Source organism: Chryseobacterium sp. YR221, from assembly GCF_900176315.1.
Taxonomy (GTDB): domain Bacteria; phylum Bacteroidota; class Bacteroidia; order Flavobacteriales; family Weeksellaceae; genus Chryseobacterium; species Chryseobacterium rhizosphaerae.
Genome location: NZ_FWXM01000004.1, coordinates 345,457 through 403,127 on the forward strand (window position 1 = coordinate 345,457; position 57,671 = coordinate 403,127).

The window sequence follows — 57,671 nt, forward strand, 5'->3', positions numbered from 1 at the left end:
CATGGATTTAATAATCCCAAATCCTGAGGAGTCATCGCTGCTTTTACACCACCGCAGTTGTAATGTCCACATACTATAATGTGCTTTACTTTAAGATGTTCTACAGCATATTGGATTACTGCTGTGGAGCTCATATCTAAAGTGTTGACAACATTGGCAATATTTCTGTGAACAAAAACTTCGCCCGGTTTTGCACCCATCAGTTCTTCCGCTGTGGCTCTACTGTCTGAACATCCGATATACAAATAATCAGGATGCTGAGTTTTTGCTAGCTCTTCGAAGAAGTGTGGATCTTCTGATACTTTGGATTCTACCCATTTTTTGTTGTTTTCAAAAATAACTTTGTACGATTGTGACATAATTTTAAATTTTTAAAAGTTTATAATTATTTATTTCGTTTAAATTATTTCCAAAATCAATAGACTAAATCAATAATCATACAAAAATATACTTTTTGCAGAAGAATTGACCAGTTTTAACAAAGTTTAATATTAAAATATGCTTAAAATCATGTCTAATAAACCGGTATACTTTGTCTTACAGTAAGTGTTGGCACTATTATAATTCAAACGTTTAAATAACTAAGATAAAATTACAAAGTATAAATTAGAATTTGAGAAATGTAGATTAAAATATTTTTAAAATTTTCTGTTGCTCATAAGAACTGTGGATCAGTATATTCAAAATAAATAATCATTTACTGTGGAAAAATGAATAAATTAAGGTCCTGATTTTAACCTTATAGTTTCAATGGAGGATTTCGATCTGGGCATATTTTATTGGGCAGGAATTGTTATTGCCTGTTTTTCATCTTTTCTAATATTGGGAAAGCAGAAAAAGAAAACTGTAGATTTTCTTTTGGCCTTCTGGTTTCTGATTATAGGAATACATCTTGTTTTCTTTGTGTTGTTCCGCTCGGGAGGTTATTTAAAATTTCCTTATCTCATCGGATTTGAAATTCCTTTTCCTTTCATGCATGGTCCGATGTTGTATCTGTATATTCTGAGCCTTACAGGCAGAAGTACGGGGAAAAAGATGTGGCTATTGCATTGGGTACCTGTTTTGATGATTTATATGATTTTACTTCAATTTCTAATGCTGCCTCCACAGGATAGGATGACGGTTTATCAGAATAAGGGTAAGGGATATGAAGTGTTGAGTGATATTATCAAATTTTTAATGATTTTATCCGGAATTTTATATGTGGGATTAAGTCTTCTTGCAGTCAGGAAATACAAAAAAGAAATTTCCGATCAATACTCTAATACTGAAAAAATTAACCTGAATTGGTCCTATTATCTGATTACGGGGATTGCATTCATATGGATTGCAGTTATCATAAGGAATGATATTCTTATTTTTTCCATGGTTGTTTTGTTTATTCTGGTTGCAGCTTATTTCGGTATCAGTCGTGTGGGTATTTTGGATCTACCGATTGCCGTTGATGTTACCGGTGAAAAAGAAGCTGATCATAATGTGGCAAAGTATCAGAAAAACTCTCCGGGAGATAATGTTATACAGGCTATTTATGAAAAACTGGTATATAAGATGAAACACGAAAAGCTGTATAAAGATCCGGATCTGAATCTGAATCATGTGGCGCAGCTGTTGGATGTTCATCCCAACCTATTATCCCAGACAATTAATTCATTGGAAAATAAAAATTTTTATGACTATATCAACCGACAGCGGATTGAGGAGTTTAAAAGAATAGCCATGCTTCCTGAAAACCAAAAGTACACGATTTTATCACTGGCTTTTGAAAGCGGGTTCAATTCCAAAACCTCATTTAACAGGAATTTTAAAAAATATATGAATTGTTCTCCAAGAGAGTTTCTAAAAAGTCAAAATCTTACATTAGAAGAGTAAGTGTCACATAATAAGTGATATAATATTTGTTTCATCTTTCATTTTGGAACAGTTGAGCCTTTCTTTATCCTCATTTTTACAGAAAATTTAATCAACTGTTATGAAGAGATTCTTATTTGTTATCCTATCTATTTTTGCATTGCTTATTGGTGCTTATCCTTTAATTTATGTTTTTGTTGAACACAAAAACACTTTTCTGGGTTCCAAATCATTGGAGGTGCTTCAAAACTCAATCTGGAAAATTGCATTTTTCGCGCATATTATTTTTGGGGGAATTTCCCTCTTCATTGGCTGGCGTCAGTTTGGAAGCCAGTTCAGAAATAAATATATGAAGATGCACAGAGTCATTGGAAAACTCTACGTAGGCTCAGTGCTGATAAGTTCCGTTTCTGCAATTTATATGGGAGTGTATGCTAACGGAGGAATTGTGTCATGTGTCGGATTTGTTTGCCTGGGAATTATCTGGTTGATCACAACTTTGGCAGCAGTAGTGTATATAACCAAAGGTAACATAGTAAAGCATCAACAATTCATGGTATACAGCTATGCCTGTACCTTTGCTGCAGTAACATTAAGACTCTGGTTTCCCATTTTAAAGAGTATCACACAGGATCCGGACAATTCCTACATTGCTGTAGCCTGGCTATGCTGGCTTCCCAATCTTTTGGTAGCGTATCTTATTAACAAAAAGAATGGGGTGACCAATTAAACTTTATTGTTGATATAACCGTTTGTCGCTTCTGTGGTAGGGTAAATCTTTCCAGGGTTTCCCATGACCATAGAATCGTCAGGCACGTCAAAATTGACGTATGAGTTCGGGGCGATCAATACATTGTTTCCAATGTTGATACTCCCGACAATCACTGCATTGGGTCCAATCCATACTTCATCACCAATCACTGGAAAACCTTCGTTCTTACCACGGTTTTGCTGCCCAATGGTTACCCCCTGTGCTATATTGCAGTTTTTTCCAATTTTGGTTTTAGGATTGATAACCAGTGCCCCGAAATGCCCCAGATATAATCCTTCCCCGATTTCAGTTTCAGGGTAGATCTGGAAGCCGTATTTTATTTGAAAATGCCTCAAAACAATTCTCCAGAATAGTCCGGAAATAGCTTTTTTATTACTTTTCTGAGCTTTTCTAAATAGATAAATATAATGGAGATTAGGATTGATACATTTTTTCAAAATTTCAAAAGTAGAAAGCCATTTGCCGCTTTCCCTGTAAAAATCTTTCTGTATTGCTGTGTAGTCTGGCATAACAAAATATTTTATACTTCATCAATAATTTCCTGAAGATGCGCTACCGATTTCTGAAGCACAAATGGAAGGTCTGCTGCTGCAATTTCCTTTTCATACTGGCTGGCAAGCTCCTTATTCAGGAGGAATTTTTTCATTCCTTCATAGATTCCTTCTTCCGAATTGGGAGTAATGATACCCAGTTTTCCCTCCTGCAGAAGATCCTTGATTCCGGATACATCCGTAGAAACTACAGGTTTATTAAGGATAAGGGCTTCCGCAATAATCGTAGGAAATCCTTCATGCCTTGATGACATGACATAAAAATCTGATTGTTTCAAATAAGGATAAGGATTATTTCTGAATCCCAGCATTTTTACTGTTTCCTGAAGTTCAAGATGGTTAAGTTTTGACTGAATATTCTCAAAATCAAATCCGTCACCAATAATGATGATCTGATGTTTTAGCCCTTCATCAATAAGTTTTTTGTGTACATCCAGAAGCCTGTCATAGCCTTTCTGTGGATATACGGTCCCTATAGTGACAAAAGTGGGAAGATTCTTTGAAAATGGAAAATCGTCAATAGGAAGGTCTGCTTTTTTTAAAGTATCTCCTTTATCAATAGGATTAAAGATTTTGATAACAGCCTGCTGTTCCCTTTCATTTTGGGCAAGTTTCTGCATTTCTTCTTTCAGTTTATTGGAGATTACCAATATTCTGTCGAATTTGAAAAGCTGTCTGATTACATCCGGAGTGTATTCTTTCAGATTAAAGATGTCATTCTGGATCCAGATGATTTTTTTTGAATCTTTTTGCGGGCTGGATAGCAGCTCTCTGTACATGCCATGGATAGCAGCTATTTCTATATCGTATTTTTTATCCTTTAAAATAAATTTGTAGAGTAGTGACGGGAACCATAAAAACATTTTTTGATACAGTACCCTGAAAGCTTTTACAGGAATCTCATGAGGTTTGTTAGTAGTGATCATTTCCCCTTTCAAAAGGTAGTATAGATTTACCCATGACGGAACCTCCTTAATATACATTCCGGTGTAGAGATTAATCAGTAAGTCTACTTCATATTTATCTTCAGGGAGATTTTTAAGAAAATTGACCAAAACCTTTTCTGCTCCACCATGGCGAAGAGAACCGATTCTGATTAGGATTTTTTTCTTTTGAGGTGTGTTGTTCATCAATGGTTTAATAAATGTGTTTTGGTATAGAGTGTTTATCTGATTCTTCGGGCCTTTTTAAATTTATAAGGTAAATTAGCCTTAATATATTCATCCAGTTTTTTACGGTCCTTCTCAAGTTCCCGAGGGTATTCCGGATTGTTCTTTAAAACAATATCGCCATAATCCTCAATTGTACAAAGAAACTGTGCTGGATTTCCTACAAAAACAGAATTGTCGGGCATAGATTGAGACAATACAGAATTAGCTCCCAATATACAGTTGTTTCCAATTTGTACATCCTGCGTAATCACACAGTTGATCCCAATGGTACAATTATTTCCGATTTTTATCCTTCCGAAAATTCTTGCATCCTCATATCCGGGAAGCTTTCTCAATAAAGTAGTTGTTCCGCCGTGATTAACAAATCTTACCCCAGCGGCAATATTAACATCATCTCCAATTTCAATAAGATAAGGTTCCGTTCCAAAATAAATTTTGTCCGGCATATTGAAATTTTTTCCTACTTTCATACCACGATATTGAGCCGCCTCCAAACTTGCCTTATTAAGAAAAGTATGATAGACGGAATATATTTTTAGTACTAGTCGGTATATGAATATCATTATTGTAAATTTGTTTTTTACTTTTGCAAAGAAAAAGAATTTATATGATAAAAGTTTCCAAAATAGAATATTATTTGCCGGAATTGGTTCTTACCAACAAGGATTTGGAAAAAGAGTTTCCCGAATGGAGTTCCGAAAGAATCCATGAAAAAGTAGGCATTTCACAGCGCCATATTTCTGCAGCTCATGAGACCGTATTGGATCTTGCTGTACAATCTTCAGAGAAACTTTTTGAAAATTATGACCGGAGTAAAATAGATTTTATTCTCTTCTGTACCCAAAGTCCGGATTATTTTCTTCCTACAACAGCCTGTATTTTGCAGGATAAACTTGGGTTGAGAAAAAATATAGGAGCTATGGATTTTAATCTGGGGTGCTCAGGGTTTGTTTATGGCCTGGCATTTGCCAAAGGTTTAATAGCTGCCGGAATTGCTAAAAATATATTGTTAGTCACTTCTGAAACATATACAAAGCATATTAATCCGAAAGATAAAGGAAACCGAAGCATATTTGGTGATGCTTCTGCTTCTACTATTATTGAGCAGGTAGAAAATGCAGGAGATTACAAATTCTGTTTGGGAACAGATGGTAGTGGTGCAGAAAACCTTATTGTAAAAAAAGGAGCATTCCGTACAGATTTTGAATTGAGTCCTGATAATGAGTTTGACCCTGAAAATCTTTATATGAATGGACCGGAGATTTTTAATTTTACCATAGAAAATATCCCCGGGCTTGTAAAAGAAACAATGGAGGTGAATGGATTTACCATGGATGATATCGACCATTTTGTTTTTCATCAGGCTAATTCCTTTATGCTCAATTATCTTAGGAAAAAAACCAAAATACCGACAGAAAAATTCTATATTGACATGGAGAAAACCGGAAATACAGTTTCAGCTACTATTCCAATCGCTTTGAAGAATATGATGGATAAAGGAATACTGAAAAAAGGTGATAAAGTTCTACTGGCAGGTTTTGGAGTAGGATATTCCTGGGGAGCAACCGTGTTAGATTTTTAATAAGTATAAACATAAAATAAGAAATATGAAGACATCTGTTTTTTTAGAAAAACTGCAAGAAGAATTAGAAGAAGATCAGGCGCTTACGCTGGATACTAACCTGAAAGAACTGGAAAGTTATGATTCAATCAGCCTGCTTTCTGTGATTGCTTTCGTGGATGAAAATTTCAATAAAAAAATTGATACAAAACAATTTAAGGATATTGAAAAAGTATCTGATCTTGTAGATATTATTGGTAAAGAAAACTTTGAAGATTAATGAATCAGTTTTCATTAAAAGATAAAATTATTCTTATTACAGGGGCTTCTTCCGGAATCGGGAGAAGCTGTTCTGTAGAATGCAGTAATAGCGGAGCAGGTCTGATCCTGGTCGCTAGAAATGAAGAAGAGCTGCAGAAAACGGTATCAATGCTGGCTCCTTATACTAAAGTGGAGACTATCATTGCCGATATTGCACAAAGTGAGAATCTTGAAGAGCTGATTGCGGAAAAAGTGTTGCAGATAGGAAAGATTTCAGGATTTATTCATTGTGCAGGAGTAGAAAAAACGCTTCCGCTTAAAAAGCATACTCCCCAGCTGTATCATGATATTTTTGCTGTGAATGTAATTGCAGGATTTGAAATCGCTAAAATTTTGTCCCTTAAAAAATATAAAACCGAAGCTTCTAGTTTTGTTTTTATTTCTTCTGTGGCAGGAATGGTCGGTGAGATAGGGAAGGCTGCTTACTCTTCCAGCAAAGGTGCTGTCATTTCAGGAGCCCGCTCTATGGCTATGGAACTTTCCAGGAGTAATATCCGTGTCAACAGTATAAGCCCTGCCATGGTACATACCCCTATTCTGGAAAAAATGTTTGCCGACATTGGTGAAGAGGCTGCTGAAGAAATTCTTAAAAAACATCCTCTTGGAATTGGAAATCCTGAAGATGTTGCTAATGCCTGTATCTTTTTGCTTTCCGATGCTGCGAAATGGATAACCGGTTCAAATCTTGTGGTAGACGGCGGATATTCTGCTCAATAATCAACGTTGGTAAAGATCGTTGATGATGCTCTCTACTGCATTGAATATTTTCTGATTGTCAAACTGATCTTCAATGGTTTCCAGATTTTTTCTGATATGAGATATAAGTTCTTGGTCAGTTAGAAATGTTTTCATGGCTTCATACATTTCATTCGTGTCATAATTGATAAGATAACCGGTTTCACGATCTTTAATCATTACTCCTACATCTCCTGTATCGGTAGCAATAATTGGTTTTTGAAGAATTAATGCTTCTGCGATCACTAAAGGCCAGGCCTCGGATTCTGAAGAAAGGATAAAATAATCTGCTTTTTTAATGTACGGATAAGGGTTCATTCTATTCCCACATAAAATGAACGTTTCCTGAACATTGTTGTTGAGAATCTGCTGTGTCAGATTTTTCATTTCCTCTCCGTTTCCAATCACGACAACACGGTGATGGAATCCTTCATCAATCAGTTTTTTGTGAGCATCAATTAATTTGTGATAACCTTTTCTGTTGTGGAGACGGCCTACAGAAACAAAAACGGGCCCTTCCTGTGGAAAGTCTTCTATTTTTTCTTCTGCCTTCTTTTTAATTTCCTCTATCGGAATAGCATTGATTACAACAGTCTCAGCGGGATACTGCAGATCCGGATAAGACTGATGCATAATATCCTTGATCTTTTGTGAGCAGTAAATCATATGATCAAACTGTGGGAAATTTTCAAGAATATCCGGAACTAAAGGTTTCATGCCCGGGACATTGATCTCAGAGTGGAACCAACCTATTTTTTTTGAATCTTTATTGCTGGAATTGATAACCGACGAAAATGCCGCATAAGTAGGAGCAATTTCAATATCAAACTTTTTGTTTCCTAATATACGATCAGAAATTTTGTGATCTTTTAAAGCACGCGAAAGTTTTAACCTCCTGCGGATAAGTTGAAATTTATGGATTAGTGCATTTTGAGAAAAGCTTTCTTTACCATCGGCAAGGTATACCTTTTTTACATGGTGGGGAAATTCGTCTTTAAGCTCTCCCTGATTGAGATTAAGACATACTGTGATGTCAAATTTATCAGGGTTTAGATTATTGAGCATGCTTAATATAACTTTTTCCACACCACCCATTTCCATAGACCGGTGTCTGAAAAGAACTTTTATTTTTTCGTTTTCTGACATTATCTGAAAAATTTATGTACAATAATGGAGATTTTCTTCTTCATTCTATGTAAAATCTGTGTTGGTATTTTAGAGCGGATTTAAAATTAAATCCTGCTTATTGATTACCTGTGTATTGGGAGGAATATCCTGATAAATAGTACATCCGGCACCAATAATACAGTTGTCACCTATTGTTACCCCTTTGAGAACGGTTACGTTACTTCCAAGCCAGCAATTGCTGCCTATTTTTATAGGAGCTTTATTAAACTTTGATGGATATACTTTAAACTCAGGAGATGTTTCATAACAATGGTTATGATCATAGAGTTTTACATTTTCCCCAAATAATGTATGATCCCCTATGGAGATATGTTCCATACAATTAATTGAACAGAAGTTATTCATAAAAAAATCAGTCCCTATCTGTAAAGAGGCATTTTCTAAAACAAGAATAGAAATATAGTTTCTAAAATCTGCTGACTGCCCAATATTCACTTTTTTCAAGTTTTTATCCAGGACAAAATGATTGCCTACACCAATCCTTATATTCTGGGAAAATACGTTAGGGTGCTTTTTTAAAGAAGACAGTTGTTTTTTTCTTTGAATTTTTTCAAAAAAATTATAAAGCATATTGTAACTTTTTTTTTTCACTTTGAGTTACACAAATATAGCCTGTTTTTAGATAAATGAAAAAAAATCTTTATTTTTGCTTTAATTAAAGGCAACACAGTGAGTGAAATAACTAGAGTTCTCAAAACATTTATCGGGTATTTAAAAAGACCTGATCTTTATCCGGAGTTGGGCCGGAAAATTATTAAAAATACTGTAAACAGAGGCAATGCCTTTAAAGGAAAAGACAAAACCAATTCCTGGGCCGCTGGAAGAGCAGTATCACAAAAAGAAGCCGTTTCTAAGCTTTTTGGGCTTGAAATAGATGCTTTCCGTAACAATTACCAGGAAGTTTTAGCTGCAGCAGCAGAAAAAGAAAGGATTTGCCCTGTAAAAATGGGTGGTCCAGGAGCTTTAGAGCTTATCTACTATGCCTGCGAGTTTACTAAAGCTCAGCATGTAGTAGAAACTGGAGTAGCTTATGGATGGTCTTCATTGGCTACGCTTTTATCATTGGTAAAAAGAAACGGAACATTATACAGTTCAGATATGCCTTACCTGGCACAGGATGGTGATCAATATGTAGGATATGTAGTTCCGGAAAACCTTAAAGGAGGTTGGAAATTATTCCGTTTTGCAGACAAGGAATCCTTACCCAAGATTTTCACGGAAAATAAGATCTTTGATGTTCTCCACTATGATTCCGATAAGAGTTATAATGGCAGGATGTGGGCTTATGATGAGCTTTACAAGCATCTGAGAGAAGGAGGAGTTTTTATCAGTGACGATATTGGCGATAACTCTGCTTATCAGGATTTTTGTGAAAAAAACAATATTGAAACTACAGTGGTAGAATACGAAGGAAAATATATTGGCGTTTTTATTAAATAAGCAGTACAGTAGACAATTTGTTCCTTCTTTTTTTAAGATGGAGAACGGCGTGTATAAGAGGTTATTCAATGAAAATAATTCATGATTCTTTTTTACAGCAATAAAAATATAGTAAGGTTTCTGGATAAAAAACATTAAATACAATGTATAACATGACTGTTTGGCCGTTTTTATGAAGATAACCCAGATTACATTTACCCGGTTTCTTGCGGCTATGGCTATTGTCATTTCCCATTTTAATAAAGATATGTTTCTATACCAAATAGATTACATTTCTAATGTTTTTCTGAAAGCGAACGTAGGGGTAAGCTATTTTTTTATTCTTTCCGGCTTTATCATGATCGTAGCCTATCATAAGAAAGACAGGATTAACTATTTTGATTATTACAAAAATCGGTTTGCCAGAATCTATCCATTATATGTACTGGGACTTTTACTCTATCTGATCACCCGATATTCAGGTTTCAGTTTTTATAAAGCTTTTTTATACCTGTTGGGGCTTCAGAGCTGGATTCCCGGAGAGGCTATGATCCTGAATTTTCCGGGCTGGTCTATTTCTGTAGAGTTTTTGTTCTATCTTATTTTTCCATTACTCTATAACCATTTTTATTCTAAAGGAAATAAAAGTGTCTGGGTGATTACGGTCATTATCTGGGTTATAACCCAGGTATTTTGTAGTCTTTATGCTGGTTCTTTATATTATGAAGGACCTCATACGGAAAGTCATGAACTGCTGTATTATTTCCCATTGATGCATATTAATGAATTTCTGGTAGGAAATCTGGCAGGGCTGTTTTTTGTAAAAAATCATAAGCAGAAGAATTATGATGTTCCTGTCATTGTCATTTTCTTATTGATACTATTGGCGTTGATCTTTATACCTCTTTTCTATCATAATGGTTTGATGGCACTGCTGTTTATTCCGCTTATCATTTTGATATCGAAAAATAATGGGACACTGACCAGAATATTTTCATTAAAACCTTTAGAGTATTTAGGGGAAGCAAGCTATGCTGTTTATATAACACATATCCCTGTTTTATATATCTTGAGGGAAATTCTGGAACAGTATAATTTTGAGATTGATACTATATTCTGGATTTATATGGGAGTTCTTATTATGACTTCTGCTTTATTTTATCAGTTTATTGAAAAACCGCTCAGGGATTATCTTAAAAAAATAAAAATTAGTTGAGAATATTTATTTTTATGTAACTTAAAACACTCATAATGATCGAAATAAAAAATGTTCCCCCAAAAAATAACATCGATATAGATGGCTTATTGATTTATGGGAGGTATTTAAATATCAATAACTTCTAAAAAGGCAATATGTTATTTAATTCAATAGGGTTTCTTATCTTTTTACCAATTGTATTCTGTCTTTATTGGTTTGTTTTCAATAAAAAATTTCAGAATCAAAACAGGTTGTTGCTGTTAGCGAGTTTTTATTTTTATGCATGCTGGGATTGGAGATTTCTTTTTTTGCTAATGTTTTCTATTGGTTTGGATTATCTTTCAGGTATTAAGATTGAAAACAGTAAAAATAAAAGGGAAGCTACATTTTGGCTTACATTAAGTATTGTTATCAATCTCGGCTTTCTGGGTTTTTTTAAATATTATAACTTTTTTGTTGGGAGCTTTGCCGAACTTCTTGGAGGATTAGGCTTCAAAGCGAATGTCTGGCTTCTTAAAATTATCCTTCCGGTTGGAATATCATTTTATACATTCCATGGACTTTCTTACGTGATAGATGTTTATAAAAAAAGGATTAAAGCGGAACGTAATTTTACAGATTATGCCGTATTTGTCAGCTACTTTCCTCTTCTCGTAGCGGGTCCGATAGAAAGGGCTACCCATCTATTACCTCAAATACAGAAAACGAGGATATTTAATTATGACCAGGCCGTGGATGGCATGCGTCAGATACTTTGGGGGTTCTTCAAAAAAATGGTCATTGCAGATAATTGTGCTCCCTTAGTGAATGAGATCTTTACAAACTATCAGACGGAAAGCCCTGGAAATTTAGTAATAGGAGCTGTATTGTTTGCATTCCAGATCTATGGTGATTTTTCCGGATATTCAGATATAGCGCTAGGGGTTTCCAGGCTGTTTGGAATAGAGCTTCTGAAAAACTTTGCATTTCCTTATTTCTCAAGAGACATTGCCGAATTCTGGAGAAGATGGCATATTTCACTTTCTTCATGGTTCAGGGATTATCTGTATATTCCATTAGGAGGGAGTAAAGGAGGACTTTCTATGAAGATCAGAAATACATTTGTGATCTTCCTTGTCTCGGGATTCTGGCATGGAGCCAACTGGACATTCATTATTTGGGGAGGGCTCAATGCCCTGTATTTTATGCCTCTTCTGATAATGAATAAAAACCGTCAGAATATTGAAGTAGCAGCACAGGGAAAACTATTACCTTCCTTTAAAGAGTGTTTCCAGATCTTTATTACTTTTTTAGCGGTTTGCTTTGCCTGGATTTTTTTCAGGGCAGAATCTGTAACCCAGGCTTTAGATTATATAAAGAGAATTTGCAGTACCGGAATTTTTGCTTTGCCCCATTCATTGCCTGTGAAAATCCTGGCGCTGATTGGGTTTATGCTTGTGGTAGAGTGGGTTAATAGAGAAAGGTTTCACGGATTAGAAATAAAAAGATTCAATCCATGGATGAGACGTATTTTTTATATGGTTATTATTTATATCATTCTCCGTTATGCCAATTTCGGGAATAATGAATTTATTTATTTTCAGTTTTAGCATGAAGAAGTTTTTAATAAAAATAGGACCTTATTTTGTGGCAGTAGTGGCAGTATTTGCTGTGCTTGGAAGTTATGCTGACGGAAATACTGATGATAATTATATGCATTTTGCGGTTAAAAAGCCCCAGAATATTATTTTGGGGGATTCCAGGGGATCACAGGCCGTTGTACCCAGTGTTTTAAAAAAGAAACTTTCCGGGGATTTTGATAATTTCTCTCTCAATGTTGTTGAGTCACCCTATGGACAGATCTACTTTAAAGCTTTAAAACGGAAGTTGGACCCTGAGACCAAAAATGGAATTTTCATTCTGACAGTAAGTCCATGGACTTTATCATTGGATAAAAATATTAAGAACAGTAAAGATTTTCCGGAAGAGCATTCTCCGCTGAATGATGTGTACACCTATGACAGATCACCCAATTATGAATACCTGCTAAAACATTATACAAGAAGCTGGTTCAAAATATACACGGAAAGAGCAGATGCAGTCGGGAAATCCAATTCATTTCTTCATGAAGACGGATGGATGGAAATTAATGTGAATATGCATAAAGATTCTGTGGCTGCCAGAACTACCAAAAAAGAAGTGTTCTATCAGGCATTGGCTCAACAAGCCGAGTTGTCGCAGGAACGTCTCAGAGCTTTTGATGAGATAATTAACTATTTAAGAACTAAAGGAACGGTGTATCTCGTCCGGATTCCTGCTTCTAAAGGCATTATGGCGATTGAAAATAAAAAATTCCCCAATTTCAGCAAGCTATTACAGGATGTTTCACGAAAACAGAATGTGAAATTTTTTGATTTTTCAGAGGAGAGCGAAACGTATATGTATACTGACGGAAACCATATGTACCAGAATTCAAGCAAAATTTTTACTTCCAGAATGGCAGACTCTATCAAAATAGGGAAACGCTAAAATAAATTTTTTCTGAAATTAATATTGTAAATACCGGAGCGTATACTTGGGTAGTCAGAGATCAAATGCTTTAGAATCACTCCCCATTTTTGAGGCGCAGGAGTTGTTGCGATTCTGAAACTTCTGTACATTCTGTTAATATGAAGCTTGATATGGTCAGGTATTGTCTCTTCATTTTTTGCCCAGTTATCAACTTCCTGCCATAAAAGAACTCTGGTGGTAGCCGGGTTGATCTTCTTTGAATCTACCTGGGTAATCCTGTTGTTTTCATGGACTCCTCTCATGGCTATCGCTTTATCTAAAATACCCGGATACAGGTCCAGATAATAGGAAAGGCGAAATAAAAATTCAGAATCCTGGTGGAGTCTCAGACTGGCTTTAAATAAAATATTCATTTTTTTTACCAGAGCATCTCTTCGTATTGTTAAGGTATCAATACTGAACAGTCCAAAGCTTCCTAACAGATAAATCTGCCCTGGAAAAACATCTTTTGGACCATGTTTCTTATGTACTGTCGTCAGTTTATCCCCAAATACAGGATAGTACTGTTCTTTTGCTTTTTCAGTATAATAATGGACGCCAAGCGCTCCGTAGACACCTTCTACTTTTGGATCTTTAAAAAGTTCTTTTTCGGCATCAAATCTGTTGGGAAGGAAATAATCATCCGCATCCAGAAAAGCAATAAAATCTCCGGTAGCTTTTTGTATTCCCAGATTTCGGGTAGGGCCGGCACCATGATTTCCTTTATCAGGATGTTGATAGAGTTTTATTCTGTCGTTTTTTTCAATAAGTTGTTTGCATACCTGCAGTGCGTTGTCTGGAGATCTGTCCTCAATCAGAATGACTTCATGTACCTCATCAAACTGAAGGGCTGATTCTACTGCCTGAGAAACAAATTTTTCGGCATTATAAACAGGAATTATTACAGAAATTTTCATTTTTTGTTAGCTGAATTTTTTTGATCATTTGTATGTTGCAAGATAATCAAATATAAAGACTTGTAGCTTAAAAAATAATTAAAAAAGTGGAGATATAGGTCTGTAAAATGAGATGAACGTCCCGGGATCACCCATCAGACCAGTGAATGTCTGAAGTTAATATTATAAAGGCCGGATCTTATACTTTTATAATCTGTAAACAGATATTTGATAATCATCCCCCATTTTTTGAATACCGGGGCTTTTGCAATCTCGAAGCTGCGATACATTCTGTCAATATGAAGTCTCACCTCTTCAGAAATATCATTTTCACTTTCTGACCATGTTTTGATCTCTTTCCAAAGCAATGTTCTTGATATGGCAGGATTTATTACCCGTGAATTTATTTTCGTTATTCTGTTATTTTCGTGTACCCCCCGTATTGCTACTGCCTGATCAATGATTCCGGGATATAGATTAAGGTAATAAGACAGCCGAAGTAGAAACTCGGTGTCTTCATGCATTCTCAGATGAGGTTGGAATAACGAATTCATTTTTTTTGCCAATGCCTCTCTGCGGACTGTTAAGGTATCAATACTGAACAACCCAAAGCTTCCAAGCATGTGAAGCTGTCCCAGGAAAACATTGTACGTGTCATATTTTTTATAAACAGTGGTAAGCCTGTCTCCGAATAAACTGTAGTATTGTTTTTTTGCTTTTTCAGAATAGTAATGAACACCAAGTGCTCCATATAGACCATCTACTTTTGGATTTTTAAAGAGCTCTTTTTCTGCATCGAATCTATTAGGGAGAAAATAATCATCAGCATCCAAAAATGCAATAAAATCTCCGGTTGATTTTTCTATACCCAAATTCCTACTTGGGCCCGCTCCGTGATTTTTTTTATCCGGATGCTGATAAAGCTGTACTCTATCATATTTTTCAGCGATCTGCTGACATACAAGAAGTGCATTGTCCGGAGACTGGTCTTCAACGAGAATTACTTCATAAACTTCATCAAACTGAAGAGCAGATTCCACTGCCTGAAGGACATAATTTTCGGCGTTATAGACGGGAATAACTACTGAAATCTTCATTTCATCTTTTTATAATAGATTAATTGTGTTTTTTTACACTGCCATTTCAAGTACGAAATTTAAGCTTTTAATTCTAGTTTTACAATCCTTAGTATTATGATATAATGAAATATTTGCTTTTTTGAATATAATAAACCTTAAAATGTAATTTCTTATTATCTGAGCAGGGTGAATCTCGTTAATAAAATAATTTTTATGTATCGGATATTAAACATAAAGCCTCTATAAATATATGAATAGAGGCTTTGTATTTTTAAGTAATCTCTTACTCCTTTTAGACAGAATATTAATATTTTATTACTATTTGAAGAGTATTGAGATCTATCAATGAGAATAGGTGAATCTGTATTTTGTCCGCAATATATTGGGGTTTTTAAGAACAGCGGCCAATAAGCTCGTTATTTTTGAAAATCCTTTTTTTGCAGAAAGCTCAAATGCTTTTTTCTGCAGATAGATATGCTGAGCATAATCCGGTTCTAACGGCAATGGCTTAGACCATTCGTACAAAGAGTTCCAGAAAAGATACTGCCTTTGATTGTATTGTGGGGAATATCTTATAATCTTTGTAATTCTGTTGTCATCATGTATGCCTCTCATCGCTACAGCCTGATCTATAATACCGGACTTTAAATAACAGTGGTAAGCCAGCTTAATGATGAAATCGGAATCCTGGTGGACACGCAGAATTTTATTGAACTTTAAAGAATGCTTCTCAAGGGCAGTCTTTTTTATAGTTAATGCATTCAGGTGGAAGAATGTACCGAAAGTTTTCGGTGTAAACCCTAAAAGTCCTCTGAATACTTCTTTTCCCTCGGCAGGATAATTGACGGTAGTAAGTGTATTATCACTGAATTTAGACTGGAATTCCTGTTTTCCCTTTTCTGTAAGATATTCAATGCCTACGGCGTTGAAAACCCCGTCTACTTTTGAATCATTAAAGATCGCCTTCTCTGCATCGAACCTATTTGGGAGATAATAATCATCTGCATCTAAGAATGTGATAAAGCTTCCTACGGCTTTTTCAATTCCCAGATTTCTTGAAGCTGCAGCTCCATGATTTTCTTGGTCAGGATGCTGAAAAAGTTTAACCCTTGAATGTTCTTTCGTTATTCGTTTACAGATCTCCAGAGAATCATCGGTTGATTTATCTTCAACCAAAATAACTTCTTTAACTTCTTCAAATTGTAATGCAGAGATGACTGATTTTTCTAAAAATTCAGCAGCATTATATACAGGGATGATTACAGAAATATCAAGCATTATAGTACAGATTGGTTATTATCTGCCCAAAGGGCAAGTTGCAAAAGATTCCAGTGTTTCTCATCTTTATTCAGATAGCTTTGAGTTGCTTTAAAATCAATAAAATTAAATACTTTATGATTAGGGTTTTTTAGCATGTCATTGGAGAAGTTCATGAGATTTTCTTCGGCAAACCAATTCTTTACCCCTAGTCCGAATCCTTGTTTATGACGTTTTCTGATGGTTTCAGTCCAATATGATCCCATAGCTTCCCGAAGAATAATCTTGTCATTGGTATTGCTTAATTTCAACTGATCGGGTAGCTGTATACAAAATTCGGCAAAATCCAGATCAAGAAACGGGGTTCTTACTTCCAATGAATTAGCCATAGCCATCCTGTCAGATTTTACCATCATATTGGCGGGAACATAGTTTTCAAGATCTGTTCTCATAATATCATTGAGCGAGTCTGTATCCGGTGCGAAACTGTAAGGCTGCAGATAGTCTGAAAAAATACCGAGGTGCCCACGTTCTCCTTTATTAAAGTCGTTTCTTACAGCATTCAAATGGAAATCAAGGATAGAGTTATATTGTATGTTCTTTTGAGTAATGAAAGAAGTGGTTCTCAGCTTTTGATATAATTTTAATCCAAATTGAGCCATTATATTTTTATAACTGAAATGCTGCTTCATTTTGTTTTCAACGGTATAAAAATGATAACCGCCAAAAAGCTCATCTCCTACATCTCCGGATAAGACTACAGTAAGGTTCTTCTTAGCTGCTTTACAGATCTCATAATGTGGGATAAAGGAAGCATCTGCAAAGGGTTCATCAAAAAAAGGAGTGATCTTTAATAGAGAAGTGACAAGATCCTCTTTTTTCTCATGGACTTCTATGTGGTTGGTTTTATATTTATCTGCAATTTCTTTAGCATATTTCAGCTCGTTATCTTTATGGTCATATCCAAAACTGATGGTAGTCTGCTGAGGTAGAAATTCATCTACCAATGCTACAATGGAGGAAGAGTCCAATCCGCCGCTTAGAAAACTTCCTACTTCTACGTCTGCAATAAGCTGTTTTTTTACTGCATTTTTGAGGAGATACAAAAATTCATCTTTAGCATCAGAAAGACTAATCGTTCTGTCTTTTGCCGGTAAACTGTAATAGCGTGATACACTAATTTTCCCTTCTTTCCAGATTAGCTGATGGGCAGGAGGTAGGGTATATATATTACTGTAAATACTTTGGTAGGTACTTACATATCCGTACTGAAGATAGTGAGAGAGGGCGTCGGGGCTTACCTTAGGTTGAATGAGACCAGTGGCCAGAATGGCCTTTATTTCCGAAGCGAAAATAAATTCGTTATTGTTTCCAATAGCGTAGTAAAAAGGTTTTTCTCCAAAGCGGTCTCTGGCACAGAATAATTGTTTTTTCTGATTATCCCATATGGCAAATGCGAACATTCCCGGAAGTTCATGGATCAGGTTTTCCTGCTTTCTCTGATACATGGCAAGAATAACTTCTGTATCAGATTCCCCGTGATAAGGATATTCGGCATATTCCTTTTTAATATCCTGATATCCGTAGATTTCTCCATTGAGAACAATACATTCATCTTTGGTATTGGAAAACATGGGCTGTTTTCCATTTTCAGATAAATCTATAATGGAGAGCCTGCGATGGCCTAAGGCTGCATTATCATAAAATTCATAATGCGAGGAATCAGGACCCCGGTGTATCAGGGAATCTGTCATTTTTTTTATTTCTTCCTGATAATTTCTGGCATTACTGCTTATAATTCCTGCTATTCCACACATAGGCTTTTATTTTTCATCATTAATTTTCATTTTTTGTATTGGCTAATTTACGACAGATTAAGAAAAGTACTACCTTTCTGAGTCAGTTGATTTCGTAATCCTGTTAATGTTTCCCCGTCTCTGGATATTTTTTTATACTTCTTTGAAAGCTGTTTATATTGACTGATATTACCCGTCATTATATTTTTAAGCATGCTTTGTTTAAGGGCTCTTTTTTCAAGTTCAAGAGCATTGGGCAGATTTGGATTCATAATATTGACTTCAATACGGACATCTTCATACTTTGTACGATCTATTTTGTTAAGTGATTGAACACCGTCATGTACCACTTTACTTCCGGGAACAATCAATACTTTCTGCTGGTGAAAATGAATGCGGTTCACATACTCATTATCTTCTCCATAATGGAAAAAGTAAGGATTAAAACCACCTACGGTCTCTATTGTTTTTCTGGGTAACAGCCAGTGGGCGGCATTCACAAATTGGATTTCATAAAAAGGTTTCAATGTCTGAAAATAAAGATCAGAAATCAGTCTGGTTTTTTCATAGTTCTTAGCGATATACTGATCTAAAAAAATATCCAGATATTTTTCCGAGCCATCTATATGAAAAGGGCTGATAATCCCAATTTCGTCTTTGTTAGGATGATGATAATAAATATCTAGCATTTTTTCCATACTGTCTTGATAAAGCCATGCATCCTGGTTCATCAGATAAAAGAATTCTGCACCTTCTTTATATGCCTTTTCAATACCTAGATTATTGGCTTTTCCAAATCCTAAATTTTTGGGAGACTGTATAAAGTCTACTTTTGGAAAATGGGTTTTAATATAGTCCTGTGTACCATCTGTAGATCCATTGTCTACGACGATACATCGTATTGGCAATGAAGAGTTTTCTAAGCTTGAAAAACATCTTTTTGCCCATCGCATGGCATTATATGTGACGATAATTACATGAATAACAGGCATTTTAAATGTATTTTCGAGTTAATTTTTCAAGATAATTTTCTGGACTAATCCCCGAAAAGAATGTCATTATTTCCTCTTCAAAATCTACTTTGTAGAAATCCCCTTCATCTACTTCTGAATAACGAGCTTTTTGACGGGTCTCTTTTTCAATAGCCATGACAATTTCTTTTAAATCAAAATTGTATGGAAATGAAAAATTGATAATTTTATTGGACGCTTGTAAACATCGTGATTTTAAGAACCTGGAAATATCTTCTATATCTAAAAGCAGCCTTCTGGCTTTGCTATGGATTGCAAATTCAGTTTCGTTCGTGATCTGTGTTTTAAGAAAATTAAAAAGCGTATTGGGATTTCCTCCTTTACCCACTATATTACCAATTCTCAAAATCACATAATCTTCAGTGTTATTTTTTATATAATCTTCAATGTTTCTTTTATGAATGACATAGGGACTTTCCTGTTTGGATTGGTCATGAATACTCAACGTAGAAAAATAGATGATTTTTTTTTCTTTATTTTGTTCATGTACTGTTTTTAAAAGAGAAAGTTCTCTCTCAAACTCGGATGTTCGTGTTTCCAGGGAGTTTGAAACTCCTGATGCAAAAAAGACAATATCTGCTGTATCATAAGATTTTATTGCATTTGCTATAATACCGTTGCCAATAATCATATGCTGTTTCTTTTCATTAATTGTGTTGGGCTGGGGAACAATTTTACTATCTATGGTTACCAATAGGTTATTTCAGATAATCAAATATATGAAAATAGTATTTCATTTTCATTTGGGTTATCCAGCGTTCCAAAGGGGGGAGATTTTTAAGATAGTTTTTATATTGTTGAAGACAATATGCTTTATATCCGTTTTCCAGTGATGGATCTAAATTAAGTCCAGCGATTGTTTCTTTTACAAAGGAGAATCTCTTGAATACTGTAAAAAGGGAATCGCGGGATAGAGCTTCTTTTTCATTCTTAAAATGGGAAAAAGTTTTGTATCCAATATTTTGTTTCGGATGGATTCTGTATTGGCCTAAAATGTTTTTTTCTACCCATACTGAATCTTTGTTAGAGGCTACGAGCATAAGCTCGTAATCATGGATAATAACCGGATTAATTTTTTTTAACGGAAGATGAGCCTTTAGGAATGTATTTCGAATAGCGATACTCATTCCTGGAAATATATTTCCCTGGTATAATATCCTTTTTATGATATCTCTAGGATGTTTAAATTGTTCAGGGTTAACTGATTCTATATCCCAATAGGTTGTCTCTTCTGTACTGTCTATGGCTTTACCAAAAAGTTTAATATTATGAGAAATAATGTTAATGTTGGGATTTTTTTCAAATCTATCGGTAATAACTGTAGTTTTATTTTTATACCACCTGTCGTCCTGATCACATAAAAATACAAGATCTCCAGTACATAAACTCATTGCTTTTTCAAAGTTTCCTATATAACCCAGGTTCTCTGGGTTTTGATAGACCTTGATAATGTCTGGAAAATGTGCTGTATACTCAGAGAGTATTTTCAATGTTCCATCAGTAGAACCGTCATCACAGATGATAACTTGAGATACCGGTTTTTCCTGGCTGAGGATACTTTCCAGCTGTTCTGCGATATATGTTTCACCATTATAGGTGCAGAGGGCTACAGATAGAATCATTTTTTCTGAAAAAGTTTATAATAATATTTTTTTAAAGCCAGATAGCCGGAAATGACCTTACCTCCGGTTACTTTATTAAATTCGTTCCTCATCTGTATAAATTGTGAAGAGCGAACTTCAATGATGTGATAAGCCAACCTGTCATGAAGATCATCACCATATAATTTCTTCAGTATCGGAAGAATTTTTATTCTTTGATGAAGAATTTTATGAAGGTCAGAGGACATACTGTTATTGCTGTCTTCTTTACGGTAATGGGCTAGAGGTTCTTCTAGGAGAAGTACTTTTGGATGGTCCTTCATAACATAAATCCACATTAGCCAGTCTTCACAGCTTGTTAAAGATGTGTCAAAAAGAAATCCATCAAGTAAGTTTTTTGAGATTAAGGAACAATGAATAGGGATGCTAAATTTTAAATCCCATCCAAATACAATACCCTCAAATGTTAAAAAGTCCTGTTTAACACGATTGTAACCGGGATAGTGTGTTTGGTTTTTGTAAATAGTAAACTGGCTTACCATTAATGAATATTCTGTTCCAGAGGAAAGGCTTTTTGTAAACTTTTCCGAATGGATAGTATCATCAGAATCTAAAAACTGAATGTAATCTCCTGAAGCCTTTTCCAATCCTGCATTTCTTGCAGAAGATAAGCCTCCGTTTTTTTTGTACACATATATGAATCTGCTGTCTTTTTCGATCCATTTTTTTGCTGTTTTTTCTGTATGGTCAGTAGAGCCATCATTGACAATAATACATTGCCAATTGGTATAGGTTTGATCCCATACAGATTGTAGACACTCATCTAAATAGATAGCCTGATTGTAACATGGAACGATGACAGAAATTAATGGGGACATAAATGACTTAATTAGGAGTTGATAAGTGTTTTCTATAGCGGAAATAAGAAAGATATTTACGTATTGGAAAGTTAAAACGGACAAGTTTGAAGTTTTTCAAAACTGTAGTGAGCATTTTTTTAAACTGGTGATGTAGCAGATAATACACGTATAAATTCAATGTATATCTGTTAATCAATTTAACATCTTCAGGGGTATATCGTGTTTTAAATAGTTGCTGTATTCTTAAAATTTGTGAAAAGTGTTTTTCATCATTTCCTATTCCGGTTATTTGTGCCATTGTTCCCATATCATTAACCCTATAAACAGAATAACATTCGTCCGAAACATATGCTTTAGAATTTGGGAATGAGTTTAAGGTATTTATATAAACCATCCAATCTCCAAAATAAATATTTTCAAGATAGTGAAAGTCTATTTTGTTTTTTCTAAACATACATGTGCAGGAAATCAAATTGTTTTTCGAAAAAAAATCTTTTATTTCATATGTTTTTTTACGAAGTGGATTTCCAATAAAAGTAGTCAGATTTCCATTTTCTAATAATTGTGCTAGACCGCTATGAATGGAATAATCTGGATTTTTTTCTAAAAAATCTACCTGTTTCTGAATCTTTAATGGATCAATCCAGTAATCATCACCATCACAAATTGCATTGTATTTGCCCCGACATTCAGTAAGTGCCCATGAAAAATTTTGCATAATTCCCTTGTTTTTTTCATGTCGGGTATATTTTACAATAAAATTCTCAGGAATCTTGGCTTTTTCTAAAAAAGACACTATTACTTCGTCAGTATTATCGGGTGAGTGATCATTAGCTATGATAATTTCTATGTTTCCATCATAGTTTTGTTGTATAATACTGCTTATAGCTTGTTCAATAAATTTCTCATGACCATAAGTAATCATAATAACACTTACCAAAGGATGATCTGACATTATATTAATTTTTAGTAAGTATTCTGGCAGGTATCCCTACTGCTGTACAATGGTCTGGAATATCTTTAGTTACTACAGAACCTGCGCCTATAATTACGTTGGTTCCAATACTAACTTTCGGAAGAACAACAGCGTTGGTTCCAATAAATGTTTTATCTCCTATAAAACAGTTTCCGGATATTGAAACATTGGGACAAATTTCAACAAAATCACCTATAGAAACATCATGTCCTATAGAAGATATTTGATTAATAATTACTCCTTTGCCAATTTTAACATCATTAGTAATGACTGTGCTTTGCATAATGTTGCATCCTTCACCAATAACATTTTCATAATGTCCTATAATACTTGTTGTTGCTATCGTGGAAGTAAAAATACCTCCTATTTCTGTAAATTTATTATAAAGCTTTTCCCTAAGAATAGGATTTCCGATGCCAATAGTAAATCTGTTATCAGTATACTTAAAATATTCTACAGCTTCTTCTATTGATTTTAATATTGGAAATTTATCATAAAGCTTACCGGTAACATCATCATTGACATCATCATAAAATGCAAGGTTGTCCAGCTCTGAATTTTGATGACAAACTTCTAATACTTCTTTTGCAAAACCTTTAGCTCCTATTATTAGCATAAATTAATTATTTTGTATTCTTAAAATTAATCTTGAAATTAAATCTACTTCTTCAAACGTCAGATCATAATATAAAGGTAAACAAAGAGATCTTTTTGAAATGTCTTCGGTTATAGGAAGTTCTAGTTTGGAAAGATAAGGTAGTGCTGAAGCTAAGCTAGGATAGAAATATCTTCTGGTGAAGATTTCATTTTTATCCAGTTCCGCTTTTAATTTTAACAACAAGTCCTCACTTTCTAAAATAATGGGATAATAAGCGAAATTTTCATTAGCTTTTTGATGCCAGCGCGGTCTGAAAGCCTTCAATCCCTTCAGTTTTTCATCATAAAGTCTTGTTAATGCTTTTCTTTTTTCGTGTATATCAGAAATATATTTCAGATTGGCTAATCCCATCGCAGCATGAAATTCAGAGTTTTTGCCATTGATTCCTAATTCTGAAAAAGAGTCATATCCTGAAATACCAAAGTTTCTGATAGAGGCTAGTTTTTTAAGTAAATCAGCATTTTGAGTAATTATCAAACCTCCTTCAATAGAATGGTAAAGCTTGGTTGCATGCAATGAACATGTTGAAATGTCACCATATTCAAAAATAGATCTGCCATTTATTTTTACATCAAAAGCATGAGCTGCATCATATATCACTTTTAACTTATGTTTTTTTGCAATAATCTCTATAGCTTCCACATCACAGGGGTTGCCATAAACATGGGTAGCAAGAATTGCCGTTGTTTTTTCTGTAATTGCATCTTCAATTTTTGAAGGGTCTATGCATAAAGAATTAGGATCTATATCTGTAAAAACAGGAGTACAGCCTTCCCATACAATAGTGCTTGTGGTTGCTATGAAGGAAAATGGAGTTGTAATAACTTCTCCTGTAATTTCTAATGCTTTAAGAGCCATTTGTAAAGCTACTGTCCCATTGGTTACAAAAAGCAAATGGTTGAGCTTAAGATGATCTTTAAGCTGCATTTCTAACTGGCTGGCTAAAGGGCCCATATTAGTGAGCCAGTTACGCTTCCAGATGCCATCTAAATATTTTTCATATTCTTCTTGTGGAGGAAGAAAAGGTTGGGTTACACTAATCATATATAAATGTCTAAAATTTTTAATCTTTGATTGAGTTGATTTTCATGAGAATATATCTTCTTACTTTTCGACTGAATATTATTTGACATTAAATGTACAATTTTCTCATTTTTAATCAAACCTTCAATAGAATGGAAAATTGCTTCTGCATCAGGTTTAGTAATAATCATTTCACTATCTGTAAAATGAGAATTTTGCTGAAGCTCATCGGTTAGAATGGGAATGACTCCATTTAAGGCTGCTTCAACAACCGCTCCCAGAGGAAAGCCATCGAAAGAACCATCGTTTAAAACAAATGGTCTGTTGGGAGAAATGATTATATCCTGTTCTAAAAATATTTCGGATAGTTCTTCATATTTTTTGTAGCCGTAAAAGATAAAATCTTTAGAATATTCATCAAGAGGTATTTCATCCTGATCAAATCCACCGATAACACTGAATTTGACATTATAATTATTCTTAAGCAACATTTTGGCTACATCAATAAATATATCATACCCTTTATCAAGTCCCTGAGCCATATATTTTGCTGAACAAAAACAAATATTCAGTGAATCTTCTTTTTTATAAACCCGTTCTCTTTTTACATTGTGTGAATTTTGAGGTATAATTCCTCCAAAAATGTAATGAATTTTGTTTTGTGGACAGCCTAATTTTTCAATGATGAAGTTTCGGGTAAATTCCTGTGTGACAATCACTCCTTTAAAGCAAGGAGAGGTTAAGACCTTCTTTAATTTTCGTAATGAAGACTCATCTTTGATATTAAAACCACCTCCCGGGTATAATGTGAAAATGAAATCCGTCTTATTCTTTTCCAGGTATGGCAAACAGTCATATATGACATTCAGAAAAACACAATAGAAAAGTTTTGCATCATAATGTAATATATCTGCTACAGAACCCAATCGGGTCTTGTGATATACTAATTCTGAATTTTTTTCTAACGCTTTTAAGTCTAGTAAATGCTGAGAATCCGGTTGGCCTACTACTTCGTAATCGGTGGGATTAACAATAATTTTAGAATGTTGATAATGACTGAGAAGAGCCAAAAATTCTGCCATTCTAAATCCTGAAAGTGGATTTGGAAATATAGAATCATAAAGAAGAAGATCTACTTTTTCTTTAGACCGGAAAAAATTTTTCACGCGATCAATCATTTTTCCATTCTAGTTTTGGTCGTACAACGCCATTCCATCGTCCCATATAATCGCTTCTGCCTTCCAATACATCTTTTAATTCCAATCTGATTATTTTGTCTAATTCAGTGATAATCGTAAAATTTTCTCCAACAAGTAATACACTGATGTAGTATACCCCGGAATTAAGTAAATCTTTGGGAATTGTACAGTAAGAAGTATGTTTTCCAGCACTGTATTCCGGTCTGTAAATGTTTGGAGATGATAGGACATAGATTTCATCTTCGGTGAAAACAGAAAATGAAATATTCAGTTTTTGACCTGAAACAAAATTGATGAAATCAAACTCCAGGGTGATATCTTCATTGATATTAAATTCATTGGATTCACAGAAGGCTTTAATGGATAGAATTTTAGCTAAGCTGTTTCCAGGAGCATCACTTTCTTCCCATTTCATAAATGTATCCCTGTTTAAAGATTCACTATTATAAACCTTAATGGCCTTGTCAATATTTCCATCAAATGCCAACTGTCCGTTTTCTAAAATGATTCCTTTATTACAAAGTTTTTTTACAGCAAGAATGTTGTGGCTTACAAATAAAACAGTTCTTCCTTCTCCTTTCGTAACATCTCCCATTTTTCCAAGACATTTCTTTTGGAAATCAGCATCTCCTACAGCTAAAACTTCATCTACAATTAAAATTTCAGATTCCAAGTGGGCTGCTACTGCAAAAGCGAGACGGACATACATTCCTGAGGAATATCTTTTTACAGGAGTGTCAATATATCGTTCTACCCCGGAAAAGTCTACAATTTCATCAAATTTGCTTTTAATTTCCTTTCGGGTCATTCCTAAAATGGCACCATTTAAAAATACGTTTTCACGTCCTGTCATTTCAGGATGAAATCCCGTACCTACCTCTAGAAGAGAGGCGATCCTCCCATTGGTATATATTTTACCGGTGGTAGGTTTGGTTACTTTACTTAAAAGTTTTAAGAGGGTTGATTTTCCAGCTCCGTTTCTTCCAATGATTCCTACAGCATCTCCCTGTTCAATTTCAAAATTAATATCACGAAGAGACCATACATATTCAGATTCCCCTTTTGTAGTTCTATCATTAGCTTCACCAATTTTCAGATAAGGATCTTCTTTCCCTCTTACTTTGTGCCAAAATCTATTAAGGTCGTGAGATAATGTACCAGTTCCTACCTGCCCCAAGCGATATTGTTTTGATATATTTTCTGCTTTTAAAGCCAGCATATATTAATTGATTTTTGATTAATAAATTGTTAATTGTCATTTTATACTGTGTCCATGAAAGTTTTTTCAACTTTATTGAAAACAACTACTCCAATCAGTAAAAGAATGATGATAATTATTGTGCTGAAACCCAGCATTAATGGTGAAAAGTTACCTACCCCCAGCCATGCGTATTTAAAACATTCGAATATGCCTGTAAGAGGATTATAGAAAGCTAATTTTTTAAAGATCCCCTGTAAAGCTGAGGTAGGATAAATAACAGGAGTAGCATACATATATAAGCTAATTCCAAATCCTAGAAGCATACTGAGATCCTTATATTTCGTCGTAAGTGCTGAAAATATCATTCCGACACCCAGTGCAAAAAAAGCCATCAACACAATAAGAAAAGGGGTTGCCAGAATCCATATGTTAGGATGTACCTTTCCCTGGCTTAGATAATACCCCCATACGAGAAGAAACAGTAAAAACTGTACCGAAAAACGCATGAAGTTTGAAATAATAATTGATAAGGGAGTGACCAATCTAGGGAAATATACCTTTCCAAAAATTGCCGAATTTCCTAAAAATGTACTTGAGGTAGCCAGTAATGATGCTGAAAAATAATTCCAGAGAGTAACACCTGCGAGATAGAATAAAATTGGTGGAGCGCCATCTGTAGGTAGTTTGGCAATAGCACCAAAAACAACCAGATATACGATTGTGGTTAAAATAGGATTAATAAAAAACCAGATCGGTCCTAAAATAGTCTGTTTGAAGCTTGATATAAAATCTCTTTTGACAAACATATAAATCAGATCCTTATACCTCCATACTTCTTTAAGCTGGATATCAAATAAAGAGTGATTGGTTTCAATTGTTTCTGTCCACTTTTGCTGTGGTTCATTCATCTGTGTAAGTTTTTACAAATTTATAATAATTAATTCTTACCGTATTTCTTCGTTTTATGAATAATTGTTCACATAAAAACGAAAATCAACAACTAATATATTGATATTTGTTGTTATAAGCAAAAACTATTGGCCATAAAGCCAATAGTGTGTGGGATTTACAAATTTTTTTGTTATTTACGAACAAGCTGTTTCAGGTATTCACCATAGCCGCTTTTGCCATATTTAGCCGCTGTTTCCAGTAGCTTTTCTTCATTGATGAATTTATTTCTGAAAGCAATTTCTTCAATACATCCTATCTTGAAGCCTTGTCTTTTTTCGATGACACTTACAAATTCTGAAGCATCATGAAGGGAATCAAAAGTTCCTGTATCCAACCATGCGGTACCCCTGTCCAGTACACCCACTTCAAGGTTTCCCTGGCTTAGATAAACATTGTTTAGATCTGTGATCTCCAGCTCACCTCTTGCAGATGGCTGAATGTTTTTGGCAATGTCTACCACACTGTTGTCATAAAAATATAAACCGGGAACGGCATAGTTTGACTTCGGCTGTAAAGGCTTTTCTTCAATAGATATTGCTTTAAAGTCATCATCAAATTCTACAACACCATATCTTTCCGGGTCTGCTACATGGTATGCGAAAACAACACCTCCTTCAGGGTTGGTTTTGTTTTTTAATAAAGTTCCCATCTCAGAGCCGTAGAAAATATTATCACCCAGAACCAATGCTGCGGAATCGTTGCCGATAAACTGCTCACCGAGAATAAAAGCTTGTGCCAGCCCGTCCGGACTTGGCTGTACAACATATTCTATATTACATCCTATCTGGGACCCATCACCTAAAAGTTTGATAAATCCAGGTTGGTCATGAGGAGTAGTAATGATCAATATATCCTTAATTCCTGCTAAAAGAAGCGTGGAAAGAGGGTAGTAGATCATAGGTTTATCGTAAACAGGCATTAGCTGCTTGCTTACTGCAATGGTTAAAGGGTATAGTCTTGTTCCGGATCCTCCGGCTAATATGATTCCTTTCATCTTTTTATTTTTTTATGTTCTCTACTGCATAGTCTGTATGATTTTAAATCGCCATTTCAGAGATTTCCAACCTGTTTTTCTATGCTTTTTATAAAATAGAATCAGGCTCTTTTAGATTCTCTTAATAAAATATATGGAAGAGAGGTCTGATTATATTTCATACGTAGTTCCTTTGGTGTATGGATACTAGTTATATTGTTTTTCGTAATATTTTTGGTAATCTCCGCTGGTTATATTTTCAAGCCATTCTTTATTCTCAAGATACCAGTCTATCGTTTTTCCAAGACCTTCTTCAAACGTTACTGAAGGCTTCCAGCCCAAATCTTTATTAAGTTTGGTAGCATCAATAGCATAACGCTTGTCATGACCTGGTCTGTCTTTTACAAAAGTGATCAGCTTTTCAGAATGACCTTCCGGCTTTCCTAATTTAGCGTCCATTTGTTTGATAAGCTCTTTTACCAGATCAATATTCTGCCACTCATTGAATCCTCCGATATTATAGGTTTCTCCTGTTTTTGCCTCATTGAATACTTGCTGGATAGCTCTGGCATGATCAATTACAAAAAGCCAGTCTCTTGTATACTTTCCATCACCATATATAGGTAAAGGTCTTTCATTAATGATATTTGAAATGCATAAAGGAATCAGCTTTTCAGGGAAGTGATTGGGCCCATAGTTATTAGAACAGTTTGAAACTATAAAAGGCATTCCATACGTGTTACCATAAGCTCTTACCAGATGGTCGGAAGCTGCTTTTGATGCGGAATATGGAGATTGAGGGTCGTAAGATGTGGTTTCTAAAAAGAATCCTGTTTCTCCTAAGCTACCATATACTTCATCGGTAGATACATGATAGAATAAATTTTTTCTTTTTTCATCCGGAAATCTTCCATGAGTATGATCCGGGTTTAAAGTCCAGAATTCCTTACAAAGATTAAGAAGGTTAGCTGTTCCGTTTACATTCGTGTTAATGAAAGCCATCGGGTCTGTAATACTTCTGTCTACATGACTTTCTGCTGCTAAATGTACCACCGCATCAGGATTGTATTTTTCAAAAACCCTTCTTAACTCTTCAGGTTCTGTAATGTCAGCTTTTTCGAAAATATAATTAGGTTCGTTTTCAATATCCTTTAAGTTTTCTAAATTTCCAGCGTAAGTAAGAGCATCAAGATTGATGATCATGCTATCCGGGTTGTTCTTTACAAATTCTCTTACAACATGTGAACCGATAAATCCGGCGCCTCCAGTAATAATTATATTTTTCATTTTGTCTATTTTAAAATTGTTCTTCTTCCTATACTTTTATAGTAAAATCCATTCTGCTCAGGAACTTCTAACGGATACATATTTCTACCGTCAAAAATAGCTTTATTCTTCATTTTTTTCGACATGAGTTCAAAATTAGGATTTTTAAACTCAGGCCACTCTGTGGAAATGAATAGGGCATCCGCATCTTCCAGAGCATCATACATTCCTTTTGCATATTGTATTTTATCCCCAATAAGTTTCTGTACGTTGCTTTCTGCCACAGTATCATAAGCTATGATTTCAGCTCCTTTTTCCAATAACAGGGCAATATTATCTAAAGAGGAGGCTTCCCGAATGTCATCCGTATTGGCTTTAAAAGCTAACCCCCATATAGCAATTTTCTTGCCTTTAATATTTCCTCCGAAATATTTTTCTATCTCAGAAACCAGAATTACCTTCTGTGTCGTATTTACATTTTCTGTAGCTTCCAAAATCTGGAAGTTGAAATCTTCCTGTTTTCCGGATTTGATAAGCGCCTTTACATCCTTAGGAAAGCAGCTTCCTCCATAGCCGATGCCCGGAAATAAAAACCGGTGCCCGATTCTGTCATCACTTCCCATTCCCAGTCTTACCTTGTCTACATCTGCACCTACTTTTTCACAATAGTTGGCAATTTCATTCATGAAAGTAATTTTTACTGCCAAGAATGAATTAGCGGCATATTTAGTAAGTTCTGATGATTTTTCATCCATGAAGATGATCGGAATCCCAGTATTGGTAAAGGGTTGATAAATTTTAGACATAATGTCTTTGGCTCTTTCAGAGCTTGCTCCTACAACCACTCTTGATGGGTTCATGGAGTCTTCTACAGCAAAACCTTCTCTTAAAAATTCCGGATTTGAAACTACATCAAAAGGAATGTTTGTTTTGGAAGATATGACGCTGCTTACTCTATCAGCAGTTCCTACGGGTACCGTACTTTTGTTGACAATAACTTTGTATTCTGTCATCATCTCACCAATATTATTGGCTACCTGGAGAACATAGGAAAGGTCTGCTGAACCATCCTCACCGGGAGGGGTAGGCAGTGCCAGGTAAATGACCTCACTTTTGTCTAAGGCCTCTTTAAGATTGGTAGTGAAAAATAATCTTTCAGATTGGATGTTTCTTAGAAACATTTCTTCAAGGTTTGGCTCATAGATGGGAACTACGCCGTTTTTCATACCTTCAACTTTTTTTTCATCAATATCAACACAGTATACTGAATTGCCAAGTTCTGCCAGAGTAGTTCCTGTAACTAACCCTACATAACCTGTTCCTACAATCGTTATATTCAAAATGTTTGGTTTTTAAAATTCAAGACAAAAATAATAAAAATACTTTCATATGCCCGTTTAATTTCATGTAAATAGAATTTGTGCTATTTGCTTGATAATAAGATAATTTTGCTTTTTTAGAAAAAAAGCGTATATTTGCAATGGATTTACGGGAAAAATGAGAAGGCTTCGAAAGAAAGCCTTTTTTCGTACTATAAATCAAGATAAAACAATGTATGGAGTTTAGAAAAAGAATTGAAGAATTATTAAATGAATTCCTTGAGACCAGAAAAGATCTGTTTCTTATTGATCTTAAATTTTCTGCAGGGGATGACATTACAGTGATTTTAGATGGTGACAATGGAGTTTCTTTGCAAGATTGCCTTGATGCAAGTCGTGCGGTGGAATTCAATATGGATCGTGAGGAGCATGATTTTAGCCTTCAGGTGATGTCTGCAGGACTTAGTGAGCCGTTGTCTATCCCAAGACAGTTCAGGAAGAATTTAGGACGAGAGATTGAGGTTATGTTGGAAGACTCTTCTAAAATTGAAGGAGAATTATCTAAAGTAGATGAAGAAAAGATCACCCTTGTTCTACGGTATCGCAAGCCGAAGGATATCGGAAAAGGGAAGGTTGATGTAGAGGAGGAGAAAGAAATTCCTTACTCTGAGATCAAAAAAGCATTGGCAGTAATTAAATTTTAAAAAAGAAAAAAGAATAGATGGATAATATAGCGTTGATTGAATCCTTTGGTGATTTTAAAGACGAAAAAGGGATCAGTAAGATTGATCTTATGGCAATTATTGAAGACTCACTGAAAACTCTTTTGAGAAAAAGATTTGATTCAGATGACCATTTTGATGTGATTGTAAACCCTGATAAAGGAGATTTTCAGATATTTTTAAATAAAACAATTGTAGAAGACGAAATGTCTGAAGACGATGATCTGGAGATTGAAATTTCTGAGGCTAAAAAAATAGATCCTACATTTGAAGTAGGAGAAGACTTTACAATGGAAATTCCTGTTGCGCAGTTAGGAAGAAGAAATATCCTTACCCTAAAGCAAATTTTGGCTACAAAACTTCAGGAGCACAATAATGCAATGCTGTATGAACAGTTTAGAGATAAAATCGGGGAAATAGTTGTAGGAGAAATTCACCACATCCGTCATAAGCACGTGATTTTGTTGGATGATGAAGAGAATGAATTTATTTTACCGAAAGAAAATCAGATCCCATCCGACTTCTTTAAAAAGGGTGAGAATATCAGAGCTATTGTTGAAACAGTAGACTTTAAAGGTTCTAAACCGCAGATTATTATTTCCAGAACTGCACCTAAGTTTCTTGAAAAGTTACTAGAACTGGAAATTCCTGAAATTCAGGACGGAACAATCATCTTGAAAAAGGCCGTTAGAATTCCTGGAGAAAAAGCAAAAATTGCAGTAGATGCTTATGATGACAGAATTGATCCTGTAGGTGCCTGTGTAGGTGTGAAAGGATCCAGAATTCATGGTGTTGTAAGAGAGTTGAGAAATGAAAACATCGATGTTATTCAGTGGTCTAAAAACCCTGAGATTTTGGTGAAGAGAGCTTTAGGAAATGTTACAATTAATAAGATTGAAATCAATGAGGATACTAACTATGCATTGGTATATACTCCGGTTGAGGAAATCTCTAAAGTAATTGGAAAACAAGGTCAAAATATCAGACTGGCTTCTTGGTTGACAGGATATGAGATTGATGTATACAGAGAAGCTAGCGAGGATGACGATGTTGAATTAAGAGAATTCAATGACGATATCGAGCAGTGGATTTTGGATGAATTTAGAAAAGTAGGACTTACAACTGCAAAATCAGTATTGGATAAAGAAACTGAAAGTCTTTTAAATATGGTTGACCTTGAAGAAGAAACAATTGAAGAGGTAAAACGTATTCTGAGAGAGGAATTTGAAGATTAAGATTTAAATAAATTTTAATAAACAGTAAAAAGGAAATACTTTAATTTTAAAAATTAAAAAACAGTAAATAATATAAATGCCAAAAATTAGATTAAATAAAGCGGTTAAGGAATTCAATATTTCGATGTCCAGATTAGTAGAATTTTTACAATCGAGGGGATTTGGAGTTGAAAGCAATCCTAACGCTCAATTAGAAGAAGCGGCATATTCTGCATTGGAAGCTGAGTTTGCCAAGGATGGCGAACAGCGAAAAGCTTCCCATGAGGTGGTGATTACTAAAGTTCCGGAAGAAAAGCTGGAAATTGAAGAAAAGAAAACCCCTGAAGTGATAAGAGCTAAAGCTAATAAACCAGAAACTAAAATTTTAGGTAAAATAGATTTAGAACCTAGTAAACCTGAAGTTGAAGAAACCCCTGCTGCTCCTGTAGTAACACCGGTTGAAGAAAAGAAAGAAGAAATAGTGAAAGAAGAACCGGAAGTGAAAACAGCGCCTGAAAAGCAGGAATTTAAAGTTTTGGATAAGATTGATTTGTCTCAGATAGAATCTAGAAATAGACCTGTGAAAAAAGACAAACCAAAAATGGAGGAGAAAAAAGAAGAAGTAAAACCTGTGGAACCAATAAAAGAAACTCCAAAACCGGTTGTAGAGGAGAAAAAAGTGGAAACTCCTAAAGTTGAGGCTGAACCGGAGTCTCAGGAACCACAAAAGATTGAGACTGTTTATCAGAAGCTTGACGGTCCTAAGATCGTTGGAGAAAAGATAGACTTAACTCAGTTTGCGCCAAAACCAGGTTCTGGAGCAAAAAAGAAAAGAAAAAGAATTGAAAAACCCGGCGGTCCGAATAATAATCAACAAGGCCAGGGGAATAATCAGAATTCTGGAAATAATAACAACCAGGGTGGTCAAAACCAAGGAAACCGTCAGAATAACAACAATGGCGGACAAGGTGGAAACCGTCCTCCAGGTCAGGGAGGTCAAGGAAACCGTCCCCCAGGACAAGGTGGTCAGGGAGGTGGAAACCGTTTTGGAAACAACCAAGGTGGAGGAAACCGTCAGGGTCAAGGTGGTGGCTTCAAGAAAGGAGGCCAAAACAACAGACCTGGTCAAAGAGTTATGCCAGTTGAATTAACTGACGAACAAGTTAAAAACCAGATTAAAGAAACTCTTGAAAAACTTACTAACAAAGGAGGTAAGTCTAAATCTGCTAAACACAGAAAAGATAAGAGAACGTACCGTAGAGAGCAGGATGAGCGTCAGCAAGAGCTTGAAGCACAAGACAGAACTCTTAAGGTAACGGAATTCATTACAGTAGGTGAATTGGCCAGCTTAATGAATGTTTCGCCAACAGAAGTTATTTCTGCTTGTTTCTCATTAGGGGTAATGGTTACCATGAACCAGAGATTGGAAGCTGATACCTTATTATTAGTAGCAGATGAATTTGGTTATAAAATTGAATTCTCTGATGCTGATCTTGAAGAAAGCGAAGGCGAAGATGAAGTTGATAATGAAGAGGATTTAGTGAGCAGAGCTCCAATCGTTACGGTAATGGGACACGTTGACCACGGTAAAACTTCATTACTTGACTACATCAGAAAAACAAATGTAATTGCAGGAGAATCCGGAGGGATTACACAGCATATTGGTGCTTATAATGTGAAATTGGAAAACGGTCAGAGAATTACGTTCTTAGATACACCAGGTCACGAAGCATTTACCGCGATGAGAGCAAGAGGTGCTCAGATTACGGATATTGCTATCATTGTAATTGCAGCTGATGATGATGTAATGCCTCAGACAAGAGAAGCTATTTCTCACGCTCAGGCAGCAGGAGTACCAATGATTATCGCATTGAACAAAGTAGATAGACCAAGTGCAAACCCTGATAATATCAGACAGCAGCTTTCAGGGATGAATATCCTTGTAGAAGAATGGGGAGGAAATGTTCAGGCGCAGGAAATTTCCGCAAAATTTGGTAACAATATGGATGTTCTATTGGAGAAAGTATTACTTCAGGCAGAAATGCTGGATTTAAAAGCTAATCCGGATAGAAATGCTCAGGGAGTTGTTATCGAAGCTTCATTAGATAAAGGAAGAGGATATGTTGCCACTATGTTGGTACAGACCGGAACTTTAAGAGTTGGAGATTATGTAGTAGCTGGTAAAAACCACGGTAAGGTAAAAGCAATGCTTGATGAGAGAGGAAGAAACCTTACTGAGGCTGGGCCATCTATTCCTGTAACTATTTTAGGATTAGACGGAGCACCAACAGCAGGAGATAAGTTTAAGGTATATGAAGATGAAAGTGAAGCTAAGACTATTGCTAATAAGAGAGAGCAACTTCAGAGAGAACTTTCGATCAGAACGAAGAAGCATACTACACTTGAAGAATTAGGTAGAAGAATTGCTTTAGGAGACTTTAAGGAATTAAATATTATCCTGAAAGGTGACGTGGACGGTTCAGTGGAAGCACTATCTGATCAGTTACAAAGATTATCTACAGGTGAGATTAATGTTAATATCCTTCATAAAGGAGTAGGTCAGATTACAGAATCTGATGTTAACTTGGCTGCCGCGTCAGATGCTATCATTATCGGATTTAACGTAAGAGCTGGTGCAAATGCTAAAGATCTTGCAGATAGAGAAGAAATTGAGATCAGAAACTATTCTGTAATTTATGCAGCGATAGAAGAAGTGAAAGAAGCTATGGAAGGTATGCTTTCTCCTGAAATTAAAGAACAGGTTATCGGTAATGTAGAGATCAGAGAGGTATTTAAAATCTCTAAGGTTGGAACAATTGCAGGTTGTATGGTTCTTTCAGGAAAAGTAGCCAGAAACTCTAAAGTAAGAGTATTAAGAGATGGTATTGTTAAATTTGACGGAGAGCTTGAAAGCTTGAAGCGTTTCAAAGATGACGTGAAGGAAGTAACCAAAGGTTACGAATGTGGTCTGAACCTGAAAGGATATAACGATATTGAAATCGGAGATATTCTTGAAGTTTATGAAGAAGTAGCTGTTAAAAAGAAGCTAAAATAATATCATAAATAAGTATATTATTAAACTGCCGTTTCTCTGAAACGGCAGTTTTTTTTGTGCTATTTTGTTTCAAATGAAATCGGTGTAGTTAATTTTATAAACCATAAATTGCTTATTGGTTTATTTTTTATTTAATCGATGAGCGTGGATAGATGAAGCGGAATGAGTCGGTTTTATGCTTGTTGAATAGCGTAACTTGCTTTTATAGCTAACCATACGGTGAATTATTAGGTTTCATTATTTTGTATTTATTCCTTTTTTTTTTTTTCAGATATTCTTGTTTTTTGTTTTGTTGCTGATGATTGTGGTTTTATGTAATGTATTGGAAACGTGGTGTCAGGAAGGATAATTTGCTATTTTGTAGTCATTTTATCCTCAAAAAAAGCGGTTTTTAATAACAAAATAATTTAGAACCATTATAAATAAAAAAAAATAAACTGTGAATTAATTGTTTAATATGTGTTATTTTGAGTGTATTTTAATTTTTACATATTTTTTTACGTTAAAAATTATTAAATGTTTATAATTTAAGCTCAATGCTGTGTGAATTGTTAAAAATGTACTATTTTATCAATGTGAAAAATTTGCTAGTGTTAATATTTATTAACATATTTGTTGCTAAAATATATTAAAATTTGTTAATATGAATGTTAAACTATGTGTATTGAGTGTAGGGGCTTTGTTCTTCTTGGGGCAAACTGCTTTTGCACAGACAACAAAAAAAGATACAGCAAAAACTAAAGTAATTGATGAGATTGTTGTAGTTGGGGTACAAAAAAAGAAAAAAAATGAAATTACCCAGGCAGTTTCAGTAGTAGGTGGTGAAGAGCTTACAAGAATGTCAGCTTCAAGTACCGGTATTACGAATATGCTTCAGGGTAAGATGTCAGGTTTACAGGTATCTACCAATTCAGGTAAGCCAGGTGAGCCGGGATCTATCAGAATTAGAGGAGCTGTCAATGTTTCTGCTACCATAGGAGCATCGGATCCATTATTTGTAGTGGATGGTATTTACATGACTCAACGTCAGTTCAACTCAATTCCTGCAACAGATATTGAAAGTGTTACGGAATTAAAAGATGCCGCTTCTACTGCTGTATATGGAGCAAGAGCTGCTAACGGGGTGATTGTAGTTACTACAAAAAGAGGTAAGTCTGGAAAACCAGCGATCACTTATGATACAAGATTTGGTTTTGCCTATAAGCCGAAAGACAAGAACTTCACAATGATGAATACTGCTCAGAAGATTCAGTTTGAGAACGAAATGTCAGGCTTAGGAGTGAATCCAAACCCGGTTTATACTCCTGCAGAAGCTGCAGAATTAATGGCACAGGATCATGACTGGTCTAAAGATATCTTAAGAAATTCAACTATACAGTATCATAACCTATCCGTTAGAGGTGGAGGAGAAAATAATTCATACTATGCTTCTTTAGGATATGACTCAGATTCTGGTATCCTACAGGAATTAGACGGTTTCAAAAGATATAATGCCCGTTTCAACTTTGACCAAAAGGTTAGTGATAAAATGAAGCTAGCTTTTGATTTTGGTATCATTAATGTTAGAACACAGGATCAAAGATATTCTTATAATGCATTAAGCCCATTCTATTCAATTTATACATTGAATTCATATGAGCCTATCTATAATGCAGACGGTACTTTTAATTCTACAACCAACTCTATTAACCCTGTTGACCTTAGAAGAAATGAGGTTACTACAGACTGGAGAACAAGAATTTCAGGGCAAATATCCGGTTCTTATGAATTCTTTAAAGGATTAACATTCAAGTCTACTTTCGGAAATATTTATGATCTTAGAAAGAATAAATACGTAGTTAGAAAAGGATCTGATATCGCTAAAGTATATGGTACTCCGGACGGGTCTATCAGAGATACAAGATCAGATTTCTGGACGTATGTATTTAACAATAGATTTGACTTCTCAAGATCATTTGGACAACACAAAGTGTCAGCAGTTGCTGCATTTGAATATAGCCAGGAACAATTCGGAAGTTTATCAGGAACAAAAAGAGTAATGTTAGGACCTGATGTTACTGATGTTGGTTCTGCTTCTACTCCGTTTGCGATTACCGGTAATACAACAACAACAAGATATGTGAGTTTATTAGGAGTAGTTGACTACAACTATGCTGGTAGATACTTATTATCAGGATCCATCAGAAGAGATGGAAACTCAAGACTGGGACAAAATAATAAATATGGTAACTTCTGGTCTGCTTCAGCAGCATGGAATTTAGCAAAAGAATCTTTCTTTAATGTTCCTTTCTTCAATGATATTAAATTCAGATACAGTATCGGTACAACAGGTAATATATCTGCTCTTGCAGATTACCAAAACCTTATTACTGTAGTGTCAGGTGATTATGGTACAGACCCTACAGCAGGTCCATCTAATTCTTACGGGCAGCCAAACCTTAAATGGGAGTCTAAAAAATCTCAAAACTTAGGGGTAGATGTGGTGATGTGGAACAACAGAATTAAATTAACTGCCGAGGTATTTAAAGATGACAGAAAAGATTTCTTATATGCAATTCCTAATACAGCAATTGAAGGAGGAGGTTATTTGTTCTCGAGTGTTACCAATGCAGGAAATATCGAAATTAAAGGATTGGAATCTGAATTAAGTATAGATATCATCAGAAGTAAAGATATTGACTGGTCTGTAAGAGGAAATATCTCTATGCTTAAATATAATGTAAAGAGCTTATATGGAAATGCTACCCAGCTTAGCTTAGATGGTACTACGTTTATGCGTGTGGGTGATGAGCCTACTGTGTTCAAAATGGTTAAGAGTGCTGGTGTAGATCCGACTAATGGAGATGCATTGTATTATAAACTGGATGGTTCAGTTACCAATGTATACAGCTCAGGTGATGCACAATTCCTGGCAGGGAAATCTACTTTACCAAGTGCATATGGAGGTTTTGGAACTACATTCAGATACAAAGGATTTGATTTAAATGCAGATTTCTCTTTCCAGACTGGAGGGTATAGCTATAATATTATGGGGCAAAACCTTTCTGACTTCTCTGCATACAATCAAAACTTGAGTACAGATGCATTTAACTACTGGAAGAAACCAGGAGATACGAATGTATTACCTAAGCCAAATGTTAATGGTCTTCAATCTTCAGATGCATTTTTACAAAAAACAGATTTCGTAAGATTGAGATCAGTAGAGATCGGATATACTTTTGATAAGAAATTCTTAGGTGAGTCCCTTCCTGTAAATAGTATCAGAGTATATGGTTCTGGTCAGAACTTAGCTCTTTGGACTAACTATACAGGAGATCCTGAAGTTGCTTTAGCTTCTGAAACACAGGCGAATGGAGCGTTTATTCCGGGATCTATCAGTTTATACAATTATCCAAATACAAGAACATTCCTAATGGGAGTGCAAGTTAACTTCTAATTCAATTTTCTCATGAAAAAAAACATAGTAAGAATAGTATTATTTACATCATTAGCTTTTACTGCTGCGTCATGTACTGATGACTTAACAGTATTGCCGAATGATAGATTGGTTTCGGATACCTATTACACAACTGAAAGTGATTTTAGAAAAGGTGTAGATTATGCTTATGATGCGTTTAAGATTTCTGGATATTATCAGCAGGATTATACACAATTAATCGTTCCTGATGTTATTTCAGATAACTTAATTCAGAATCCTCAGGGAAGAAGATCAAACAACGATGCGTATAATTTCAATTTCGCAGGAGATGTGGATGCAGTTGTTTCTGTTTATGGAGCTGGGTATGCAGTGGCTGCAAGAGCCAATGCGGTTCTTGATAAGATTGGTAATTTAGCACCAGGTGCATTCAGAAGTAATATTGAAGCGGAAGCAAGAGGTATTCGTGCCATAGCTCACTTTGATATTGTAAGAAGATATTGTAAAATACCTACTCAATCTGCTGATGCAGGTACTTCAATAGGTATTGCTTATGTAGAAAAGTTTGATCCATTCCAGTTAGTGACAAGAAACCTGAATGTAAATCAGGTATATGATAAAATTATTGCTGATTTGCTTTTTGCAGAGCAAAATATTACACAGACAGCTAACGTAGGTAAGCTTAGAAAACCTGCTATCCAAGGGATGTTATCAAGAGTGTATTTGTACAAAGGTGATTATGATAATGCTATTCTTTGGGGTCAGAAAGCTTTAGCTTTAAGCCCAAGTGTAGGAGCTATCGGTACTTTCAAGAATATCTGGAATGATACATCAAGTGATGGAGTATTGTTTAAAATACTTAACTCAAGTATTGAAAACATCAAAACAGGTTCAGCTTATAACCAAACTGTTGGTGGACAAATTAAATCAGAGTATGTTGTAGACTTCGATTTCTATAATAAATTTGCTGCTACAGACATCAGAAAGAGCTCTTATATTACTACTTCTCCATTCCTTACAAAAACGTATAATAACGTTATTAAGTACAAGCAGGCTACTGATAAGCCAATTGAGGCAGTAGATGTAAAATATTTAAGAACCGCTGAAGTTGTTTTAAATGTTGCAGAAGCAATGTTTAAAAAAGGAAATGAAGCAGGAGCTCTTGGATTATTGAACACATTGAGAGCACAGAGATATACTGGATTTGTACCTGGTGCAGAAGCCGGACAAACTCTTTGGAATGCAATTATGTTGGAAAGAAGATTGGAATTAGCATTTGAAACAGACAGATTCTTTACATTGAAGAGACTTGCTCTTCCAATCCAAAGATCTAACTTTGGTCCAGAATCTACTGGTGCAGGGAATCCAGCGCCTGTGTTGAGTCTTCCTGTTTCCAGCCATAAATGGCAGTGGCCAATCCCTCAAACAGCTATTAATAATAATCCAAATATTCAACAGAATTCTGGTTATTAATAATAATAATTAATTATTATAAAAAAGAAAAACCTGCTTTTAGCAGGTTTTTTTGTTTTTAATTTCTTCTTATGCTATAAATAAAGTATATATTTTATCGTTTTTAATTTGTCTTAGGATTTTATTAATTAACGCATAATATTTCAAAAAATTTTATAATCGTCAAAAGCATCATTTGTATTTATTTTTTTCTTAATAAATTATTGTATTGCAAAAAATAATTAACATAAATTATCAATAGTTAAAATTTTTTTTCAATAAAAAAAACAAGGTTAATGTGTCGGAAACGGCCTGTAGAGGGCAAAAGCTTGTGAATGTTAATATTTATTAACATATTTGTCGCCTTAAAATTTATTAATAAAATTTGTTAATATGAATGTGAAACTAAGAGTATTAAGTGTTGGGGCTTTATTTTTTTTAGGGCAAACAGCTTTTGCGCAAAAAACAACAAAAGACTCTGATTCGAATGAAACGAAGATTGAAGAAGTAGTCGTTACAGGGTATCAGAAGAAGAAAGCGGATGAAATTACTCAGGCTCAGGCTGTAGTAGGTGGAGATGAAATCAGAAGAAACAGCCCTACTACTTCTATCGGTAACTCTTTACAAGGTAGAGCTTCAGGGGTGTTTGTACAAAGTAGTACCGGACAGCCAGGTGCTGCTGCGACAATTCAGGTAAGAGGTATTGGTGGTGTTGGTGGTTCATCAGAGCCTACCTATGTAGTGAACGGAATGTATATGACTGCAAGACAGTTTAGTGCGATCAACCCTGCAGATGTAGAATCTATTTCAATTCTTAAGGATGCTGCAGCTACTGCTCAATACGGAGCAAGAGGTGCTAATGGAGTTGTTGTAGTAACTACTAAAGCCGGAAAAGCCGGAAAAACTCGTTATTCATTTGAAACTAAATTTGGTTTCAGTGAAAGATTGAAGGACAATAATTATACCATGATGAATTCAAGAGAGCTAATGGGCTTTCAGAATCAACTTGGGTATTTAGGATTTAAGCCAAGATCTCAGCAAGAGATGGATAGACTTGCTGCATATGATCATAACTGGCAAAAAGACCTGTTAAAGCCTTCTGCTATTCAGTCTTATTTGTTCAGTGCACAAGGGGGTTCTAAAGAAAGTACTTTTTATTACTCATTAGGATATGATTCTGATAATGGGATCATCAGAGATATTGACGGACTTAAAAGATATACAGGTAACTTCGGTTTTACAAATAAGCTGAGTGAAAAACTGAACGTAGGAATCAACCTTGGAGTTCAGTATCAGGTTACCCAGAATTTCAGAGATAGAAACAATACACAGAACCCATTTGGGGCGATGTATAAATATGCTCCATATGAGCCGATCTATAACGCTGACGGAAGTTATAATCAAACCATGAGAGCAGGTTCCAATGTGGTAGAGCAGATTCGTAACTACAGATTGGAGGATCAGAGATTGAGAATTCCGGTAACCTTATTTGCTGAATATAAAGTTATTGATGGTCTGAAATTTAAAACCAATTTCAACGGACTTTTCGATTGGTTTATGGGAACTCAGTGGTTGAAAAAAGGATCAAACCTGGATTTAACAACAAACAAAATTCCTACAGGAGCATTGAACAAAAATTCATTCTATGGATTTAACTATACTTGGAATAACTCGATCAACTACAAAAAATCATACGGAAGTCACAACTTCGATTTCTTAGGATTTATCGAATATAACGATAACTTCAACGAAACGATGAACGGAGGAGCTTACGGATTGAAATCTCCAGTATTAAACGTTCCTTCTATTACGACTCCTTCAGAAAGAAATACATTTACCGGAATTAAGACGAGAAATACCTTATTCAGTTTAGCGGGGATGTTAAATTATGACTATGAAGGTAGATATCTTGTAACAGGATCATTAAGAAGAGATGCTTCATCAAGATTCGGAGCAAATAATCAGAGCGGTGTATTCTGGTCTGCAAGTGCGGCTTGGAACATTGCGAAAGAAGAATTTATGAAAGGCGGCTTTATCAATGATTTAAAGCTTAGAGGATCATACGGTACTACGGGTAATGACGGAACACTTCCTGATTATTATAACGTAACCAACATCAGCTACGGTTTATATGGTTCTAATGCAGCGTTGTATCCTGGAACATTCGCACAGAGCAGCTATATCATCGGTAACGAAAACCTTAAATGGGAGTCTAATGCAATTACCAACTTAGGGGTTGATTTCACCATGATGAACAGAAGAATTCGTGGATCCGTGGAAGTATACCAGAATAAGAGAAAAGATTTTGTACAGCTTGTGCCTTTAGACAAACAAGAAGGAGGACATTACCAGTATATCAATGCAGGAGATATGTCTCAGAAAGGTCTTGAGGTAGAATTAAGTGCAGATATCATCAAAAAGAAAGATTTCCAATGGAACTTACATGCTAACATCTCATTCCAGAAATCAACTCTTGATAAGTTAGCAGATGGTCAAACTGAAAGAAACTTAGGAGATACTTATCTTAAAGTAGGTGAGTCTCCATATGTATTCTATAATGTAAGATTCGCAGGAGTAGATCCAAATAACGGAGATGCATTATATTACGACAAGGCAGGAAATGTAACTAACGTGTACAGCGCTTCTAATGCAGTTCCTATTACTGACAAATCTCCTTTCCCTAAAAGTTTTGGTGGATTCGGAACTACAGTTCAGTACAAAGGACTTGACTTCAGTGCAGATTTTGCATTTAAGCTAGGAGGATATACTTATAACAATATGTATGCTGCTGCTGTTGATCCAACTCTTGCTGTTGCAGGTAGAAATATGGCACAATCTGCTGCTAATGTTTGGCAAAACCCAGGGGATACCAATGTATTCCAGAAAGTAGACTCAAACGGTATGCGTGATTCTGATCAATGGATTGAAAAAAATGATTATTTAAGATTAAGATCTCTTACATTAGGATATACATTTGATAAAGAATTCCTTGGAGAAGGATCTCCTATCAATAAGCTTAGAGCATATGTACAGGGACAGAATCTATTTACTGTAACTAAATTCCACGGAGAACCTGAAGTTTCAGTAGGATCTGGTGAATCTACTGCATTATTTGTTCCTGGATCATACAACCTTTATACTTACCCTGCTGTAAGAACAATCCTGGTAGGATTGCAATTAGAATTTTAATATTGAATAGCTTTATGAAAAAGAATATAATAAAAATAAGTTTAGCTGCGTTAACTGCTTTTGTTACGTTGACGTCTTGTGATAGAAATTTAGACCAGGTTTCATCTATTAACGAAACTGCTGATCAGGCGATGTTAAGACCTGAATCATTCAGACAGGCTATGGATGGTGCTTATACAGCACTTAAAGGAGCTGGATATTATAACAGTGATACGGGTAGTCAGCTTATTATGGGTGACCTTACTACGGATAACTTAATTCGTACAGCTTCAGGAAGAAATTCAAATTTTGCAGCTTCAAATTTTGAATTTTCTTCGGATAACCCACAAACAACCGGATTGTATAGTGCAGCTTATCTTGCTATCAGCAGAACAAACTTTGTTTTGTCTTATATCAATAACGGAGTATTGTCAGGTGCACAAAAAATGAACATAGAAGCAGAAGCGAGAGCATTGAGAGCAATCGTTCACTTCGATATTGTAAGAGCATATTCTCAAATCCCAACACAATCTGCAGGAGCTAAAAATTCTATTGGAATTTATTATTCAGAAAAATATGCTCCATTAAATAATACGGCTTCCAGAAATCTAACAGTTGAACAGGTGTATGATAAAATCATAGCAGATTTATTATTTGCTGCTGATAATATTACACAGAATGATGCTGATAAAGGAAGAATGAGCAAGGCTGCTATTTATGGATTATTATCAAGAGTAAATCTTTATAAAGGAGATTACGCTAATACAATCAAATACGGAGAATTAGCATTAGGACTTTCACCAAGTATCACAGCAATCGATAACTTTACCAAAATATGGAAAGAAAATGAAGGTCTAGCTAAAATTACTGATGGGGTATTATTCCAGATATCTAATGCTCCGGCTGAGCCGAGTAATACAGTAGGATCAGCGTACAACCAGGCAGTTCCTAGTCTTAGATCAGAATTTGTGGTAGATTATGATTTGTATACTGCATATACTGCGGATGATGTAAGAAAACCTACTTATTTTACAACAAGTGTATACAGTGGTGAAAAATATAACCACGTAACAAAATATGCTGGTAATGGAGGTCCTTCTAATGTAGTGCCTATTAAATATCTGAGATCAGCTGAAGTATTGTTAAATATTGCAGAAGCTTATTACAAAACAGGTAATCCTGCACAGGCTCTTACTTTATTGAATAAATTAAGACAAGAAAGACATTCTTCATTTACTCCGGGAACGGAAGCAGGACAGGCTCTTTTAGATGCTATCCTGAAAGAAAGAAGATTAGAGCTTGCCTTTGAAAATGACAGATGGTATACCCTGAAAAGATTAGGTCTTTCTGTTCAAAGATCAGGTAAAGGAGATCTTTTTGACGGTACAGGAGCGCCGGCGGTTAAGCAAACTCTTGATGCAGGAAGCTTTAAATGGCAATGGCCGATCCCTATTACAGCGATCCAGGCTAATCCTAACATTAAGCAAAACGACAATTATTAATTATCGTACAATTCTATAGCAGAGGCTATCTCATTTTTGAGATAGCCTCTTTTATTTCTTATTATTTCTTATTTTTGCTGTACAATAATGAATAATGAAGTACATCCTTTTCATACTCATCTTCTTTGGTTTTGTGAGCAAAGCTCAGGTTGTTGATAAAACAGATCCTAACAAATCAACTCAAAAAGAAGAAGATACCCTGGTCATAGACTCCGGGAAAAAAGACTCCTTAAAAATTTTTAAACCTACCATCAACGATTATCAATACCAAACCCAGTTTTCAGAAAAAAAAGTTTTTGATACGGTAATGACTTTTGATAAGACCCATATTTTTTCACAGTACAACAACCGTGATAATTTTGGAAGAGCTCAACCGGCTAACATCGGAGCAGGTTTTAATCCGCTTGTATTTGAAGTGAATCCCGAGCAAAATTTATCTTTGCTCCCTTCCAATAAATCTTATATGATTCTGGGAGCTAACGATGTGAAATATTATGATGTAAAAACACCTACTGCTTCATTCATTTACCATACGGCAATGAAAAACGGTGCTGCATTAAATTCAACCTATACCCAGAATATTGGGAAAAGATTCAATTTTGCCATTGAGTATATGGGACTGCGCTCTCAGGGATTTTACAGGAATTCCTTAGCGGCAAATAACAATACTATATTTTCAGGACATTATACCTCAAAAAGTGGAAACTACGAGCTATTTGCCCATTATCTTCATCAGAATGTAAATAATCAGGAAAGTGGAGGGCTGGTAGAAGATAATCTGTTTCAAAATGGAGACAGTAATTCTAATAACAGGCAAAATATGCAGGTTAATCTGGCTTCCAGCAGCTCGCAGTTTGCCTATAGAAGATACTATTTGAGCCATCAATTCACGCCATTCAATGCAGAAAAATTCCCATTCAGCATACGACATACCATTTCTCATCAGGGAAACAAGTATTATTATAACCAGGGTACTCTGGAGCAGTATTGGTATAAAGAGCCCACAGATTTGGTCAATGGGTTTCCTTTGGCAACTAAAAAATATTCAGAGAATTTCAGCAATACGGTAAGTTTGGTTTTCAATAATGAAAAATTCAAACTGGATGCAGGGGTTCGTTATCAGATTTTGAAATTTGGAATTAATAACACTGTTATTGCCAATGGGGTAGCTTTTCCTAATGAGCTTAAAGAAAACAGGATTGGGGCTGTCGGAAATTTGCAGGTAAAACTTTTGGATAAAATACAGTTGAATTCATTTTTAGAATTTTCAAACGGAAGCCAGTTTAAAAGCTATCTTAAAACGACGAACAATCTGAAATTTGAACCTATAAAAGATTATTTTGTCAACGCAAAAGTAAACTTCCAAAGTGCTTACCCTTCATTTAATTATTTATTAAACACTTCAGTTTACGGTAAGTATAATTATTATCTTGAGAATGCCAAGAATCAGTCTGTCATGGAAATTGGAGGAAGCATTAATCTGAAGTGGTTCAAGACGGAAATTTTCGCAAACTATTTCAGAATTGATAACTATACTTATTTTGACAGCAACGCTAATCCAAAACAAAGTGAAAGTTCATTGAACATTTCTCAGATCGGAGGAGATGCAACCTTCAGCTATGGCAAATTTCATTTAAATACGAGACTGCATTTCCAAAATGCATTAACGAATAAAGAATTGCTTCCGATGCCAAGTTTTATCGGAAGAGCTAATTTCTTCTTTCAGACTCAGGCATTTAAAAAAGCTGCTGAAATTCAGGCAGGAATTAAGGTCTATTACTTCTCTAAATTTGCATCCAGAGATTATTTTCCAATTCTTAATGAATACATTTTGCCTGATGCAAATTCATTTTCCATCGGTGGGCAGCCTATTGCAGACCTTTATGTAAATATGAAAGTCAAAAAAATGTTCTTCTTTATCGAAGGACAACAGATGGGAACTGTTATTTCCAGTAACAAAGCATATGCATTTCCGCATTACCCCGTATATGACTTCAGGTTGAATATCGGAATTGTGTGGTATTTGTTCAACTAAAAACAAAACAAGTTGAAAACAATTAATAAAATATCATTTAACGATATAGAAAGCATTCCTCAATTGGTAAAAGATTTTTTGAATCAGAAAATTGAGGGTTTTGAGAAACATACATTTTCTTTAGATCATTTCAGAAATCAGATCGAACTAAAGAAAGAATCATTCTTACCCGAGCAGAGGGAAATACTCTATGATGTATTTGAAAAACAGCTTTCAGATCTCAAGCTTTCTTCAAAACAAAAGGAAAATCTGGAAAATCTCAGACTTCCCAATACATTTACCATTACAACCGGTCATCAGCTGAATTTATTTTCGGGACCTGTTTTCTTTGTCTATAAAATTTTACAGACAATTAAGACGTGTACTTACCTGAAAGAAAATTTTCCGGATTTTAATTTTGTGCCGGTATATTGGATGGCTTCGGAAGACCATGATTTTGCGGAGATCAATCATTTTAAAACTGAAAGTAACTACTACGAAACCCACGAGAAATCAGGAGGGGCTGTAGGAAGAATACAGATCACCGATACCTTTTTTATCTCGGAATTTGAAAAAGAATTTAAAGATTCTGTTTTTGGTACCGAGCTGATCTTAATGCTGAAAGAATCCTATAAGCAAGGCAATACCCTGACACAAGCTATTAAAACATTAGTTAATCGTCTTTTTTCAGAGTGGGGTCTTATGATTTTGGATGGCGATTCTAAAGAATTAAAGAATCAGATTAAAGATGTTTTTAAAGATGAGCTTCTCCACTGCAGTTTACAAAAAACTTCAAAAAGCAAAGTCGATTTTCTCACGGAGAAATACGGAAAAGTACAGGTAAATCCTCGGGATATTAATCTTTTCTATCTTACCGAAACAAGAGATAGGATTGAATATAACGGTCAAAAATATAATATTGTAGACACAAATATTCAGTTGACACAGGAAGAAATATTGACTGAACTTGAAAATCATCCTGACAGATTCAGTCCTAATGCTTTGATGCGGCCTGTATACCAGGAAAAAGTATTGCCAAACCTGGCTTATATTGGAGGAAATGCCGAAATCATGTATTGGCTGGAGCTTAAAGACTATTTTTCTGCAATTAATATTCCTTTTCCTATTCTGATTCCAAGAAATTCAATGCTTTTCCTGAAAGAAAAAACAGTGGGAAAAATTGAAAAATTGGACCTTAGTATAGAAGACTTTTTTCAGAACTTTACCATCATTACCAACCGTAAAATTTTAAATGATAATACCATTTTAAAGTTGCTGGATGAAAAGGAAGAACTTTTAATTCGTAGCTTTTCAGAGCTGAAAGCAACAGCCTCTATTACGGAGAAATCTTTCGGAAACCTTGTGAATGCAGAAGAAGTGAGACAGTTGAAATCATTTAAAAGAATGAGAAAACGTTTGCTTCATGCTGAAAAAATTAAACAGGGCGAATTGCTGGAGAGGCTTGAGAATCTGTTCTTAAGTGTACATCCTTCTAAAACATGGCAGGAAAGGGTATATAACTTTAGTACATTCTTTTCAGATGAAGGATATTCATGGCTTGAAAATTGTTTGGAAGAAATGGTGGTTCAAGAATCCAAATTAATAATTGTTGCCATTTAATTTTAAAGGAGTATTTTTGTAAATTATAATTATCGAATATGATAAAGAGGTTTTTTATTCTATCTAGTTTATGTATGGTTTTGGGAGTTTCAGCTCAAAAATCTCATACGGTTGTACAAGGTGATAACCCTTACAACATCGCAAAAAAGTATGGAATAACTGTAGATGAATTGCTGAAGCTAAACCCAAAGTTTAAGGACGGCAAATTGGCTATTGGAGATATTTTGACGATAAAATCAGATAAAGTAACTGCTCCGGTTGTTACCAAAACTGCTGTAGCCGAAAAAGTAAAAACCAATACGAATGCTTCGCTTGGAAAAATTGTTTTACAGCCAAAGCAAACGATCTATGGGATTACCAAGCAGTACAGAATCTCTGAAACTGATTTAAGAAAACTGAATCCTGAATTGGATTCTCATATGAAAATCGGAGATGAGATCACATTACCTCTTGCCAGCATAAAAAAATATGGAGATAGCCAGCAGGTTATTGCTACTGAAAAACCGGTAGAGACTCCAGTAGTAAAAGAAGTTACTGCAACTCCTCCAGCTGTAGCTGTAGAAGGGGAAACATATGTAATTCAGGCTAAGGATAATTATTACAGAATAACGAAACAGTTTGGAGTCACTCAACAGGATCTTTTTGCTTTAAATCCCGGATTAGAAGAAAAAGGATTAAAACCTGGAGATTCCATCAAAATAAAAAAATCAAATACGGATACCGTTGCTGAGCCTGTCAATCCAAAAACAAAAATAGATTCAGGAAACGAAAAATCTTCTTCATCCAATGTGGTTGTAGGAGATGATTATGTAACCTATACTGTTCAGCAGGGAGATACTGTGTTCTCTATTGTTAATAAATTTGGAGTGAGTATTGATGATTTGATCGCTCTGAACCCAGATCTTTCACATGGATTGAAATCAGGAATGGTTTTAAAAATCAAAAAGCAGGATCCTGCTTATGTAAAGAAAAATGGAGATGCCTTAAGTGTAGTGTTGATGTTACCGTTTGGTTACAGTACCAACGAAACTCAGTACCGAGGAATGGCTTTAGACTTTCTAACCGGAGCTAAACTGGCTATTGAAAGAAACGCACGAGGTGGTCAGAAACTGGATATTAAAATAGTGGATTCCGGAAACGAGGCTTCATTTAAAAATTCTCTGACACAGATCAATCCGGACAATACCGATTTGATTATCGGACCATTCTTTAAGTCTAATGTGATTGATGTCTTGGATTTTACCAAAAATCAAAAAATTCCAATTGTAGCACCATTTGCTAACTCTCCTGAATTATACAACTACAGCAACCTGATTATTGTTGAAACAAACAATCAGACATATGCTGATAAAATTGTTGAAGAAGTAAAAGGAGTATATTCAGATCAGAAAATATATATAGTGGCAGATGCTAAGAAAGAAAATGCTAACTATATTAAAGCAGGTCTTGAAAAATCTGTTAAAAATCCAAATGTTGTTATTGTTAATTCTCCGGCAGAAATTCAGCTGGATCAGAATATGATGACAGGGCAATCTGCCCCGGTTATTGCAGTCCTGGCCAATGATAATGATAGCATGGGAGAGGCTTTTGCCAATAGAATGATTGCTCTTTCTAAAGAAGTACAGGGAGTGAAAGCTTTCAGTTTATTCTATTCTCCAATTTTTGAAAAGAAAGTGGATGACCTGAGCCAGGCCAGCCTGGTGTACCTGATGGACAGAAAGATCAATACTGACGGAGGATTTGAAAAAGAAATCCTGGCAGCCTATAAAACAAAATACTGTAAAACACCTCCAAAATATGCCATCGTAGGTTTTGATGTGGTGAATGATATGCTGACCAGAGAAAATAAAAAAGGAGAGATCTTTAAGCAGATGAATAAAGTTCAGACCCAGCTTGCAACAAAATTTGAGTTTGTAAAATCTAAAGCCAACGGAGCTTACGTAAATACTGGATACAGAGTAATCAGATTGGTTCCATAAATGATTTATATCTCTTTAACAGTATATTGTTAACAATATAGTTATATTTGCATAATATTTAATTCAGTACATGAAAGCACTTGTATTTCCTGGGCAGGGTTCTCAGTTCGTAGGAATGGGAAAAGAATTGTATGATTCTAGAAAAGATATCAAAGATCTGATGGAATCTGCCAATGAAATTTTAGGTTTCGATATTCTTTCCATTATGTTTAACGGAGCAGATGAGGATCTTAAGAAAACAGAGGTTACCCAGCCTTCAATTTTTATACATTCAGTAGCAGCATTAAAAGCAGTAAACGGTCTTGGAGCTGAAATGGTGGCAGGACACTCTTTAGGAGAGTTCTCAGCACTGGTAGCTAACGGAGTTTTATCTTTTGATGATGGTTTGAAATTAGTATCCGAAAGAGCTAAGGCTATGCAGGAGGCTTGTGATGCAAATCCAAGTTCAATGGCAGCAATTTTAGGATTGGAAGATGCTAAAGTGGAAGAAATTTGTGCTCAAATCAATGGAATTGTAGTTCCTGCCAATTATAACTGCCCTGGGCAATTGGTAATTTCAGGAGAAACACCTGCAGTAGAGGAAGCTTGTGCTAAATTGAAAGAAGCAGGAGCAAAAAGAGCCTTATTACTGGCTGTAAACGGAGCTTTCCATTCGCCATTAATGCAGCCGGCACAAGAAAGATTAGCTGCAGCTATTGAGAAAACAAAATTCAGAAAAGCTACTATTCCTGTATATCAGAATATTACTACTACAGCGGTGACAAACCCTGATGAGATTAAACAAAATCTTATTGATCAACTTACTGGTCCTGTAAAATGGACACAGTCTGTTCAGAATATGATCAAAGATGGTGCTTCTAATTTTGTAGAAGTTGGACCTGGAAAAACCCTTCAGGGGCTGATCAAAAAAATTGACGGATCTGTAGACGCTGTTTCTGCAATCTAAAATAAAAAAATATGAACGCGATATTTTCACCGGGCAAGCTTATGCTTACTTCAGAATATTTCGCGATAGACGGAGCTCTTGTCCTGGCGGTACCTACCAAGCTTGGACAAGAGTTTTTTTTTGATGAAAAAAATGACGGCAAATCCCTGATTCTTTGGGAAGCTTTTCATCAAGATCAATTATGGCTAAAAGTTGCCATAGACTATAAAAATTGGCAGATTCTTGAAGCCAACATCCCGTCAAGCGCTGAGTTTATTCTAAAAACTTTAAAGAATGTACAGCAGCTTTCCGATATAAAATTCAAAAACGATTGTACTTACCATTTAAAAACAAATCTTCAGTTTCCTGCAGATTATGGGCTGGGAAGCAGTTCTACCTTAATGAATAACCTGGCAGAATGGTCCGAAATCGATCCTTTTTATTTGAACTCAATCAGCTTAGGAGGAAGTGGCTACGATATTGCGGTCGCAAAAGAGAAATCCGCAGTCCTTTTCCGCAGTAAACCGGGAATCAAATATGAGAAGGTAACTTTCAATCCTCCTTTTAAAAATGAACTGATTTTTATTCACTTAAATCAAAAGCAAGATAGCAGAGAAGGAATCCGTTTTTACAAGTCAAAAAAGAAATCTCCGGAACTGGTGAATGAATTTTCAGATATCACAAAGAAAATTTTGTTATGCAATGAATTGCAAAATTTTTCTGAGCTAATGATGATTCATGAGCAAAAAATTTCCGATTTCCTTGAAATTCCTACAGTTAAAGAACGATTATTCTCAGACTGCCCTTGTTTTGTAAAAAGTTTGGGGGCATGGGGCGGAGATTTCGTGATGAGTGCCAAATTTGGGGACTATAAAGACTATTTTTGGGAGAAGGGTTTTACTAGTGTTTTTGAATGGCAAGATATAATTAATTTATAATCAATAAATTACAAGCCCCTTTTTTTATTTGTGATTCTGACTTATATCAGTATATTTAAACCACCTTTAACAAATAATTAATATTATTTTTGTTGAACTCAATAAAGAAATAGAAAATATAAGTAAAATGAAAAACACTAAAATCATCCAGGATTTAGAGAAATTAGGGATTAAAGGAAACTATGAAGTCGTATACAATCCTTCATATGAAGAATTGTATCAGGCTGAAGTTTCTCCTGAAAATCAGGGATTTGAGGAAGCTGAGCTTACAGAATCTGGCGCGGTATCGGTAAAAACAGGAATTTTCACAGGTCGTTCACCTAAAGACAGATATATTGTTCAGGATGATGTTACAAGAGATACAATTTTTTGGGATGGTAAAGTAAATCTACCTACCACTTCAGAAATTTTCGGGTCTTGTAAAGAACTAGTGATGAATCAGCTGGCGGAGGCAAAAAAAATCTATGTAGTAGATGCTTTCTGCGGGACAAATGCTGATACAAGACTTAAAGTAAGATTTATTGTTGAAGTGGCATGGCAGGCACATTTCGTTACCAATATGTTCATTCGCCCTTCTCATTTTGAGCTTGAAAACTTCGGAGAGCCTGATTTCACGGTAATCAATGGTTCTAAAACGACGAATCCAAACTGGGAAGCTCAAGGATTAAATTCTGAAAACTTCATCATGTTCAACCTTACTGAAAAACTACAGATTATCGGTGGTACTTGGTATGGAGGTGAGATGAAAAAAGGGATGTTTGCTATGATGAACTATTACCTTCCATTGAAAGGTATGGCTTCAATGCACTGTTCTGCTAACGTAGGAGAAGAAGGTGATGTTGCTTTATTCTTTGGTCTTTCTGGAACAGGTAAAACTACTTTATCAGCAGATCCAAAAAGATACCTTATTGGTGACGATGAGCATGGATGGGATCATAACGGAGTATTCAACTATGAAGGAGGATGCTATGCTAAAGTTATCGATTTATCAGAAGAAAAAGAACCGGATATTTTCAGAGCGATCAAGAGAGATGCACTTCTTGAAAACGTTGTTGTTAACAATGGAATAGCAGATTATAAAGACGGATCAATCACTGAGAATACAAGAGTTTCTTATCCAATCTATCATATCAACAAAATTGTATTGCCATCTAAGGCAGGGCACGCTAAAAAGATTGTTTATCTTTCAGCAGATGCTTTCGGAGTACTTCCTCCGGTTTCTATCCTGAATGAAGATCAGGCTCAGTACCACTTCCTTTGCGGGTATACTTCAAAACTTGCCGGAACAGAAAGAGGAATTACAGAACCTCAGCCATCTTTCTCACCTGCATTTGGTGAAGCATTCCTTACATTACACCCTACAATGTATTCTAAAACATTGATCGGTAAAATGAAAGAGCATGGTGCTAAAGCATATTTAGTAAATACAGGTTGGAACGGTACAGGAAAAAGAATTTCTTTAAAAGATACAAGAGCAATCATTGATGCTATTATTGACGGTTCTATTGATAACGCTCCTAAAACTCAGGTTCCAATCATGAATCTTGAAATTCCTACAGCACTTCCAAATGTTTCTGAAGGTATTCTAGATCCTAGAGATACTTACGCGAATGTTTCCGAGTGGGAAGAAAAAGCAAAAGATCTTGCTTCAAGATACATTAAAAACTTTGAGCAGTACTGTGATACTGAAGCAGGTAAAAAACTAATTGCTTCAGGACCTCAATTACAGGAACAAACAATCTAATAAGATTATTTACAATACATACAAAAGCCTCATCACTGATGAGGCTTTTTTTATTTCAAATAGAGTAAAATGTATTGTTTATTTTGCTACATCTGCGATAGATATTTAAAAAGAGAATTTATTTTAAACTTAGCAAAGCTAATCTGTATCCTTCCATTCCGAAGCCAGACAATACAGCATCGGTGTTGGCAGCAGTCACAGACTTTTGTCTGAATTCCTCTCTTTTATAAATGTTGCTGATGTGTACTTCAACCTTAGGTTTTTGTATGTTCTTTAAGCAGTCTGCTATCGCATAAGAATAATGAGTGAATGCTCCCGGGTTGATCACTACTGCATCAAAATCATCTTCCTGAAGCCTGTTGATGAGCTCTCCTTCAATATTGGATTGATAATATTTTAATTCATAAGAATGAAACTCGGATTTTAGATTTTCCAAATACTTTTCCATAGAGATTGTTCCATAGATTTCCGGTTCTCGTGTTCCTAGTAAATTAAGATTGGGGCCGTTAACGATAAGAATTTTCATTTAAAAAATTTAATCAAAGATAAATAAATTTATATAGACTACAGATCAATATTCGTCTGTGGGTTTTGCTGCGCATATTCTGAAGGGGTAATTCCTACAATCTGTTTAAAAACCCTGTTAAACGTTGACTGATTTGAAAACCCTGCTTCAGTATAGATATACATTAAAGTCGTTTTTTGGAAATCAATCTCTGTAAAAAGTTTTTTCACATAGTTGATTCTATAGATATTAAGATATGTATTGAAATTGGAATATCCTTTATACCGTATAGCTTTAGAAATATAAGTGCTGTTGACATCTAGTGCTACGCTCAGTTTTGAGAGATTGAACTTGTCATCTTTAAAAAGTTTATTCTCGGTCATGGCGGTTTCTATTTTTTCAAATAGTTTTTTCATGCTTTCAACATCAATGTCATCCCATGAGTTTTCAGTAGGAGTCTGTATTTCATCTTTTCGAATTACAGTGGATTCTATTTGAGATAGAATTTCCAGTTTTCGGATCTTATCTTTATAATAAATTAATAATGAAACAACTAAAATATTTGAAATAAAAAGGATGGTATCTGTAAACATTACCTCTTTTTGGGTATGCTCAGGAAAAGTAAAGTTGAAGTTATTGGCTGCAATATAGCCGGTAATAATTAATAATAATATATAAGCCACATACAGTAATACTTCTTTTTTGGAAAAGAAAATATAGGCTCCCAGTGGGATGGGAAGCAGCCAACAAAAACTTGCAACAGAATTATTCCAGAAGGCAAGCATAATATAGAAGTTGTAAATAGGGGCAAATAGTAGATACAGATGCACTATAAGGCTTATCGGATATTTTTTTCTTACAATTGAATAGGTATAACCGGAAAAAAATAACCCGATCATTAAATACCAGGACATCATTTTGTCATGAATAAAGAATGTGAAGATTACGGCATATACTCCTAAAACCAGTAGCATAAGAATAGTATACCTATCCATTAGTTCAAGCTTAAATTTTTCTATCTGTACATTCTTTGTGTTTACTTCTGACATCTAAAATCTGTGTTATAAGGAATAAATTAATGAATTATCATAATTCATTAGGATATTGTTTTGGTTTTCAAAGATATATAAAATTTAAATCATTTTCAAGATTGTGATTTATACTTTTATTTTTTGATTTAATGATACAGTTAGTTTTGCAGGAGAAATTGTATCAAACAAATGTACCGAATAAATGTCCTTACTCTATTGAAAAAGTTTCAAACTCCATTCTTTCTTAGCTATACTTTGCTGTGCTCTTCCAATATTTTTAGAAAAAAAATTCCAGATTTAAAACACAATTGATCATGCTTTGATAGGGCACCTCAAAGAAGCTTTTGTCAACTTTTTAACAAAAAATAATTCGAAAAATGAAAAAAACACTATTCTTATTGACAACAATTATTTCAGGATTGGCCTACTCCCAGGTAGGTATTAATACAGCGAATCCACAAGGAAGTTTCCATGTAGATGGCTTAAAAGATAACAATGCGACAGGAGTTCCAACAGCTGTACAACAATCCAATGATTTTACTGTAACTTCTTCTGGTAGCGTTGGGATTGGTACTACGGTGCCTAATGCATCTGCAATGCTTGATGTGAATGTTGACGCTCTTGCAGTGGGTAGTAAAAAAGGATTTTTGGGGCCAAAAGTTGCCTTGACTTCTCAGACGGATGGGGCTACCATCCCTTCACCGGCTGCGGGATTACTTGTATACAATTTGGGAACCGCAGGGCTAGGCTATGTCGGTTACGTATTTTGGAACGGAACTGAATGGAGAACATTCAATAATGGTTCTCTTGCGCCCGGAACTTTAGGATCTATTACCTGTAACGGAGTCACACTTTCTCCAGGAACCTATACGGCAGGAACTCCCTATACCGGAACAATGACTGTTCCTTACACCGGAGGAAACGGAGGAGTCTATCCGGCACAGACTGTGGGGCCTGTAAATGGGCTTACAGCAACACTGGCTGCTGGAAATTTTAATGTAGGATCA

At 35.2% G+C, this 57,671-nt stretch carries 48 protein-coding genes (2 of these 48 only partly in view); 23 read left to right on the forward strand and 25 right to left on the reverse strand.

Going from position 1 to position 57,671, the window contains the following annotated elements:
• Positions 1–359, reverse strand: partial view of a carbonic anhydrase gene (locus tag B8967_RS13955; RefSeq protein WP_084086500.1) — the 5' portion only. It extends 310 nt beyond the left edge of the window; 359 of the gene's 669 nt are visible here — the first part of the coding sequence; it begins with the start codon at positions 357–359; the stop codon falls past the left edge of the window.
• Between the two features lie 391 nt (positions 360–750).
• On the opposite strand from B8967_RS13955, the gene B8967_RS13960 reads away from it, so the two are divergent.
• On the forward strand, positions 751–1,869 hold the full coding sequence (locus B8967_RS13960; protein WP_084086501.1) for a helix-turn-helix domain-containing protein: 1,119 nt from the start codon (positions 751–753) through the stop codon (positions 1,867–1,869).
• A 100-nt stretch (positions 1,870–1,969) separates the two neighbouring features.
• A complete protein-coding gene (locus tag B8967_RS13965; protein ID WP_084086502.1) occupies positions 1,970–2,578 on the forward strand; it encodes a DUF2306 domain-containing protein in 609 nt (202 codons plus the stop codon).
• Here the strand turns inward: B8967_RS13965 and B8967_RS13970 are convergent.
• The 3 genes from B8967_RS13970 to B8967_RS13980 are packed head-to-tail and all read right to left on the reverse strand — an operon-like array spanning position 2,575 to position 4,813.
• Positions 2,575–3,129: a serine acetyltransferase gene (locus B8967_RS13970; protein WP_084086503.1), complete on the reverse strand. Its 555-nt coding sequence runs from the start codon at positions 3,127–3,129 to the stop codon at positions 2,575–2,577. The genes B8967_RS13965 and B8967_RS13970 overlap by 4 nt on opposite strands.
• A gap of 11 nt (positions 3,130–3,140) precedes the next feature.
• Positions 3,141–4,301 carry a glycosyltransferase gene (locus B8967_RS13975; RefSeq protein WP_047484903.1) on the reverse strand — a complete coding sequence of 387 codons (1,161 nt, stop codon included), beginning with the start codon at positions 4,299–4,301 and terminating at the stop codon, positions 3,141–3,143.
• Between the two features lie 35 nt (positions 4,302–4,336).
• A complete protein-coding gene (locus B8967_RS13980; protein ID WP_228406191.1) occupies positions 4,337–4,813 on the reverse strand; it encodes an acyltransferase in 477 nt (158 codons plus the stop codon).
• Between the two features lie 137 nt (positions 4,814–4,950).
• Between B8967_RS13980 and B8967_RS13985 the strand changes: the two genes are divergently transcribed.
• Genes B8967_RS13985 through B8967_RS13995 form a run of 3 tightly spaced genes read left to right on the forward strand, consistent with a single transcriptional unit; the run spans position 4,951 to position 6,942 of the window.
• Positions 4,951–5,925 carry a 3-oxoacyl-ACP synthase III family protein gene (locus tag B8967_RS13985; RefSeq protein ID WP_084086504.1) on the forward strand — a complete coding sequence of 325 codons (975 nt, stop codon included), beginning with the start codon at positions 4,951–4,953 and terminating at the stop codon, positions 5,923–5,925.
• 25 nt (positions 5,926–5,950) lie between these two features.
• Positions 5,951–6,184: a phosphopantetheine-binding protein gene (locus B8967_RS13990; RefSeq protein ID WP_047484909.1), complete on the forward strand. Its 234-nt coding sequence runs from the start codon at positions 5,951–5,953 to the stop codon at positions 6,182–6,184.
• Complete coding sequence (locus tag B8967_RS13995) at positions 6,184–6,942, forward strand: SDR family NAD(P)-dependent oxidoreductase (protein WP_084086505.1); 759 nt, start codon at positions 6,184–6,186, stop codon at positions 6,940–6,942. Before B8967_RS13990 ends, B8967_RS13995 begins: the two co-directional genes overlap by 1 nt.
• Here the strand turns inward: B8967_RS13995 and B8967_RS14000 are convergent, their stop codons facing one another.
• Positions 6,943–8,106, reverse strand: coding sequence for a glycosyltransferase (locus B8967_RS14000; RefSeq protein ID WP_084086506.1), 1,164 nt, complete (start codon positions 8,104–8,106; stop codon positions 6,943–6,945).
• A gap of 69 nt (positions 8,107–8,175) precedes the next feature.
• Positions 8,176–8,718, reverse strand: a complete 543-nt coding sequence (locus B8967_RS14005) for an acyltransferase (protein WP_052188464.1) — start codon at positions 8,716–8,718, stop codon at positions 8,176–8,178.
• A 99-nt stretch (positions 8,719–8,817) separates the two neighbouring features.
• Here B8967_RS14005 and B8967_RS14010 point away from each other — a divergent pair, with 99 nt between their 5' ends.
• The 4 genes from B8967_RS14010 (at position 8,818) to B8967_RS14025 (ending at position 13,273) form a co-directional block, all read left to right on the forward strand.
• Complete coding sequence (locus B8967_RS14010; RefSeq protein ID WP_084086507.1) at positions 8,818–9,588, forward strand: class I SAM-dependent methyltransferase; 771 nt, start codon at positions 8,818–8,820, stop codon at positions 9,586–9,588.
• Between the two features lie 172 nt (positions 9,589–9,760).
• A complete protein-coding gene (locus tag B8967_RS14015; RefSeq protein WP_084086508.1) occupies positions 9,761–10,783 on the forward strand; it encodes an acyltransferase family protein in 1,023 nt (340 codons plus the stop codon).
• 137 nt (positions 10,784–10,920) lie between these two features.
• Positions 10,921–12,354, forward strand: a complete 1,434-nt coding sequence (locus tag B8967_RS14020) for an MBOAT family O-acyltransferase (RefSeq protein WP_084086509.1) — start codon at positions 10,921–10,923, stop codon at positions 12,352–12,354.
• Position 12,355: 1 nt separating this feature from the next.
• Positions 12,356–13,273: a hypothetical protein gene (locus tag B8967_RS14025; protein WP_228406193.1), complete on the forward strand. Its 918-nt coding sequence runs from the start codon at positions 12,356–12,358 to the stop codon at positions 13,271–13,273.
• On the opposite strand, the gene B8967_RS14030 is transcribed toward B8967_RS14025, so the two are convergent.
• From B8967_RS14030 to B8967_RS14110, 17 genes are all read right to left on the reverse strand, one after another.
• Positions 13,270–14,211: a glycosyltransferase family 2 protein gene (locus B8967_RS14030; RefSeq protein ID WP_084086511.1), complete on the reverse strand. Its 942-nt coding sequence runs from the start codon at positions 14,209–14,211 to the stop codon at positions 13,270–13,272. The two genes, B8967_RS14025 and B8967_RS14030, sit on opposite strands and share 4 nt — an antisense overlap.
• Before the next feature lie 134 nt (positions 14,212–14,345).
• Positions 14,346–15,287: a glycosyltransferase family 2 protein gene (locus B8967_RS14035; RefSeq protein ID WP_084086512.1), complete on the reverse strand. Its 942-nt coding sequence runs from the start codon at positions 15,285–15,287 to the stop codon at positions 14,346–14,348.
• Positions 15,288–15,611: 324 nt separating this feature from the next.
• A complete protein-coding gene (locus B8967_RS14040; RefSeq protein WP_084086513.1) occupies positions 15,612–16,547 on the reverse strand; it encodes a glycosyltransferase family 2 protein in 936 nt (311 codons plus the stop codon).
• Positions 16,547–18,343, reverse strand: a complete 1,797-nt coding sequence (gene asnB, locus B8967_RS14045; RefSeq protein WP_084086514.1) for an asparagine synthase (glutamine-hydrolyzing) — start codon at positions 18,341–18,343, stop codon at positions 16,547–16,549. Before asnB ends, B8967_RS14040 begins: the two co-directional genes overlap by 1 nt.
• 47 nt (positions 18,344–18,390) lie before the next feature.
• Positions 18,391–19,314, reverse strand: coding sequence for a glycosyltransferase family 2 protein (locus B8967_RS14050; protein ID WP_084086515.1), 924 nt, complete (start codon positions 19,312–19,314; stop codon positions 18,391–18,393).
• A 1-nt stretch (position 19,315) separates the two neighbouring features.
• A complete protein-coding gene (locus tag B8967_RS14055; RefSeq protein ID WP_084086624.1) occupies positions 19,316–19,984 on the reverse strand; it encodes an NAD-dependent epimerase/dehydratase family protein in 669 nt (222 codons plus the stop codon).
• A 67-nt stretch (positions 19,985–20,051) separates the two neighbouring features.
• Positions 20,052–20,975: a glycosyltransferase gene (locus tag B8967_RS14060; protein ID WP_084086516.1), complete on the reverse strand. Its 924-nt coding sequence runs from the start codon at positions 20,973–20,975 to the stop codon at positions 20,052–20,054.
• Positions 20,972–21,832, reverse strand: coding sequence for a glycosyltransferase family 2 protein (locus B8967_RS14065; protein ID WP_084086517.1), 861 nt, complete (start codon positions 21,830–21,832; stop codon positions 20,972–20,974). Before B8967_RS14065 ends, B8967_RS14060 begins: the two co-directional genes overlap by 4 nt.
• A gap of 7 nt (positions 21,833–21,839) precedes the next feature.
• Positions 21,840–22,769 carry a glycosyltransferase gene (locus B8967_RS14070; protein WP_084086518.1) on the reverse strand — a complete coding sequence of 310 codons (930 nt, stop codon included), beginning with the start codon at positions 22,767–22,769 and terminating at the stop codon, positions 21,840–21,842.
• Positions 22,770–22,773: 4 nt separating this feature from the next.
• Positions 22,774–23,406: an acetyltransferase gene (locus B8967_RS14075; protein WP_084086519.1), complete on the reverse strand. Its 633-nt coding sequence runs from the start codon at positions 23,404–23,406 to the stop codon at positions 22,774–22,776.
• A gap of 3 nt (positions 23,407–23,409) precedes the next feature.
• Positions 23,410–24,492, reverse strand: a complete 1,083-nt coding sequence (locus B8967_RS14080) for a DegT/DnrJ/EryC1/StrS family aminotransferase (RefSeq protein WP_084086520.1) — start codon at positions 24,490–24,492, stop codon at positions 23,410–23,412.
• A complete protein-coding gene (locus B8967_RS14085) occupies positions 24,489–25,637 on the reverse strand; it encodes a glycosyltransferase family 4 protein (protein ID WP_179140065.1) in 1,149 nt (382 codons plus the stop codon). The genes B8967_RS14080 and B8967_RS14085 overlap by 4 nt, the downstream gene beginning before the upstream one ends.
• Before the next feature lie 4 nt (positions 25,638–25,641).
• Positions 25,642–26,889, reverse strand: a complete 1,248-nt coding sequence (locus B8967_RS14090) for an ABC transporter ATP-binding protein (protein ID WP_084086522.1) — start codon at positions 26,887–26,889, stop codon at positions 25,642–25,644.
• A gap of 41 nt (positions 26,890–26,930) precedes the next feature.
• Positions 26,931–27,779 (reverse strand): ABC transporter permease, encoded by an 849-nt coding sequence (locus tag B8967_RS14095; RefSeq protein ID WP_084086523.1) that lies wholly within the window; start codon positions 27,777–27,779, stop codon positions 26,931–26,933.
• A gap of 173 nt (positions 27,780–27,952) precedes the next feature.
• The gene (rfbA, locus tag B8967_RS14100; protein ID WP_084086524.1) at positions 27,953–28,816 is read right to left on the reverse strand and encodes a glucose-1-phosphate thymidylyltransferase RfbA; all 864 of its coding nucleotides are present in this window, start codon (positions 28,814–28,816) and stop codon (positions 27,953–27,955) included.
• A 186-nt stretch (positions 28,817–29,002) separates the two neighbouring features.
• On the reverse strand, positions 29,003–30,082 hold the full coding sequence (gene rfbB / locus B8967_RS14105; protein ID WP_047484949.1) for a dTDP-glucose 4,6-dehydratase: 1,080 nt from the start codon (positions 30,080–30,082) through the stop codon (positions 29,003–29,005).
• 5 nt (positions 30,083–30,087) lie between these two features.
• A complete protein-coding gene (locus tag B8967_RS14110) occupies positions 30,088–31,401 on the reverse strand; it encodes a UDP-glucose dehydrogenase family protein (protein ID WP_047484951.1) in 1,314 nt (437 codons plus the stop codon).
• 215 nt (positions 31,402–31,616) lie between these two features.
• On the opposite strand from B8967_RS14110, the gene rimP reads away from it, so the two are divergent.
• From rimP to pckA, 13 genes are all read left to right on the forward strand, one after another.
• Positions 31,617–32,084 carry a ribosome assembly cofactor RimP gene (rimP, locus tag B8967_RS14115; protein ID WP_047484954.1) on the forward strand — a complete coding sequence of 156 codons (468 nt, stop codon included), beginning with the start codon at positions 31,617–31,619 and terminating at the stop codon, positions 32,082–32,084.
• Between the two features lie 17 nt (positions 32,085–32,101).
• Positions 32,102–33,337 carry a transcription termination factor NusA gene (nusA, locus tag B8967_RS14120; protein WP_047484955.1) on the forward strand — a complete coding sequence of 412 codons (1,236 nt, stop codon included), beginning with the start codon at positions 32,102–32,104 and terminating at the stop codon, positions 33,335–33,337.
• A gap of 76 nt (positions 33,338–33,413) precedes the next feature.
• Complete coding sequence (infB, locus tag B8967_RS14125; protein ID WP_084086525.1) at positions 33,414–36,371, forward strand: translation initiation factor IF-2; 2,958 nt, start codon at positions 33,414–33,416, stop codon at positions 36,369–36,371.
• Positions 36,372–37,014: 643 nt separating this feature from the next.
• A complete protein-coding gene (locus tag B8967_RS14130) occupies positions 37,015–39,807 on the forward strand; it encodes a SusC/RagA family TonB-linked outer membrane protein (protein ID WP_084086526.1) in 2,793 nt (930 codons plus the stop codon).
• A 12-nt stretch (positions 39,808–39,819) separates the two neighbouring features.
• Positions 39,820–41,259, forward strand: a complete 1,440-nt coding sequence (locus B8967_RS14135; protein ID WP_084086527.1) for a RagB/SusD family nutrient uptake outer membrane protein — start codon at positions 39,820–39,822, stop codon at positions 41,257–41,259.
• A gap of 372 nt (positions 41,260–41,631) precedes the next feature.
• Positions 41,632–44,427, forward strand: coding sequence for a SusC/RagA family TonB-linked outer membrane protein (locus B8967_RS14140; protein ID WP_084086528.1), 2,796 nt, complete (start codon positions 41,632–41,634; stop codon positions 44,425–44,427).
• A 14-nt stretch (positions 44,428–44,441) separates the two neighbouring features.
• On the forward strand, positions 44,442–45,908 hold the full coding sequence (locus B8967_RS14145; protein ID WP_084086529.1) for a RagB/SusD family nutrient uptake outer membrane protein: 1,467 nt from the start codon (positions 44,442–44,444) through the stop codon (positions 45,906–45,908).
• 94 nt (positions 45,909–46,002) lie between these two features.
• Positions 46,003–47,943: a putative porin gene (locus B8967_RS14150; RefSeq protein ID WP_047484966.1), complete on the forward strand. Its 1,941-nt coding sequence runs from the start codon at positions 46,003–46,005 to the stop codon at positions 47,941–47,943.
• 12 nt (positions 47,944–47,955) lie between these two features.
• Positions 47,956–49,542, forward strand: coding sequence for a bacillithiol biosynthesis cysteine-adding enzyme BshC (gene bshC / locus B8967_RS14155; RefSeq protein ID WP_084086530.1), 1,587 nt, complete (start codon positions 47,956–47,958; stop codon positions 49,540–49,542).
• A 38-nt stretch (positions 49,543–49,580) separates the two neighbouring features.
• Positions 49,581–51,521 carry a LysM peptidoglycan-binding domain-containing protein gene (locus B8967_RS14160; protein WP_228406195.1) on the forward strand — a complete coding sequence of 647 codons (1,941 nt, stop codon included), beginning with the start codon at positions 49,581–49,583 and terminating at the stop codon, positions 51,519–51,521.
• Between the two features lie 70 nt (positions 51,522–51,591).
• The gene (gene fabD / locus B8967_RS14165; RefSeq protein WP_047484973.1) at positions 51,592–52,467 is read left to right on the forward strand and encodes an ACP S-malonyltransferase; all 876 of its coding nucleotides are present in this window, start codon (positions 51,592–51,594) and stop codon (positions 52,465–52,467) included.
• An 11-nt stretch (positions 52,468–52,478) separates the two neighbouring features.
• A complete protein-coding gene (locus B8967_RS14170; RefSeq protein WP_084086532.1) occupies positions 52,479–53,384 on the forward strand; it encodes a GYDIA family GHMP kinase in 906 nt (301 codons plus the stop codon).
• 127 nt (positions 53,385–53,511) lie between these two features.
• Complete coding sequence (gene pckA / locus B8967_RS14175) at positions 53,512–55,128, forward strand: phosphoenolpyruvate carboxykinase (ATP) (protein WP_084086533.1); 1,617 nt, start codon at positions 53,512–53,514, stop codon at positions 55,126–55,128.
• A gap of 118 nt (positions 55,129–55,246) precedes the next feature.
• Here the strand turns inward: pckA and B8967_RS14180 are convergent, their stop codons facing one another.
• Together B8967_RS14180 and B8967_RS14185 are read right to left on the reverse strand one after the other, a co-directional pair.
• Positions 55,247–55,654, reverse strand: a complete 408-nt coding sequence (locus B8967_RS14180; protein WP_047484980.1) for a type II 3-dehydroquinate dehydratase — start codon at positions 55,652–55,654, stop codon at positions 55,247–55,249.
• Between the two features lie 38 nt (positions 55,655–55,692).
• The gene (locus tag B8967_RS14185) at positions 55,693–56,682 is read right to left on the reverse strand and encodes a helix-turn-helix domain-containing protein (protein WP_084086534.1); all 990 of its coding nucleotides are present in this window, start codon (positions 56,680–56,682) and stop codon (positions 55,693–55,695) included.
• A gap of 359 nt (positions 56,683–57,041) precedes the next feature.
• Here B8967_RS14185 and B8967_RS14190 point away from each other — a divergent pair, with 359 nt between their 5' ends.
• Positions 57,042–57,671, forward strand: partial view of a hypothetical protein gene (locus B8967_RS14190; protein ID WP_084086535.1) — the 5' portion only. The gene runs 618 nt beyond the window's last position; only the first 630 of its 1,248 coding nucleotides appear in the window; the start codon lies at positions 57,042–57,044; the stop codon falls past the right edge of the window.

Excerpts from the sequence above, each read along its gene's own strand:
- B8967_RS13960 (WP_084086501.1), top strand. The coding sequence starts at position 751 with ATGGAGGATTTCGATCTGGGCATATTTTATTGGGCAGGAATTGTTATT.
- B8967_RS13965 (WP_084086502.1), top strand. The coding sequence starts at position 1,970 with ATGAAGAGATTCTTATTTGTTATCCTATCTATTTTTGCATTGCTTATT.
- B8967_RS13970 (WP_084086503.1), bottom strand. The coding sequence starts at position 3,129 with ATGCCAGACTACACAGCAATACAGAAAGATTTTTACAGGGAAAGCGGC.
- B8967_RS13975 (WP_047484903.1), bottom strand. The coding sequence starts at position 4,301 with ATGAACAACACACCTCAAAAGAAAAAAATCCTAATCAGAATCGGTTCT.
- B8967_RS13980 (WP_228406191.1), bottom strand. The coding sequence starts at position 4,813 with ATGAAAGTAGGAAAAAATTTCAATATGCCGGACAAAATTTATTTTGGA.
- B8967_RS13985 (WP_084086504.1), top strand. The coding sequence starts at position 4,951 with ATGATAAAAGTTTCCAAAATAGAATATTATTTGCCGGAATTGGTTCTT.
- B8967_RS13990 (WP_047484909.1), top strand. The coding sequence starts at position 5,951 with ATGAAGACATCTGTTTTTTTAGAAAAACTGCAAGAAGAATTAGAAGAA.
- B8967_RS13995 (WP_084086505.1), top strand. The coding sequence starts at position 6,184 with ATGAATCAGTTTTCATTAAAAGATAAAATTATTCTTATTACAGGGGCT.
- B8967_RS14000 (WP_084086506.1), bottom strand. The coding sequence starts at position 8,106 with ATGTCAGAAAACGAAAAAATAAAAGTTCTTTTCAGACACCGGTCTATG.
- B8967_RS14005 (WP_052188464.1), bottom strand. The coding sequence starts at position 8,718 with ATGCTTTATAATTTTTTTGAAAAAATTCAAAGAAAAAAACAACTGTCT.
- B8967_RS14015 (WP_084086508.1), top strand. The coding sequence starts at position 9,761 with ATGAAGATAACCCAGATTACATTTACCCGGTTTCTTGCGGCTATGGCT.
- B8967_RS14020 (WP_084086509.1), top strand. The coding sequence starts at position 10,921 with ATGTTATTTAATTCAATAGGGTTTCTTATCTTTTTACCAATTGTATTC.
- B8967_RS14025 (WP_228406193.1), top strand. The coding sequence starts at position 12,356 with ATGAAGAAGTTTTTAATAAAAATAGGACCTTATTTTGTGGCAGTAGTG.
- B8967_RS14030 (WP_084086511.1), bottom strand. The coding sequence starts at position 14,211 with ATGAAAATTTCTGTAATAATTCCTGTTTATAATGCCGAAAAATTTGTT.
- B8967_RS14035 (WP_084086512.1), bottom strand. The coding sequence starts at position 15,287 with ATGAAGATTTCAGTAGTTATTCCCGTCTATAACGCCGAAAATTATGTC.
- B8967_RS14040 (WP_084086513.1), bottom strand. The coding sequence starts at position 16,547 with ATGCTTGATATTTCTGTAATCATCCCTGTATATAATGCTGCTGAATTT.
- asnB (WP_084086514.1), bottom strand. The coding sequence starts at position 18,343 with ATGTGTGGAATAGCAGGAATTATAAGCAGTAATGCCAGAAATTATCAG.
- B8967_RS14050 (WP_084086515.1), bottom strand. The coding sequence starts at position 19,314 with ATGCCTGTTATTCATGTAATTATCGTCACATATAATGCCATGCGATGG.
- B8967_RS14055 (WP_084086624.1), bottom strand. The coding sequence starts at position 19,984 with ATGATTATTGGCAACGGTATTATAGCAAATGCAATAAAATCTTATGAT.
- B8967_RS14060 (WP_084086516.1), bottom strand. The coding sequence starts at position 20,975 with ATGATTCTATCTGTAGCCCTCTGCACCTATAATGGTGAAACATATATC.
- B8967_RS14065 (WP_084086517.1), bottom strand. The coding sequence starts at position 21,832 with ATGTCCCCATTAATTTCTGTCATCGTTCCATGTTACAATCAGGCTATC.
- B8967_RS14070 (WP_084086518.1), bottom strand. The coding sequence starts at position 22,769 with ATGTCAGATCATCCTTTGGTAAGTGTTATTATGATTACTTATGGTCAT.
- B8967_RS14075 (WP_084086519.1), bottom strand. The coding sequence starts at position 23,406 with ATGCTAATAATAGGAGCTAAAGGTTTTGCAAAAGAAGTATTAGAAGTT.
- B8967_RS14080 (WP_084086520.1), bottom strand. The coding sequence starts at position 24,492 with ATGATTAGTGTAACCCAACCTTTTCTTCCTCCACAAGAAGAATATGAA.
- B8967_RS14090 (WP_084086522.1), bottom strand. The coding sequence starts at position 26,889 with ATGCTGGCTTTAAAAGCAGAAAATATATCAAAACAATATCGCTTGGGG.
- B8967_RS14095 (WP_084086523.1), bottom strand. The coding sequence starts at position 27,779 with ATGAATGAACCACAGCAAAAGTGGACAGAAACAATTGAAACCAATCAC.
- rfbA (WP_084086524.1), bottom strand. The coding sequence starts at position 28,816 with ATGAAAGGAATCATATTAGCCGGAGGATCCGGAACAAGACTATACCCT.
- rfbB (WP_047484949.1), bottom strand. The coding sequence starts at position 30,082 with ATGAAAAATATAATTATTACTGGAGGCGCCGGATTTATCGGTTCACAT.
- rimP (WP_047484954.1), top strand. The coding sequence starts at position 31,617 with ATGGAGTTTAGAAAAAGAATTGAAGAATTATTAAATGAATTCCTTGAG.
- nusA (WP_047484955.1), top strand. The coding sequence starts at position 32,102 with ATGGATAATATAGCGTTGATTGAATCCTTTGGTGATTTTAAAGACGAA.
- infB (WP_084086525.1), top strand. The coding sequence starts at position 33,414 with ATGCCAAAAATTAGATTAAATAAAGCGGTTAAGGAATTCAATATTTCG.
- B8967_RS14130 (WP_084086526.1), top strand. The coding sequence starts at position 37,015 with ATGAATGTTAAACTATGTGTATTGAGTGTAGGGGCTTTGTTCTTCTTG.
- B8967_RS14135 (WP_084086527.1), top strand. The coding sequence starts at position 39,820 with ATGAAAAAAAACATAGTAAGAATAGTATTATTTACATCATTAGCTTTT.
- B8967_RS14140 (WP_084086528.1), top strand. The coding sequence starts at position 41,632 with ATGAATGTGAAACTAAGAGTATTAAGTGTTGGGGCTTTATTTTTTTTA.
- B8967_RS14145 (WP_084086529.1), top strand. The coding sequence starts at position 44,442 with ATGAAAAAGAATATAATAAAAATAAGTTTAGCTGCGTTAACTGCTTTT.
- B8967_RS14150 (WP_047484966.1), top strand. The coding sequence starts at position 46,003 with ATGAAGTACATCCTTTTCATACTCATCTTCTTTGGTTTTGTGAGCAAA.
- B8967_RS14160 (WP_228406195.1), top strand. The coding sequence starts at position 49,581 with ATGATAAAGAGGTTTTTTATTCTATCTAGTTTATGTATGGTTTTGGGA.
- fabD (WP_047484973.1), top strand. The coding sequence starts at position 51,592 with ATGAAAGCACTTGTATTTCCTGGGCAGGGTTCTCAGTTCGTAGGAATG.
- B8967_RS14170 (WP_084086532.1), top strand. The coding sequence starts at position 52,479 with ATGAACGCGATATTTTCACCGGGCAAGCTTATGCTTACTTCAGAATAT.
- pckA (WP_084086533.1), top strand. The coding sequence starts at position 53,512 with ATGAAAAACACTAAAATCATCCAGGATTTAGAGAAATTAGGGATTAAA.
- B8967_RS14180 (WP_047484980.1), bottom strand. The coding sequence starts at position 55,654 with ATGAAAATTCTTATCGTTAACGGCCCCAATCTTAATTTACTAGGAACA.
- B8967_RS14185 (WP_084086534.1), bottom strand. The coding sequence starts at position 56,682 with ATGTCAGAAGTAAACACAAAGAATGTACAGATAGAAAAATTTAAGCTT.